The 43729-nt window shown below is 69.5% G+C and carries 45 protein-coding genes (1 of these 45 running past the window's edge); 19 read left to right on the forward strand and 26 right to left on the reverse strand.

From position 1 onward, the window contains the following. Positions 1 to 84, reverse strand: partial view of a histidine phosphatase family protein gene (locus ACFORO_RS06150; protein WP_377867730.1) — the 5' end (the start) only. The gene continues 603 nt to the left of window position 1, outside the view; the window shows 84 of its 687 coding nt (coding positions 1-84); the start codon lies at positions 82 to 84; its stop codon lies beyond the left edge, outside the window. 32 nt (positions 85 to 116) lie between these two features. After that, the gene (locus ACFORO_RS06155; protein ID WP_377867731.1) at positions 117 to 1994 is read right to left on the reverse strand and encodes a Na+/H+ antiporter; all 1878 of its coding nucleotides are present in this window, start codon (positions 1992 to 1994) and stop codon (positions 117 to 119) included. Between the two features lie 60 nt (positions 1995 to 2054). Between ACFORO_RS06155 and ACFORO_RS06160 the strand changes: the two genes are divergently transcribed. Beyond that, entirely contained in the window at positions 2055 to 3464 is a 1410-nt protein-coding gene (locus ACFORO_RS06160; RefSeq protein ID WP_377867732.1) for a carboxylesterase/lipase family protein, read from the forward strand. 28 nt (positions 3465 to 3492) lie between these two features. Here ACFORO_RS06160 and ACFORO_RS06165 read toward each other — a convergent pair whose 3' ends face one another. From ACFORO_RS06165 to rnhA, 4 genes are all read right to left on the reverse strand, one after another. Then, positions 3493 to 6132 carry a glycoside hydrolase family 2 protein gene (locus ACFORO_RS06165; RefSeq protein ID WP_377867764.1) on the reverse strand — a complete coding sequence of 880 codons (2640 nt, stop codon included), beginning with the start codon at positions 6130 to 6132 and terminating at the stop codon, positions 3493 to 3495. A gap of 160 nt (positions 6133 to 6292) precedes the next feature. Continuing rightward, positions 6293 to 6667: a YchJ family protein gene (locus ACFORO_RS06170; protein WP_354744850.1), complete on the reverse strand. Its 375-nt coding sequence runs from the start codon at positions 6665 to 6667 to the stop codon at positions 6293 to 6295. Next, positions 6664 to 7014, reverse strand: a complete 351-nt coding sequence (locus tag ACFORO_RS06175; protein ID WP_354744851.1) for a DUF1801 domain-containing protein — start codon at positions 7012 to 7014, stop codon at positions 6664 to 6666. The genes ACFORO_RS06170 and ACFORO_RS06175 overlap by 4 nt, the downstream gene beginning before the upstream one ends. A gap of 131 nt (positions 7015 to 7145) precedes the next feature. Further along, on the reverse strand, positions 7146 to 7625 hold the full coding sequence (gene rnhA, locus ACFORO_RS06180; protein ID WP_377867733.1) for a ribonuclease HI: 480 nt from the start codon (positions 7623 to 7625) through the stop codon (positions 7146 to 7148). A gap of 91 nt (positions 7626 to 7716) precedes the next feature. On the opposite strand from rnhA, the gene ACFORO_RS06185 reads away from it, so the two are divergent. After that, positions 7717 to 8499 (forward strand): DUF1684 domain-containing protein, encoded by a 783-nt coding sequence (locus tag ACFORO_RS06185; protein ID WP_354744855.1) that lies wholly within the window; start codon positions 7717 to 7719, stop codon positions 8497 to 8499. A 31-nt stretch (positions 8500 to 8530) separates the two neighbouring features. Here the strand turns inward: ACFORO_RS06185 and ACFORO_RS06190 are convergent, their stop codons facing one another. The 5 genes from ACFORO_RS06190 to ACFORO_RS06210 form a co-directional block, all read right to left on the reverse strand. Beyond that, positions 8531 to 9196: a hypothetical protein gene (locus ACFORO_RS06190; protein WP_377867734.1), complete on the reverse strand. Its 666-nt coding sequence runs from the start codon at positions 9194 to 9196 to the stop codon at positions 8531 to 8533. A 168-nt stretch (positions 9197 to 9364) separates the two neighbouring features. Next, the gene (locus tag ACFORO_RS06195; protein ID WP_377867735.1) at positions 9365 to 9754 is read right to left on the reverse strand and encodes a hypothetical protein; all 390 of its coding nucleotides are present in this window, start codon (positions 9752 to 9754) and stop codon (positions 9365 to 9367) included. Positions 9755 to 10018: 264 nt separating this feature from the next. Then, positions 10019 to 10600, reverse strand: a complete 582-nt coding sequence (locus ACFORO_RS06200; protein WP_377867736.1) for a TetR/AcrR family transcriptional regulator — start codon at positions 10598 to 10600, stop codon at positions 10019 to 10021. A 161-nt stretch (positions 10601 to 10761) separates the two neighbouring features. Next, positions 10762 to 11211 carry a hypothetical protein gene (locus ACFORO_RS06205; protein WP_377867737.1) on the reverse strand — a complete coding sequence of 150 codons (450 nt, stop codon included), beginning with the start codon at positions 11209 to 11211 and terminating at the stop codon, positions 10762 to 10764. 6 nt (positions 11212 to 11217) lie between these two features. Then, positions 11218 to 11895, reverse strand: a complete 678-nt coding sequence (locus ACFORO_RS06210) for an MBL fold metallo-hydrolase (RefSeq protein ID WP_377867765.1) — start codon at positions 11893 to 11895, stop codon at positions 11218 to 11220. 78 nt (positions 11896 to 11973) lie between these two features. Here ACFORO_RS06210 and ACFORO_RS06215 point away from each other — a divergent pair, with 78 nt between their 5' ends. Next, positions 11974 to 12804 carry a YwqG family protein gene (locus tag ACFORO_RS06215; protein WP_377867738.1) on the forward strand — a complete coding sequence of 277 codons (831 nt, stop codon included), beginning with the start codon at positions 11974 to 11976 and terminating at the stop codon, positions 12802 to 12804. On the opposite strand, the gene ACFORO_RS06220 is transcribed toward ACFORO_RS06215, so the two are convergent. Then, entirely contained in the window at positions 12788 to 13504 is a 717-nt protein-coding gene (locus ACFORO_RS06220; protein ID WP_377867739.1) for an RNase H family protein, read from the reverse strand. The two genes, ACFORO_RS06215 and ACFORO_RS06220, sit on opposite strands and share 17 nt — an antisense overlap. Before the next feature lie 340 nt (positions 13505 to 13844). Between ACFORO_RS06220 and uvrA the strand changes: the two genes are divergently transcribed. After that, the gene (uvrA, locus tag ACFORO_RS06225; RefSeq protein WP_354744911.1) at positions 13845 to 16706 is read left to right on the forward strand and encodes an excinuclease ABC subunit UvrA; all 2862 of its coding nucleotides are present in this window, start codon (positions 13845 to 13847) and stop codon (positions 16704 to 16706) included. A 102-nt stretch (positions 16707 to 16808) separates the two neighbouring features. Here uvrA and ACFORO_RS06230 read toward each other — a convergent pair whose 3' ends face one another. Further along, the gene (locus ACFORO_RS06230) at positions 16809 to 17453 is read right to left on the reverse strand and encodes a fibronectin type III domain-containing protein (RefSeq protein ID WP_377867740.1); all 645 of its coding nucleotides are present in this window, start codon (positions 17451 to 17453) and stop codon (positions 16809 to 16811) included. A gap of 114 nt (positions 17454 to 17567) precedes the next feature. Between ACFORO_RS06230 and ACFORO_RS06235 the strand changes: the two genes are divergently transcribed. After that, entirely contained in the window at positions 17568 to 18032 is a 465-nt protein-coding gene (locus ACFORO_RS06235; RefSeq protein ID WP_377867741.1) for an SRPBCC family protein, read from the forward strand. Positions 18033 to 18104: 72 nt separating this feature from the next. Here the strand turns inward: ACFORO_RS06235 and ACFORO_RS06240 are convergent, their stop codons facing one another. After that, on the reverse strand, positions 18105 to 19544 hold the full coding sequence (locus ACFORO_RS06240) for an MFS transporter (protein WP_377867742.1): 1440 nt from the start codon (positions 19542 to 19544) through the stop codon (positions 18105 to 18107). A 116-nt stretch (positions 19545 to 19660) separates the two neighbouring features. Here ACFORO_RS06240 and ACFORO_RS06245 point away from each other — a divergent pair, with 116 nt between their 5' ends. Further along, positions 19661 to 20062 (forward strand): winged helix-turn-helix transcriptional regulator, encoded by a 402-nt coding sequence (locus ACFORO_RS06245; RefSeq protein WP_377867743.1) that lies wholly within the window; start codon positions 19661 to 19663, stop codon positions 20060 to 20062. 100 nt (positions 20063 to 20162) lie between these two features. Here ACFORO_RS06245 and ACFORO_RS06250 read toward each other — a convergent pair whose 3' ends face one another. Continuing rightward, positions 20163 to 21515: a cation:dicarboxylate symporter family transporter gene (locus ACFORO_RS06250; RefSeq protein ID WP_377867744.1), complete on the reverse strand. Its 1353-nt coding sequence runs from the start codon at positions 21513 to 21515 to the stop codon at positions 20163 to 20165. 164 nt (positions 21516 to 21679) lie between these two features. Between ACFORO_RS06250 and ACFORO_RS06255 the strand changes: the two genes are divergently transcribed. The 5 genes from ACFORO_RS06255 (at position 21680) to ACFORO_RS06275 (ending at position 25767) form a co-directional block, all read left to right on the forward strand. Further along, on the forward strand, positions 21680 to 23284 hold the full coding sequence (locus ACFORO_RS06255) for an ATP-binding protein (RefSeq protein WP_377867745.1): 1605 nt from the start codon (positions 21680 to 21682) through the stop codon (positions 23282 to 23284). Further along, a complete protein-coding gene (locus ACFORO_RS06260) occupies positions 23281 to 23949 on the forward strand; it encodes a response regulator (RefSeq protein ID WP_354744925.1) in 669 nt (222 codons plus the stop codon). The genes ACFORO_RS06255 and ACFORO_RS06260 overlap by 4 nt, the downstream gene beginning before the upstream one ends. Before the next feature lie 95 nt (positions 23950 to 24044). Further along, positions 24045 to 24812 carry an SDR family oxidoreductase gene (locus ACFORO_RS06265; protein WP_377867746.1) on the forward strand — a complete coding sequence of 256 codons (768 nt, stop codon included), beginning with the start codon at positions 24045 to 24047 and terminating at the stop codon, positions 24810 to 24812. Between the two features lie 35 nt (positions 24813 to 24847). After that, positions 24848 to 25153: a PadR family transcriptional regulator gene (locus tag ACFORO_RS06270; RefSeq protein ID WP_377867747.1), complete on the forward strand. Its 306-nt coding sequence runs from the start codon at positions 24848 to 24850 to the stop codon at positions 25151 to 25153. Continuing rightward, entirely contained in the window at positions 25153 to 25767 is a 615-nt protein-coding gene (locus ACFORO_RS06275) for a hypothetical protein (protein ID WP_377867748.1), read from the forward strand. The genes ACFORO_RS06270 and ACFORO_RS06275 overlap by 1 nt, the downstream gene beginning before the upstream one ends. 22 nt (positions 25768 to 25789) lie before the next feature. Here the strand turns inward: ACFORO_RS06275 and ACFORO_RS06280 are convergent, their stop codons facing one another. From ACFORO_RS06280 to ACFORO_RS06315, 8 genes are all read right to left on the reverse strand, one after another. Then, on the reverse strand, positions 25790 to 27178 hold the full coding sequence (locus ACFORO_RS06280) for a beta-N-acetylhexosaminidase (protein ID WP_377867749.1): 1389 nt from the start codon (positions 27176 to 27178) through the stop codon (positions 25790 to 25792). 2 nt (positions 27179 to 27180) lie between these two features. Then, the gene (locus tag ACFORO_RS06285) at positions 27181 to 28035 is read right to left on the reverse strand and encodes a carbohydrate ABC transporter permease (RefSeq protein WP_377867750.1); all 855 of its coding nucleotides are present in this window, start codon (positions 28033 to 28035) and stop codon (positions 27181 to 27183) included. Beyond that, positions 28026 to 28946, reverse strand: a complete 921-nt coding sequence (locus tag ACFORO_RS06290; RefSeq protein ID WP_377867751.1) for a carbohydrate ABC transporter permease — start codon at positions 28944 to 28946, stop codon at positions 28026 to 28028. The genes ACFORO_RS06285 and ACFORO_RS06290 overlap by 10 nt, the downstream gene beginning before the upstream one ends. 3 nt (positions 28947 to 28949) lie before the next feature. Continuing rightward, positions 28950 to 30233 (reverse strand): extracellular solute-binding protein, encoded by a 1284-nt coding sequence (locus ACFORO_RS06295; RefSeq protein ID WP_354744935.1) that lies wholly within the window; start codon positions 30231 to 30233, stop codon positions 28950 to 28952. A 75-nt stretch (positions 30234 to 30308) separates the two neighbouring features. Next, entirely contained in the window at positions 30309 to 31442 is a 1134-nt protein-coding gene (locus ACFORO_RS06300; RefSeq protein ID WP_377867752.1) for a lactonase family protein, read from the reverse strand. A gap of 31 nt (positions 31443 to 31473) precedes the next feature. After that, positions 31474 to 32865, reverse strand: coding sequence for a GntP family permease (locus ACFORO_RS06305; RefSeq protein ID WP_377867753.1), 1392 nt, complete (start codon positions 32863 to 32865; stop codon positions 31474 to 31476). Then, positions 32862 to 34457: an N-acyl-D-amino-acid deacylase family protein gene (locus ACFORO_RS06310; RefSeq protein WP_377867754.1), complete on the reverse strand. Its 1596-nt coding sequence runs from the start codon at positions 34455 to 34457 to the stop codon at positions 32862 to 32864. The genes ACFORO_RS06305 and ACFORO_RS06310 overlap by 4 nt, the downstream gene beginning before the upstream one ends. Then, positions 34457 to 35755 (reverse strand): amino acid deaminase, encoded by a 1299-nt coding sequence (locus tag ACFORO_RS06315; protein ID WP_377867755.1) that lies wholly within the window; start codon positions 35753 to 35755, stop codon positions 34457 to 34459. Before ACFORO_RS06315 ends, ACFORO_RS06310 begins: the two co-directional genes overlap by 1 nt. A gap of 150 nt (positions 35756 to 35905) precedes the next feature. Between ACFORO_RS06315 and ACFORO_RS06320 the strand changes: the two genes are divergently transcribed. Genes ACFORO_RS06320 through ACFORO_RS06330 form a run of 3 tightly spaced genes read left to right on the forward strand, consistent with a single transcriptional unit; the run spans position 35906 to position 37985 of the window. Beyond that, positions 35906 to 36847: a sugar kinase gene (locus tag ACFORO_RS06320; protein ID WP_377867766.1), complete on the forward strand. Its 942-nt coding sequence runs from the start codon at positions 35906 to 35908 to the stop codon at positions 36845 to 36847. After that, a complete protein-coding gene (locus ACFORO_RS06325; RefSeq protein WP_377867756.1) occupies positions 36844 to 37602 on the forward strand; it encodes an IclR family transcriptional regulator in 759 nt (252 codons plus the stop codon). Before ACFORO_RS06320 ends, ACFORO_RS06325 begins: the two co-directional genes overlap by 4 nt. Further along, a complete protein-coding gene (locus ACFORO_RS06330; RefSeq protein ID WP_116204166.1) occupies positions 37602 to 37985 on the forward strand; it encodes a RidA family protein in 384 nt (127 codons plus the stop codon). The genes ACFORO_RS06325 and ACFORO_RS06330 overlap by 1 nt, the downstream gene beginning before the upstream one ends. 73 nt (positions 37986 to 38058) lie before the next feature. On the opposite strand, the gene ACFORO_RS06335 is transcribed toward ACFORO_RS06330, so the two are convergent. From ACFORO_RS06335 to ACFORO_RS06345, 3 genes are all read right to left on the reverse strand, one after another. After that, a complete protein-coding gene (locus tag ACFORO_RS06335; RefSeq protein WP_377867757.1) occupies positions 38059 to 39057 on the reverse strand; it encodes a 1-aminocyclopropane-1-carboxylate deaminase in 999 nt (332 codons plus the stop codon). Then, positions 39054 to 39701, reverse strand: a complete 648-nt coding sequence (locus ACFORO_RS06340) for a GntR family transcriptional regulator (RefSeq protein WP_377867758.1) — start codon at positions 39699 to 39701, stop codon at positions 39054 to 39056. The genes ACFORO_RS06335 and ACFORO_RS06340 overlap by 4 nt, the downstream gene beginning before the upstream one ends. A gap of 537 nt (positions 39702 to 40238) precedes the next feature. Next, entirely contained in the window at positions 40239 to 40598 is a 360-nt protein-coding gene (locus tag ACFORO_RS06345) for a DUF1844 domain-containing protein (protein ID WP_037818165.1), read from the reverse strand. A gap of 282 nt (positions 40599 to 40880) precedes the next feature. Here ACFORO_RS06345 and infC point away from each other — a divergent pair, with 282 nt between their 5' ends. The 5 genes from infC (at position 40881) to ACFORO_RS06370 (ending at position 43581) form a co-directional block, all read left to right on the forward strand. Further along, on the forward strand, positions 40881 to 41444 hold the full coding sequence (gene infC, locus ACFORO_RS06350; RefSeq protein ID WP_200864208.1) for a translation initiation factor IF-3: 564 nt from the start codon (positions 40881 to 40883) through the stop codon (positions 41442 to 41444). A 77-nt stretch (positions 41445 to 41521) separates the two neighbouring features. Beyond that, complete coding sequence (gene rpmI, locus ACFORO_RS06355; RefSeq protein WP_344286555.1) at positions 41522 to 41716, forward strand: 50S ribosomal protein L35; 195 nt, start codon at positions 41522 to 41524, stop codon at positions 41714 to 41716. A 64-nt stretch (positions 41717 to 41780) separates the two neighbouring features. Next, on the forward strand, positions 41781 to 42158 hold the full coding sequence (rplT, locus tag ACFORO_RS06360) for a 50S ribosomal protein L20 (protein WP_009079612.1): 378 nt from the start codon (positions 41781 to 41783) through the stop codon (positions 42156 to 42158). Then, positions 42155 to 42955, forward strand: coding sequence for a TrmH family RNA methyltransferase (locus tag ACFORO_RS06365; protein WP_377867767.1), 801 nt, complete (start codon positions 42155 to 42157; stop codon positions 42953 to 42955). Before rplT ends, ACFORO_RS06365 begins: the two co-directional genes overlap by 4 nt. Positions 42956 to 42957: 2 nt before the next feature. Beyond that, positions 42958 to 43581, forward strand: a complete 624-nt coding sequence (locus ACFORO_RS06370) for a nucleoside monophosphate kinase (protein ID WP_377867759.1) — start codon at positions 42958 to 42960, stop codon at positions 43579 to 43581. Positions 43582 to 43729: the final 148 nt, after the last annotated feature.

A 43729-nucleotide genomic window follows, 5' to 3' on the forward strand; every position in this document is an offset into this window, starting at 1 on the left:
GCGCACCAGGAAGATCTCGGTGGCGCCCGAGGGCGGGCTGAAGCGGTGCTGGCGGTACTCGACTTCCTGTTCGGGCGTGGTCATGCCCCGACCCTAACCGGCCCTGACCGGCCGGTTCAGCCGAGTTGTTTGTCCACGAAGCACCATCGCCACGTCTCGCCCGGCTCGAAGCTGCGCATCACCGGGTGCCGGGTTTCGTGGAAGTGCTGCGAGGCGTGCTTGCCCGGCGAGGAGTCGCAGCAGGCGACGTGCCCGCACTTGAGGCACATCCGCAGGTGCACCCACGTCATCCCGGCCTCGACGCATTCGGCGCAGGAGTCCGGGGAGCTGGGCTCTTGGCCCGGCCACTCGTGGCTGAGGTGTTTGCACGACCCGGCCGTGGCGGCGGGGGTGCTGAGTTCGCGTTCGGCCACCGGGGGTTCCTCCTCGTCGCGGTCGAGCATGGATTCTTCGATGTCGAGGCGGGCCAGCACGCGGCGCAGCACGGCGTCGTCGGCGGTGCCGCGGTCGCGCGCCTTCAGGAACTGTTCGCGTTCGGCTTCGAGCAGCTGGACACGAAGCCGACGGTAGGCGTCGCTCGGGGTTTCGGCGAGCGCACTCTGCCGGCCGAGCTGTTCCCACGCGGCGTCGGACCGGCCCTGCAACCGGTCGCGCAGCCGCTCGATCACCTCGGGCGGGTCTTCCGGACGCCGCAGTTCTTCCAGTTTCGCGAGCGCGACGCGGGTCATGTCGTGCAGCACGGCGGCCTCCTGCAACGCGTCCTCCGCCGGGTCCGGACGAGGCAGCCGCAGGCGCCGGATCAGCGGCGGCAGCGTCATGCCCTGCACCAGGAGCGTCCCGGCCACCACGACGACCGCGGCCAGCACGAGCACCGCGCGCTGCGGGGTGTCCGCGGGCAGCACGAACGCCGCGGCGAGCGTGACCACGCCGCGCATCCCGGCCCACGAGATCACCGCCGAATAGCGCCACGGCCACACCTTGCCGCGTTCCAGGCCCAAGGTGTTCAGGAGGCGTTTCACCACGCCGATGCCGACCATCCACAGCATCCGGGTGAGGATCGTCGCGGCGAGGACCGCGGCGCAGATCCCGACGAGCTGCCACAGCGACAGCCCGCTCTTGCCGACCTCGTGCAGGATTCCCCGCACCTGCAGGCCGATCAGCAGGAAGACCATGTTCTCCAGCAGGAACTGGACGGTCTCCCAGTTCAGCCTGCTCGCCAGCCGCGACGGGCCGGACTGGATCCGCGGCGTCTGGTGTCCCTGGATGAGGCCGGTGACGACGACTGCCAGCACGCCGGATCCGTGCACCGCTTCAGCCAGCAGGTAGGCCGCGAAGGGCACCGCGAACGACAGCGCGGTGTCGGTGAGCGTGTCCTCCAGTTTCGCGCGCACGTACGTCACGATCAGCCCGACCAGGAAGCCCACGACGATCCCGCCGACAGCCGCGAGCAGGAAGTCGAGACCGACCTGCCAGAGGCTGACCGCGCCGGCGATCGCCGCGATCGCGGTCCGCAGCGCGACGAGCGCGGCGGCGTCGTTGAAGAGGCTTTCGCCCTCCAGCAGCCGGACGAGCTTGCGCGGCATCCCGACCCGCCGCGCGACCACGCTCGCGGCCACCGCGTCCGGCGGCGCGACGACCGCACCCAGCGCGATCCCGGCGGCCAGCGGCAATCCCGGCACGACCAGCCAGGCGACCAGCCCGACGCCGAACGCGGTGAACACCACCAGCCCGACCGACAGCAGCGCGATCGGCCCGCGCAGCTTGCGGAACGCGACCAGCGACGTCTGCAGCGACGCCGAGTACAGCAGCGGCGGCAGCAGCCCGATGAGGACGATCTCCGGGTCCAGCTCGTACTGCGGCACCCCGGGGATGAACGAAACCCCGACGCCGACCGCGACCAGGCACAGCGGCGCCGACCAGTCCATCCGGCGCGCGACGACGGTCACCAGGAGGACCGTCAGGACCAGCGCCACCAATTCCGCTGCGATTTCCACCGCGTAATCATCGCCTGCGGCCCCGGAGCGTGCGAGGGGGCCGGGGCTAGGCTGCCGATCGTGACGACGGTGGAGACGCGGGCCGGTGCCGTCCGACGCGAGGTGCGGGACGGAGTCGGGCGTTTCCTGGGGGTGCCGTTCGCGCAGCCGCCAGTGGGGGAGCTGCGGTTTCGGCGGCCGGTGCCGGTGGCGGCCTGGACCGGGGTGCGCGACGCGACGGAGTTCGCAGCCAAAGCCCCGCAGCCCGACGTGAGCGGGAAACGCTTCATCGGCGACGAGGACTGTCTGTACGTCAATGTCTACGCGCCCGAAGCGCCCGGTTCGTATCCGGTGCTCGTGTGGATCCACGGGGGCGGCGGGGTGATGGGTGCGCCGCATCAGTTCGACGCGTCCGCGTATGCGCGCCGCGGCGTGGTCGTGGTGACCGTCGCGTACCGGCTCGGGGTGCTCGGCATGCTCCGCCTGCCCGGGGTTTCCGACGGGAATCTGTCGCTGCGCGACCAGGTTCTGGCGCTGGAATGGGTCCGCGACAACGTGGCCGCGTTCGGCGGCGACCCGCGACGTGTCACGCTCGCCGGGCAGTCCAACGGCGGCCGCACCGTCGGGACGCTGCTGGCGGTTCCGGCGGCGCGCGGGCTGTTCAGCCAAGCGATCGTGCAGAGCGGCACTGGCGTCGGGTCCGTCGTGCACACCCCGGCCGAGGCCGAAGCGGTCGGCGAGGCGGTGCTGGCCAAGCTAGGAAACACAGACCTGTCGACGCTGCCGGTCACGGAGATTTTGACCGCGCAGCAACGGGTCACGGCTCAGCTCGGCACGCTCGTGACGTACCGCGTGGTCGTCGACGGGGATCTCCTGCCGCGGCGGCCGGACGAAGCGGTCGCGGACGGCGCGGCGCGAGAGGTCCGGATTCTCACCGGAACCACCGCCGACGAGCAGGACCTGTTCTCCTGGCTGCAAACCGGCGGCGCGAAACTGCTCGGCACCGGCTCGACGATGCTCGAACCGGACGACATCGCGCGGATGACCCAGGCGTACCGGGAGCTGCTGCCGGACTGGCCCGAAGACCAGCTGGTGAACCGCGTCCGCACGGCGGGGGACTGGTGGTTGCCGGCGATCCGGCTCGCGGAAACCCAGCACGCGGCGGGCGGCACGGCGTGGATGTACCGGCTGGACTGGCGGATCGCGCCGCGCGGGAAGGGCCTCGGCGCGGCGCACGGGGTGGACCTGCCGTTCGTGTTCGACGACGTCCGCAACCCCAACTGGCGCTTCCTGTTCGCCATCGCCCGCCCTGATCCGGAGCGGCTGCGGGCGATGGCGGAGGAGATGTTCGGAACGTGGGTGCGGTTCGTGGCGACCGGCGATCCGGGCTGGGCGGCTTACACGCCGGAGGACCGGGTTACGCGGTTGTTCGACGACATCAGCACGACCGTGTCCGATCCGGATTCCGGACAGCGGCGGCTGTGGGACTAGCGGACCAGGCCCGCTAGTCCCACAGCGCTTAGCCGCGTACGGTCTGCGTGCCGGTGTTCCAGCCCGCGACCCGCACCGAAGGCGCGGAGCCGTGCAGATCGGCTGTGCGGTAGGTGGCGGTGAGCGTCACCGATTCGCCCGGCCACAGGCTGACCTGGTTGTCCGACCAGCTGACCGGAAGCACCGGAGTGCCAGCGCTGTCCACCAGGTGCGTGTCCACCATGAACGCCGGCGTCTTGCCCGACGAGGTGTTGGTGAGCTTCACCGTGGTGACAGTGGTGCCGTCCGGACCCGGTGCCGAGGTCGCCGTGGTGGCCACCTTCGCCGCGCCCAGCTTCGACAGCCCGGACAGGTCGGCGTACGACGACGTCGGCGTGTAGTACCAGTCCGACTTGCTCCAGTTGAGCTTGTCGTCCTTGGTGGACAGCCAGTAAACGTTCCGGCTGACCTCCTTGCCCGCCGAATCGGTGAGCACCAGCTTCGCCAGGTAGGTGGACGAAAGCCCGCTGACCGAACCGATGTCGAGCGCCTTCGCGTGCGCGCCGCCGCCGTTGACCGAGAAGTCCTTCTTGGTCTTCGAGAACTTCTTCGTGCCGTCGGTGTTGAAGAGTTCGACGGTGGCGGTCAGGCCGGACGCCTTCTTCGTGGTGGAGTTGACCACTTCAGCCGAGCGGGTGTCGTACGAGTACTGGATGTGCAGCGGCTCGTTCGCCTTCTTGGCGCCGAAGTAGGAGCCGTTCTGGTCGAGGTAGGCGTCGAACAGCTGCCAGTGCAGCGACGTCCAGCCGCTGTTGAGCATCCAGTAGATGAGCCCGGTCGACGGGTCCTTCGAATCGGTGAAGTTGCGGGAGTGCGATTCGAACTCCGCGCGGACGTTCTCGTACTGCGCCAGCTGCGCCTTGCGGACGAAGTCGTCCAGGCCCGTCGGCTTGCCGTAGCGGCCGGCCAGCGCGTCGCCGAAGATCTTCAGGTTGGCGAAGGTCTCCGACTCGGAGCGGTGGTACTGCGGCGCGGCCGGGTTCTTCCAGAGCGTTTCCAGCTCGGCGGGCGTCATCATCCGCTTGAGCGTGTCCATCGTCGGGATGTCCGGCCCGGCGCTGGTCTCGGAGTTGAAGTTCCACGCGCCGCCCGCGTCCTTGTGCGCCTTGTCGTACCAGTAGTTCGGCGGGACGTAGTCGTACGGGCCGTTCATCTTCATCCCGGACGGGCCGAGCTTCGGCGACGCCTTGGCCGAGGCCGCGGAGATCACCGCCGCGGGCCAGTCCGCCGCGGACAGCGCGTCGAGGTAGCCCTTTTCGATCCGCGCGTCGGGCGCGAAGTCGCTGCCGATGTGGAAGGACAGCACGCTCGGGTGGTCGCGCAGCCGCTCGGCTTCGGCGGTCATGGACGCCTTGGCGATCGGGTAGTCCGCTTCAGTCCACGGCTCGCCCTTCTCGTCGCCGTTGACCTGGCCTTCCCACTTGTCGCAGCATTCCCAGCCGGGCATGGTCAGCACGCCCATCCGGTCCGCGAGGTCGAAGAACGCGTCGGGTTCGATGTGGCCCTCGAGACGCACCGTGTTGAGGCCGAGGTTCTTGACGTAGGCGAGCTTGTCCGCCGCCCGGCCCGCGTCCCAGCGCAGCAGCAGGTCGGGGGACCAGCCGCCGCCCTTGATCATCAGCGGCTTGCCGTTGACGACGTACTGCCGCCCGCCGCTGGAGTTCAGCGGGGCCTTGACGTCGCGGATGCCGAAGCTGGAGTGGCTCGCGTCGGAGGTTGTCCCGCCGACGGTCGCGGTCAGGTCGAGCTGCTGCATCGGCTGCCCGCCCATGCCGGCGGGCCACCACACCTGCGGCTTGTCGACGCCGACCACCGGGAACGAGACTGTCTTCTTCTCGTGCGCGGCAAGGGAAACGTCCTGGCTCACCGGTTTGCCCGCGACGGTGCCGGACACCGTGGCGCGGACCGCGGAGTCGGAGTCGTTGCGGACGTCGGCCTTCGCCGTGAGGTCGGCGTGGTCGAGCGCGGGCACGTTCAGCTTCGTGACCACGTGCGCGCCGCGGAGCGCGACCGGTCCGCTGTGCCGGACGACGATCTCGCGGGCGAGGCCCATGTTCTGGTCCGGCGGGGTCTGCGCCCAGTCGATCCAGCCCATCGACAGGTCGTTGTTCGGGTCGTTGGGGTAGACCTTGAACGCGACGCTGTTGACGCCCTCGTGGACCTGCTTGGTCACGTCGAGGTCGTGCCGGGTGTAGGGGCCGTTGACGTCGTCCTTGGTCGCGACGCGGGTGCCGTTGACCCAGATGTCGGCCTTGGACAGCACGCCGCTGATGTCGAGGTAGGTGCGCTGCGAGGGGTCGGCGACCTTGAGGTCGGCGCGGTACCACCACGGCACCTTGAAGTCCGCGGCCGGCACGTTCTTCATGTTCGTGGAGTAGAACGGGTCGGAGTAGCGGCCGTTGGCGAGCAGTCCCGCGTAGACCGTCGACTGCGAGCCGACCGGGTACCAGCCCTTTGCGTCGAAGCCGGGCTTCGACACCGAGGCGTCGTCGGACACCTTGGCCGAGGACTGGATGAGATAACCGGGAATCGCGGCCTGGCCGGGCTCCGGCCCGGCCGAAGCGGCCCCGGCGACGCCGGGGATCAACGCGGCGGTCAGAGCGGCGACTGCTAACAGCCGTCCGGGCATTCTTGGCCGGCGTGGGGTCACGAGCGGTCCTCCTCGGGCTCCTGGCGGCGGCGATTGTTAGTAAAGTTCCTTAACGATTGCCGGTGATGGTAGCCGCCCGGAGCGTCCGGGAACAGACCTCGACGGGGTCTTTTCGCCCGATTTTCGCCTGCGGTTCCGCTTAGCGCGCGTCGACGTAGTACCAGCGCCCGCCCTCGCGGACGAACCGGCTGTTCTCGTGCTGCGAGTCGTCGCGCCCCTGGTGGCGGTAGTGCGCGCGGAACTCGACGGTGCCCTCGTTCTGCAGCAGCGAGCCGCCGGTCTGGCCGAGGATCTCCAGCCGGGTCCACTCCTGCGCGGGATCGAGCCGCAGCCGCTTCGGGCGAGTGGTGGGATGCCAGGTGTCGAGGAGGTAGCCGGGCTCCCCGACGGCGAACGCGCAGTACCGCGACCGCATCAGCCGCTCGGCGGTCGGGGCGTGCTGGTCGCCGCGGTGGAACCGGCCGCAGCAGTCGGCGTAGGGCTCGGGCAGCCCGCAGGGGCAGGGGTTGGTCACGCCGCTGATTCTGTCTCCAGCGCGAGAGCCTGCCGCACCCAGGCGGCGATCTGCTTGGCGTTGACGTCTTCGGCGCTGCGCAGCTTCACGTGCGCCATCTCGCGGGCGCTCGGTTCGAGGCCGCCGTCGATCAGCTGGCCGCGCCAGAAGGCGAGCGTCACGTACGAGCTGTACGCCTTCGCGAGGCAGACCGGGTTTTTGCCCGCTTTCCAGGTGGGAGCGCCGTGGTAGAGCTCGGCCGGGTCGGGCATCGCGTCGTCGAGCACGGGCAGGAGGGCGGTGTAGATGTCGCGGAGCGCCTCGGGCTGCGCGGCAACGTACTCGGCGACGGTCGTGAACTTCGGCATGGCTTGTCCTCTCGGCGTTGGGTGCTGCCGAGCTTGCCAACCGATGATTCGAGTTGTCAAGACTAATTTTTTTGTCGGTGGTACCAAGTGCGCCGACCAGATCGTGACAGCGCGCGATCCGGTCCGCGGGCTCAGCCGCGAGCCCGGCGCACCCCGGACGCGGCGGCTTCCTGCGATCCCTTGACCGCGAGCTTGTCCGCGCGCTCGTTCTCCGGAAGCCCGGCGTGCCCCTTGACCCACAGCCATTCGACCTCGTGCTGCTGGCAGGCGGCGTCGAGGCGCTGCCAGAGGTCGGCGTTCTTGACCGGCTGCTTCGCCTGCGTCTGCCAGCCGTTCTTCTTCCAGCGCGGCATCCACTGGAGGATGCCGTTGCGGACGTAGGTGCTGTCGGTGTAGATCCGCACCACGGCCGCGCGGGTGAGGCTTTCCAGCGCGCGGATCGGAGCCATCAGCTCCATGCGGTTGTTGGTGGTGACGGTGTCCTCGGCTCCGTACAGCTCGCGCTCGTGCTTGCCGTACCGCAGGAGCGCGCCCCAGCCGCCCGGTCCGGGATTGCCGCTGCACGCGCCGTCGGTGTAGATCTCCACGGATTGTTCCGTCTGCTCCGCCACGCGGCGACCCTACCGTTCTCACGTGCTGGGAGCCGGAATGCCATGCCGGGGCCGGTGTTGTGCCGGGGACACTCTCTGAAGGGATCCGGACATGGCGGTGGAGTTCGCGCAGGCGTGGCAGGACTGGAAAGCGGAGCGGGAAAAGACGCTGGCCGATCCGTACGGCTGGCTGGCGCTGGTGTCGCTCGACTGGCTCGAGAACGCACCCCGGACGTACCCCGGCCTGCCCGGCCGATGGTGGCAGGACGACGAAGCCGCCTACGTCGACCCGGACGGCGGGGAGTTGCGGCACGAGGGCACTTTGCTGACTGATGTCCACCGTTTCGAGCTGGTGAACAGCGGTGCGGGCACCCGCGTGACGGCAGGCTCGGTCGAAATCGAGGTCGCGCGCCGGTCGGGCTACCTGATCCGCGTGCACGATCCGAAAGCCCCTGTGCTGCAGGACTTCCACGGCGTACCCGCGTACGAACCGGATCCCTCGTGGGTCCTGACTGGCCGCTTCGAGGCCTTCGACGAACCACGTCCGACGACTGTTGGCGCGGTCGTGGAAGGACTGTCGCATGTCTACACCGCGCCCGGCCGGGTTGTCTTCGAGCGCGACGGTGTCGAGCACGTTCTGACGGCGTTCAACGGCAAGACCGGCGGGTACAGCATTCTTTTCACCGACTCGACCAGCGGCGTGACTACGTATGCCGCAAACCGTTCCCTGCCGGTCGCCTCGTCCGAGGACGGAACGGTGACGCTGGACTTCAACCGGGCGGTGAACCTGCCTTGCGCGTTCACGGACTTCGCCACCTGCCCGTTGCCGCCGGAGGGGAATCACCTGCCGTTCGCGGTGGAAGCGGGGGAGAAGCTGCCTTTCGAACGGCAGTGAGGTTTGGCTGATCGGGTCTGTGCGTCCGGCCTTACTTGATCGGCTCGGCGCTGTCCCCGGCCAGGAGCAGCTGTGGCACTTGCGTGAGCGTCCAGCCAGACCCGGCCGGGGTCAGCACCCAGACGACGTCGAACCGGTCGTCCGGCCACTTCTGCGGCGCGGTGGCCCCGAACGCGGCCGCGAGCGCCGGAATTTCCTCGTGCTGCCAACTGATCAAGGTCGGCTCCGTCCGCCGGGCGACCTCCGCCGCGAGCGCGCTCTCGCTGCCCTTGGCGTAGGTGGTGAGGACGGTTTTGCCCAGCCGCTCCGCCACCGGCCCGGCTGTTTCCCGCGGCCGGGTGCCCTCGCCGCCGTTACCGCCCGCCGCGTAGACAGCGGTCGGCTTGGCGAGTCCGTCCCTCAGCGTCCCGGTCGCTGGTGCGAACAACTCCACGAGCGCACCAGCCCGGGTCCAACCGCGGACGGTCAGCGAGTGGGAATCGGCATTGCCGTTCACGTCGATCCCTTGCGGCCCACCCGAACCGGACGGTTTCTCGGCGTGCCGGATGATCATCACGCGCGCCCCACCAGGCTGAGCAGGCGGCAGAGCGGCGGCGGTCGCCTTGGCCTGCTTCGACGCGCAACTGGTGATGAGCAGTGCCGCACTGCCTGCCGCGCCGCCTAGCAACGTCCGTCGTGACCACAGCTGCGCTGTCATGCCGCTCCCCGAACCCGATGCCGCGAAAGTTGACCTTCGCCTGAGTACTCGGTGGAGCCTGGTAGGGCAACACGCCGCGCACGGTTATGGGGGAATTCCCTTGGCGCACTTGGGATTTCCCGTACCGTCCTGGTCGACACGGGACAAAACGACGGAAGCCCGTGCGACTCAAACCCGAGGGCTTGCGAGTCGTTCGCGGGCCAGTCGCCAGATCCGTTCCTGATCGAACGACGGCGTCCACCAGCCGTGGCTGTTCAACGTGCCCTCGTCGCGGAACCGTTTGATCACCTCGACGTGCGGCGGCCAGCGAACGAAGCCGCGCAGCGCTTCCTCGTCGCGCCAGACCGAGACCGAGCCAGTGCGGCCGAGGGCCGGCTGGCACCACAGCCACATGCCGACGGCGCCGGGAAGTTCCGGCCATCCGCGCCCGAGCCGCAACCCGGCCCGCGCGACCGCGAGCATGTCCCGGCGCCGTTGCGGCCGGAACTCGGTGATCGCGACGAACACTGGTCCGCCGTCGTGGTCCGCCGGGCCAGCACGCCAACCGGTCCTCAGCATGAGACGGCCCCTTCGCTCGAGGAGTTGGAATCCCGTCCGCCAGGGGTGGTCAGCGTCGGCTCGGATGAGTGATCGGCAAGGAGATTTCCGTTGGCGTGCCTCAATCTTCGCTCTTGGTCGCGGCACGATGTCAGGCGGCCGACGCCGAACGGCGCGGCGCGGTCAGTCGACTTGCCCCGCGTCGGGAGCAGGCTAAAACGAACGATCGTGCTTTTATTGCGGCGGCAGAAGTCATCCATAACCTTGTCCTTGGGTCGATGAGGGTTACTTCGCGGCGGCGAGCAGGTTCTCGAAGGCGCGCCGGGTCCTCGCCTCCGCGGCGGATTCGGCCAGCAGCCGGTGCGCGTGGAAGAAGCCGAGCATCACGCCGTGCAGGTCGTGGGCGAACTGGTCCGGGTCGGCGTCCGGGCGGAACTGGCCCTCGCTGATCCCGGTGCGGAACATCTGCGCGACCGAGTCGGTGAAGTCGAGATGGTCGCGCACCAGCTGGTCCCGGATCGGGCCGGGCTGGTCGTCGTACTCGGCGGAAGCGGACACGAAAAGGCAGCTGGGGCCGCCTTCCCGGCCGGTCGCGACCCAGTGCTCGAACAGTGCCCGCACCCTGGCCTCGCCTCTCGGGGCGGCCAGCGCCGGACGCACGACCTGGTCGGTGAACAGCTCGCGCGCGTAGGCGAGGACTTGCGCCTGGAGGGATTCCTTGGACTGGAAGTGGGCGAACAAGCCGCTCTTGGACATCCCGGTGTCCGCCGCCAGCGACCCGATCGTCAGCCCGGCGAGACCGATCCGGCTGGCAGTCACGGCGGCCCGGTCCAGCACGGCCTGCCGGGTTGCCTCGCCCTTGCTCATGACACCTTTCTAGCACGATCGTTCGTTTTCGGCAGGGATTGCGGGTTGCCGGTTGTTCGCGGTACCAACGGCAAACGGGGCCACCCGGCAAGCAGGCAGCCCCGTCGGGGACGTCTTCAGTTCACCAGTCGTACTGCGGCTCGTCGAAGATCTGCGACGCGTCAGCCAACTTTTTGTCGCGAAATCTGCCGGTTGTATGCGCGACGCGCATGGCGTGGGGCGCTGGCGTAGATCTGTTCAGGGTTGACATACCGGCAGATTGTCCTGTGATGACGCCCGAAACCGTCGCTGCCTGTGATGAGCAAGTAGTCGCCAGTCGTCACTCGACGGTGGCGGAACCAAGCATCGCTGCTCTTGCCTGATTCCTCGAAGCGAATCACCGCCTTCGTGCCCGTCCTCGCCAGCTGGTAGACCTTTCGGACCTGAACGAGGTCGGCCTCGGGGTGAGCACGTTGCCGAGCGAGCAGAAGTTCCCAGTTGCCGCCTCCGCGTTTTCGACGGAACAGCAGCTGGAAAAGCTTCCGGAGCAGTCGAAGCTCTGCCTTCAGCAGGGCGATCGAAACGCCGCCGCCGTAGTTGCCGTAATTGCTTGATCGCCGCGGGTAGGGCAACTTTCTTCACCAGCCGCGTTCGCGCCACTCGGCCAAGTGCGGCCGCTGCTCTCCCAGCGTCGAATCATCCCCGTGCCCCGGGTAAAACCACGTCTCATCCGGCAGCTCGTCGAAAATCCGCGCCGACACATCATCCAGCAGGGATGCGAAATCCTCCGGCGACCCCGTCTTCCCGACCCCGCCAGGGAACAGCGAATCCCCGGTGAACAAGTGCGGATGGCCGGACGGGTCCCGGTACAGCAGCGCGATCGACCCGGGCGTGTGGCCGCGCAGGTGGATCACCTCCAGGGTCACCTCGCCGACCTTCAGGGTGTCGCCGTGTTCGACCAGGAAGTCCGGGGGGACCGGCAGCGGTTCCGCGTCCAGGGGGTGCGCGGCGGTGTTCGCGCCGTTCGCTCCGGCTACCGCGCCCAGTGCCTGCCAGCGGTCGGGGTGCTGGTGCGTCGTCACGACGGTGCGCAGCGCGGGCCGGTCGGGGCCGTGGCCGATCAGGTCTGAGATGCGCTCCGGGTCGTTGGCCGCGTCGATCAGCAGCGCTTCGTTTTCCGCGCGGCACACGAGCAGGTACGCATTGTTGTCCATCGGGCCAACGGAGAGCTTGGTGATGGTCAGCCCGTCCAGCGTCCGGCGCGCGGCGTCGCCGCCCGGTTCGACGTGTCCGGTGTAAGTGTCGGCGATGTTCACGAGTCCCCACGGTAGCCGGATCACCCGCGCGGCGGCCACGTGGCCGTTTTTGTCGGTGCCTGCTGTCAAGATCGTCGCATGACCTCTTGGATCGACCCGCTCGCCAAGCTGGCGCGCGAGAACCTGCCGCCGGACGTGGCCGAGGCGTGGGAGACGGTCTTCCGGCCCGCGGCGCGGCTGAACACCGCCGGGAGCGGCGTCCGCGTCGGCTGTCTCGGCGGCCATCCCGTGCTGCCCGCGGACGTGGAATGGCCGGTCTGGCGCGGCGAGTTGCCGATGAATTTCGTCGCCTCCGTGGACTGCGCGGCGCTGCCCAGGGGGCCCGGCGGGATCGAGCTGCCCGCTTCGGGTTCGTTGCTGTTCTTCTACTGCGACGACTGGTTCCAGGCCGAGGCCCCAGTCGATCTGACCGCACTCGGCGGGGTCGTGGTCGTGCCGGCCGACGCCGAGACCGCCGAACGGGCCGCGCCGGAGGGCGTCGACGTTTATCCGCGGCTGGAGGTGTCCGCGGAAATCACGGGTACTTTCCCGAACTCCGAGCAGGAGGTGCTGCGCCGCACGCTCGCTCGCGACGGGCTCCCGCTTTCCGATCCGGGCAACTGGTCCGAGGAGTTCTTCGACCGCCTCCGGGAGTCGACTGCCGCGCCGTACCACCAGATCGGCGGCTGCTCGTGGCCGATCCAGGGGCCGCCGGAGGACGAGGTCGCGGCGGCGGTCCTGCCGGACGACGCGGCGGAGGCTGACCTCGCTGACGAAGCGCTGCGCTGGGTTTTGCTCGCGCAGATCGACAGCGACGGCGACGCGGGCTTGACCTGGGGCGACGTCGGCGTGCTGTACTGGCTGATCCGCGAGGACGACCTCGCCGCGGGCCGGTTCGACCGGGTCCGGTGTGTCATGCAGAGCGGCTGAACCCTCCGCCGCGCCGATGCCGTTGCAGCCACTCCGGCGTGCAGCAGTGCTCGCACGGTGCGAGCTCGCCCGGGATCACCGAAGCCCAGGCGATCCGGACGATCTCGTGGGTGTCGCGGCCCATCCGCTCCTGCCGCTGCTGGCCCCTGCGCAGCCAGTAGCAGTCGGCGTCGTTGTGGTAGGCGCTGCCGCCCGCGGTGCGGTATCCGGTCGGCAGGACCCCTGCGTCGAGCTGACGGCAGTCGGCGCAGTAGGCCTTCGTCATGCCGTGCCGGCACTCGTCGTCTTCCGGGGGAGCGATCGGCCGTCCGGCGGGGCGCGCTTCCGTCGCGCGGTCGGCCAGTTCGGCGAGGAGGGCGCGGGCGTCCGGATCTTCCGCCGTGCGCCAGGTGATCTCGTGGCGGGCGGCACAGGTGCGGAGCCGGGAGAGGAGATCGTCGGACACCTGACCGTCGAGCGCGGTGCGCAGATACTCGCTGTCGCTGTAGAGGTGCACGCGGACCGGCCGTTTCAAGCTTTCGAGTGCTTCCAGCGCCGCCGTCACCGCCATCCGGCCGGCGGTCGTGTCCGCCGCCCCGCCCGTGAGGGATTTCTGATGCTCGCCGTACTTCAGCAGCGCGGACCAGCCGCCCGGTCCCGGGCTGTCGCTGCCTTTCCCCGCCGCGTAGATCCGCACTGCCCCGGTTTCGTCGCCTGCCACGCCCGGAACCTAGCGGCCGGGTCCGACAACTTCCGGAAAACCCGCCGGAACGCCCTGCCCCCGGCCGGTCCGGGAGGGCCGTGCACCGGGGCCGGGCAGCCTCCGCCGACCTGTATCGTGGAACCGGGCCAGCCCGCGCATCCGCTCTGCCGCGCGGGGCCTCCGACAGCGTCCGGCGACCCCGCCGCGGGCCGCTTCGCCCGGCCCCCGGAGAGCGGAAAAGCCCAGGCAGAACACGTGCGGTCCGGTTTTTGTCGGTGGTCGTCCCTACCCTGGGCACGTCCGTCGGCACCGGATCTCCCGGCGGGCCACCGAGCAGAACGATGGAAGGGACGAAGGCGTGGCTGATCGCCTCGTTGTTCGCGGAGCGCGCGAGCACAACCTCCGCGGCGTGGATCTCGATCTGCCCCGCGACAGCATGATCGTGTTCACCGGCCTGTCCGGGTCGGGCAAGTCGAGTCTTGCCTTCGACACGATCTTCGCCGAGGGGCAGCGGCGGTACGTGGAGTCGCTGTCGGCGTATGCCCGGCAGTTCCTCGGGCAGATGGACAAGCCGGACGTCGACTTCATCGAGGGCCTCTCGCCCGCGGTGTCGATCGACCAGAAGTCGACCTCGCGCAACCCGCGGTCGACCGTCGGCACCATCACCGAGGTCTACGACTACCTGCGACTGCTCTACGCCCGCGCCGGCAAGGCGCACTGCCCGAAGTGCGGCGAGGCGATCAGCAAGCAGACGCCGCAGCAGATCGTCGACCAGGTGCTGGAGATGCCCGAGGGCACCAAGTTCCAGGTGCTCGCGCCGGTCGTGCGCGGGCGCAAGGGCGAGTACCTCGACCTGTTCCAGAACCTGCAGCAGCAGGGCTACGCGCGCGTGGTCGTCGACGGCACGGTGCACCCGCTCACCGACCCGCCGAAGCTGAAGAAGCAGGAAAAGCACCAGATCGGCGTGGTGATCGACCGGCTCGCGGTCAAGACCAGCGCCCGGCAGCGGCTCACCGACTCGGTGGAAACGGCGCTGCGGCTGGCCGACGGCCTGATCGAACTCGACTTCGTCGACCTGGACGAGAACGACCCGCACCGCGTGCGCGGCTTCTCCGAGAACCTGGCCTGCCCCAACGGCCACCCGCTGGCGATCGAGGACCTCGAACCCCGGTCGTTCTCGTTCAACTCGCCCTACGGCGCGTGCCCCGAGTGCACCGGCATCGGCATCCGCAAGGAGGTCGACCCGGAACTGGTGGTGCCCGACGACGAGCTGTCGCTCGCCGAGGGGGCCATCGCGCCGTGGGCCGGCGGGCAGAGCGCCGACTACTTCCTGCGGCTGCTGGAATCGCTGTCGGAGGCGGTCGGGTTCCGCATGGACACGCCGTGGCGGCGGCTGCCCGCCCGCGTGCAGAAGGCGGTGCTGCACGGCGTCGACGAGCAGGTGCACGTCCGCTACCGCAACCGGTACGGCAGGCAGCGCTCGTACTACGCGGCCTTCGAGGGCGTCATCCCGTTCCTGGAGCGCCGCCTCGAGCAGACCGACTCGGAGTACATGCGCGAGCGGTACGAGGGCTACATGCGCGAGGTGCCGTGCCCGGCGTGTCAGGGCACCCGGCTCAAGCCGGAGATCCTCGCGGTCACGCTGGAGCACGCGACGCAGGGCGACCGGTCGATCGCCGAGGTCTGCGCGCTGTCCATCGCGGAGGCGTCGGAGTTCCTCGACCACCTGGTGCTCGGCAAGCGCGAGACGATGATCGCGGGCGCGGTGCTGAAGGAGATCCAGGCGCGGCTGCGCTTCCTGCTCGACGTCGGGCTCACCTACCTGTCCCTCGACCGCGCGTCCGGCACGCTGTCCGGCGGCGAGGCGCAGCGCATCCGGCTGGCGACGCAGATCGGCTCCGGACTGGTGGGCGTGCTGTATGTGCTGGACGAGCCGTCGATCGGCCTGCACCAGCGCGACAACCACCGGCTCATCGAGACGCTCACGCGGCTGCGCAACCTCGGCAACACGCTGATCGTGGTCGAGCACGACGAGGACACCATCCGGGCCAGCGACTGGGTGGTCGACATCGGCCCCGGCGCGGGCGAGCACGGCGGGCACATCGTGCACAGCGGCCCGTACAAGAAGATCCTGAAGAACAAGGAATCGATCACCGGCGCGTACCTGTCCGGGCGGCGCCAGATCGAGATCCCGGCGATCCGGCGGCCGGTCGACAAGAAGCGGCAGCTCACCGTGGTGGGCGCGCGCGAGCACAACCTGCGCGGCATCGACGTGTCGTTCCCGCTCGGCTGCCTCGTGTCGATCACCGGCGTGTCCGGGTCGGGCAAGTCGACGCTGGTCAACGACATCCTCGCGCAGGTGCTGGCGAACAAGCTCAACGGCGCGCGCCAGGTCCCGGGCCGGCACACCCGGGTCAACGGCCTCGCGAACGTCGACAAGCTGGTGCGCGTCGACCAGTCGCCGATCGGCCGCACGCCGCGCTCCAACGCGGCCACCTACACCGGCGTGTGGGACCACGTGCGCAAGCTGTTCGCCGCGACCACCGAGGCGAAGGTCCGCGGGTACCAGCAGGGCCGCTTCTCGTTCAACGTCAAGGGCGGGCGCTGCGAGGCGTGCGCGGGCGACGGCACGATCAAGATCGAGATGAACTTCCTGCCGGACGTCTACGTCCCGTGCGAGGTGTGCAAGGGCGCCCGGTACAACCGGGAAACGCTCGAGGTGCACTACAAGGGCAAGACGGTGTCCGACGTGCTGGACATGCCGATCGAGGAGGCGGCCGAGTTCTTCGAGCCGATCAAGGCGATCCACCGGCACCTGCAGACCCTCGTGGACGTCGGCCTCGGCTACGTCCGGCTCGGCCAGCCCGCACCGACCCTGTCCGGCGGCGAGGCCCAGCGCGTGAAGCTGGCGAGCGAACTGCAGAAGCGCTCCACCGGCAAGACGGTCTACATCCTCGACGAGCCGACCACCGGCCTGCACTTCGAGGACATCAGCAAGCTGATCGGCGTGATCAACGGCCTGGTGGACAAGGGCAACACGGTGATCGTGATCGAGCACAACCTCGACGTGATCAAGACGTCCGACTGGATCGTGGACATGGGCCCGGAAGGCGGTTCCGGCGGCGGAACGGTGATCGCCGAGGGCACGCCCGAGCAGGTCGCGGCCACCGAGGGAAGCTACACCGGCGAGTTCCTCGCGGAGGTGCTGAACCCGGCCTGACGCGCGGCTTGCCCGCACTCAGCCGCGTTCAACCCGCGATGCTTCGAGCCAAGAGCCGCCCGGTCCCCGTACCGGGCGGCTCTTTGGTGCGCGGGGCAGGGGTCAGTCCTTTCCGGTCGTGCGCTCGACGACGGGGGAGAGCGGGCCGTAGGACAGGGCGCGGATGCGGAACGCCGAGCCTTGCTCGCCGGGCAGGAGCGACAGCGCGCATTGCGTCGCGTTCGGATCGGTCACCTCGACCGGGGCGAAATCCGGCGTGCCTGGGCGGCGGATCTCCAGCAGGAAACCGGCTTCGTCGCTCGAGCGGTCGGTCCAGGCGAAGTGCAGGCTCTGGTCCGGCGCGGGGGTCGCGGTGAGGTTGGCCGGGGCGGACTGCGAGCCAGGGGTCGCCGGAGGAGTTGCGGTACCGGGCGCGGGAGCACCGCCCGCCGAAACGGTCGCCGATACCGGACCGGCGAAAGAACGGACTCGGTAGTAGAACGGCGTTTCCGGGATCAGGTTCGGGTGGGTGTAAGAAGTCTGGCCGGGCGGGAGGTACTGCAGCGCGGTCCATGGGCCGTCGGCGGCGTTGGCGTATTCGAGGAGGTAGCCCGCCGCGGCCGGGTCGGGCGGCCAGTGCAGGACGACGTTCGTCGGCGAGGTGAGGGTCGCGGTGAAAGCGGGCGCGGCCGGAGGCGCGGGGGCGCCGCAGCCGACTAGCGTCGCGGTCAGCAGCGCGGCCAGGGCGGTTCGGGCGGCTGATGGCACGGCAGGCCTCCTCGATGGTTCAGGCGGCGGCGTACCCAAGGGGTGGCCAGCCTAGGAAACGGTGGTCAAGATCGACAAGCACGCGTTCCGCTGACCGGGAGAGAGGGGCGGACTGTGGTCCTCGAGAAGAAGAGAGATGCCGAGTATTCGTTCCGGAGCGACTGGTGGCTGCCGACTCTCCCGGGACGGGTGTTCGACGCGATCGTCGACCTCGAGTCCTATCCGCGGTGGTGGCCGGACGTCCGATCAGTGCGCCAGGTCGACGACGACACCGCCCGGATCGTCTGCCGGTCGAGGTTGCCGTACCGGATTGTGGTCACCATGCACCGGGAGCAGCAGGACGCGGCGGGGCTGCGGGTGCGCGTCCGGCTGAGCGGCGACCTCGACGGGGTGCTCGCCGGGGCGATCCACGCCGAGGGCGAGGGTTCCCGGCTGGAGATCACGCAGCACGTTCAGGTGCGGAAACCGTTGCTGCGCAGGCTGGATGTGGTCGCCCGGCCGTTCTTTCGCGCCAATCACGCGTGGATGATGCGGCGGGGTCACCACGGACTGGCCAGGTACCTCGCGGCGACGGGGTGAGCGGCTTAGCGCCGCGGTCTCGTGAGCGGCGATCCCGGTGAGAACCGGGATCGCCGCTCACGACGCACCAGGTCAGGATGCGACCGGTTCGGCGGCGGTGTCCGCGGGAGCCGCAGCGGCCCGACGGCCGAGGATCACCGCGGCGAGGATCGCGGCGAGAGCGGTCAATCCGGCGCTGTAGCCGTACGCCACCCGGAATCCCGATGCCAGCGCCTCCTTCTCCGAAGCACCCCCACTCAGCATCTCGGCCGTCCGGGTCGCGGCGGCGGTGGCCAGCACGGCCGTCCCCACGGCGCCGCCGACCTGCTGGGTCGTGGTGATCAGGCCGGACGTCACGCCGGAGTCCTCCGGCGTCGCGGCGGACATCGCCAACCCCATCAGCGCCGGGATCGCCATTCCAGCCCCGGCTCCCATCAGGACCAGCGACGGCAGCACGTGCAACGCGTAGCCGCCAGAAGTCTGGACTTGGGTCAGGTACAGGAAGGCGACCGACGTCGTCAGCAGACCGGCGACCAGGACCGCGCGCGGGGAGAAGCGGGTGTTCAGCCAGTCGGCGAGACCGAGCGAGAAAGCGGCGATCATGACCGGCGTCGGGACGAAGGCGAAACCGGTGGCGAGGGCGTCGAAACCGAGGACCTGCTGCAGGTACAGCGCGGTGACGAACTGGAATCCGAGGAATCCGGCGACCATCACGACCATGGTCAGGTTGGCGCCGCTGATCGCGCGCACCCGGAGCAATCGCAGTGGCAGCAACGGAGTTCGCGTCCTGGCCTGGCGCAGGAGGAACAGCAGGAGCAGGATGACGGCGGAAACAAGCGTCGCGATCGTCAGGAACGTCCAGCCAGCGTCGCCGGCCTGCACAATGCCCAGCACCAACAGCATCACGCCAGCAGTGACCAGAAGTGCGCCCAGAACGTCGATGCCGGTGCGCAGGCCGAGGCCGCGGTCAGACGCGACGACCAACGGAGTCAAGACGAGCGCCGCGATGCCGATGGGCAGGTTGATGTAGAAGGTCCAATGCCAATCGAGGCCCTGAGTGAGCGCGCCGCCAGCCACCATGCCGATCGACGCACCCGCGGCTTGGGTGAAGCTGTACACGCCGATCGCGCGGACGCGGGCGCGTGGCTCGGGATAGAGCGTCACGATCATGCCCAAGACGACGGCTGACGTCAGAGCACCGCCGACGCCTTGGACAAACCGCGCGACCACCAGCGTGGTGGCGTTCGGCGAAAGGCCGGCGGCCAGCGAAGCGGCGGTGAAAACGACGAGGCCGACGAGGAACACCCGCCGCCGTCCGACCAGGTCGCCCAGGCGTCCCGACAGCAGGAGCAGGCCGCCGAACGCGACGAGGTAGGCGTTGACCACCCAGGCGAGCCCGGGCGCGCTGAACCCGAGGTCGGTCTGGATCACCGGCAGGGCGACCGCGACGATCGAGCTGTCGAGCACCACCATCAGCGAGGCGGCCGACAGCACGGCGAGCGCCGCGCCGCGATGCCGAGCGGTTTCGGGCATGACAAAGTCCTCCATAACCGGCACAGGGGAGAGTTTCCGCTGGTCGCAGCCAGGGCATCTCTTGTTACAGTGCCCATCATGTGTGACCATGGGGAAGTGCGGAAGGAGGCACTTTCATGTCCCAGGGGAACATCGCTGTGACCGACGAGGCCACGGACTTCGACCCGGCGAAATTCGCGGTGTGCACGGTGATGGAGGTCGTGAACCGGATCAGCGGGAAGTGGGTGATCGGCATCCTGCTGGAGGCGACGCGCGGCCCGGTGCGGTTCACCGAACTCGAACGCTCGGTGCAGAGGATCAGCCGCCGCATGCTCACGCTCACCCTGCGAAACCTGGAACGCGACGGCCTGCTGACGCGCACGGTCTACCCGACGGTGCCGCCGCGCGTCGAGTACGAGGCGACCGGGATGGCCCGCGAACTGTACGACTCGCTGTCCGGCCTGGTCGATTGGGCGGAGCGGCACCGCGAGGCGATCGCGGTTTCACGGCAGGGCTACGACGGCCGCACTGCTTGCTGACATGGAAAGGCGCCGCGGCCGCGCGCACGGGGGACGCGCACGGCCGCGGCGCCGAAACAGTCCGCGCCCGGAGGGAAGGGGCCCGGGCCCGGACTGGGTCTCAGGCGTTCGCCGGGACCGGTTCGGCCGGCTCGGCAGGCTTGTCGTCGAGCAGGGTGGCTTCGTCGAACGGTGCCTGGCCGGTGAACACCTGCTGCGAGCGTTCCCGGTCGAACTCCTTCATCCACGATCCGATGAGGACGGTCGCGACCGCGTTGCCGGCGAAGTTCGTCAGCGCGCGGGCTTCGGACATGAACCGGTCGATGCCGAGGATGAAGCCGACGCCGTCGACGAGCTCCGGGCGGTGCGACTGCAGGCCGCTGGCCAGGGTCGCGATGCCGGCGCCGCTGACGCCCGCCGCGCCCTTCGAGGCGATGATCATGAACAGCAGCAACGTGATCTGCTCGCCGAGCGCGAGCGGCTGGTCCTGCGCGGTGGCGATGAACAGCGTGGCCATCGTCAGGTAGATCGCGGTGCCGTCGAGGTTGAACGAGTACCCGGTGGGCACCGTGATGCCGACGACCGGCTTGCTGACCCCGAGGTGCTCCATCTTCGCGATCAGCCGCGGCAGCGCGGATTCCGAAGAGGACGTCGAGAGGATCAGCAGGAATTCGCGGCCGAGATAGCGCAGCAGGCTGAAGATGTTGACCCGCGCGCCGAGCCACAGCACCGCGCCGAGGACGCCGAACACGAACACCAGGCAGGTCAGGTAGAAGCCGAGCATGATCACCAGCAGGCTGCGCAGCGCGCCCCAGCCGGTCGCGCCGACCACCGCGGCGATCGCGCCGAACGCGCCCACCGGGGCGGCCCACATGATCATCGACAGGATGCGGAACACGAGCCGCTGGATGTGCTCGATGCCGCGCAGGATCGGCTCGCCGCGCTTGCCGAGCTTCTGCAGCGCGAACCCGGCCAGCAGCGCCACGAGCAGCGTCTGCAGCACCTGGCCCTCGGTGAACGCGGACACGAAGGTCTTCGGGATGATCCCGAGCAGGAAGTCGACCCCGCCCTCGCCCTTGGCCTGCTGGTGCACCTTCGACACGTCGGCCGGGTTGAGGTGCAGGCCGCTGCCCGGGTGCAGCAGGTTGCCGACGACGAGCCCGATCGCGAGCGCGAACGTCGACATCACGATGAAGTAGACCAGCGCGGTGATGCCGACCTTGCCGACCTTCGCCGCCTTGGCGACCGAGCCGATGCCCAGCACGATGGTGCAGAAGATGATCGGCGAGATCATCATCTTGATCAGGTTGACGAATCCGGTGCCCAGCGGGGCGAGGCTCTTGCCGACGGACGGCCAGAGCAGGCCGACCGCGACGCCGAGCACTACGGCGGCGATCACGGCCAGGTACAGGTAACGCGTGCGGTCGCGCTTGGGCGCAACCGCCGTGTGGGACTCGGGGGTCGGTGTCGGCACCGTTGCCTCCAGCTCGGGTGGGGGGAACGCGGGTCACTATGCGGGGCGGGTATGACCGGCGTCACCGTTGTGTTCATTGAGTTCGCGGCGGAAGTGTCCGGTGTGGACTTCCCGGCAGCGGCGCCGGAGTGCTGCCGGACCCGTGCGTGTGCTGGTATGAGCGGGTGCCCCCGACACCTCGGATCCGGACGAGCCGCTGGAGCCTGGCCCGTCAGCTGCTGGTGCTGCAGCTGGCGATCCTGCTCGTGCTCGTCTCCGGCGGCATCACTATCGCCTATCTCGACGCCCGGCGCACGACGACCGACCGGGCCGGGGAGCAGTCGCTCGCGGTGGCCCGTTCGATCGCCGACGCGCCGGACGTCGCGCGGGCAACGGCCACCGCCGACCCGACCGCGGAGCTGCAGCCGTACGCGCAACGGGTGCTCGCGGACACGCGCGTGGACTTCGTGACGATCATGTCGCCGCAGGGAATCCGTTACACGCACCCGAATCCGGCGTTGATCGGCCAGCGGTTCCTCGGGCACATCGAAGCGGCGCAACAGGGCGGTGTGGTGTCCGAGACCTACACCGGTTCGCTCGGCCCGTCGGTGCGCGTAGTGGTGCCGGTGTTCGACGCGAACCATCGCGTGGTCGCGCTCGTCGCGGTGGGCATCACGATCGCGGCGATCTCGGCGGAGGTGCAGGAGCGCGTCTGGCCGCTGCTCGGCGTCGCGGCGGCTGTATTGCTAGTGGGCGCCTGCGGGGGCTGGCTGGTGAGCGCGCGGCTGAAGCGGCAGACGCGCGGCATTGCCCCGGCCGAGCTGAGCAATCTCTTCGAATACCACGAAGCGGTACTGCATTCGGTCCGCGAGGGCGTGCTGCTGGTCGACCGCGACGGCCGGGTCGGGCTGTGCAACGACGGCGCCCGCACGCTCCTCGGGCTGACCGGCGACCCGGTCGGGCAGCCGCTCGCGGACCTGGGGTTGTCGCCCGAGCTGACGGCCGCGTTTACCGCGCCGGAGAACCGCACCGAGGAACTGCATCTGACCGACTCGCGGGTGCTTGTCGTGAGCACCACGCTCGTCAGCTCCGGCGGTCGCGCGCAGGGCACCGTCGTGATCCTGCGCGACCACACCGAACTTCAGACGCTCACCGGCGAGCTCACCACCGCGCGCAGCCTCGCCGAAGCGTTGCGGTCGCAGGCGCACGAGGCCGCGAACCGGCTGCACACGGTCGTGTCGCTGGTGGAACTCGGCCGTCCCGAGGACGCCGTCGAATTCGCGACCGCCGAACTCGCGCTCGCGCAGGAGCTCACCGACCGCGTGATGACCGCGGTCGCCGAACCGGTGCTGGCCGCGTTGCTGCTCGGCAAGGCCGCGGAGGCGAGCGAACGCGGTGTGGAACTCACCATCACGCCGGACACGATGATCGACGACCTCGGCCCCGGCGTCGCCGGACGGGACCTGGTGACGATCCTCGGCAACCTGATCGACAACGGAATCGACGCGGTGGTGCGGGAATCCGGCGCGCGCCCGGCGGTGGTGGTCACCGCACGGTCCGAAGAGGACGGTCTGCTGCTGCGCGTCGCGGACAACGGCCCGGGCGTGCCGGAGGACGCGGTGGGGGAGATGTTCCGCCGGGGCTGGTCGACGAAGGCGGGCGACGAGCACGGTCTCGGGCTGGCGCTGGTGGTGCAGGCGGTCCGGCGCTACGGCGGCGCCATCGACGTCGGACGGGACGGCGGCGCGGTGTTCACCGTACGGTTGCCGAGGCAGGAGGTGTCCTCGTGATCCGGGTGCTGGTGGTGGAAGACGAGCCGGTGGCGGCCGAGGCGCACCGGCTGTACGTCGAGCGGCTGTCCGGGTTCGCGGTCGCCGGGGTGGTGCATTCCGGCGGCGAGGCGCTGCGGTTCTGCGAACGCGAGCCCGTCGACCTGGTCCTGCTGGACTTCTACCTGCCGGACACACACGGCCTCGCCGTCTGCCGTTCGCTGCGTGCGGCGGGGCTGCCGATCGACGTCATCGCGGTGACGTCCGCGCGCGACCTCGCGCTGGTCAAGGCGGCGGTTTCGGTCGGGGTCGTGCAGTACCTGCTGAAGCCGTTCACCTTCGCCTCGCTGCGGGACAAGCTGGAGCGCTACGCGTCGTTCCGCGAGGCGTCCGGCGAGGTCACCGGGCAGGCGGAGATCGACCGCGCGCTCGGCACGCTGCGCACCACCGAGTCCGCGCCGCTGCCGAAGGGCATGAGCGCGGAGACGCTGGACGCGATCACCGACGCACTGGCCGGGGCTGGCGAAGGGCTTTCCGCCGGTGGCGCGGCGAGCGCGATCGGGGCGTCGCGGGTGACCGCGCGGCGGTATCTGGAGTACTTGGCGGACAACGGGCTGGCGCAGCGCGAACCGCGATACGGGCAGGTCGGGCGGCCGGAAGTCTGGTACCGGCTGAAGCCTGGCTGAGCGCTGACCGGCCCCGTCAGCGCTTCGTGCGCGGCCGGTAAGCGGACTCCCCGAAAGTGTGGACATCGAAGTTCACCACTCAAGGGGAGCAAGAAATGACGAAGAAGATCGCACTGGTCACCGGCGGCAGCAAGGGCATCGGCCGGGCCATCGCGACGCGGCTGGCGAACGACGGTGCGCTGGTCGCCGTGCACTACGGCAGCGACGAAGCGGCGGCCAAGGACACTGTCGCGGCGATTGAAGCAAACGGCGGGCAGGCGTTCGCGGTGCAGGCGACGCTGGGCGTCGAGGGGGATGCGGCGACGCTGTTCGACCGGCTCGCGGCGGAACTGCGCGAACGCACCGGCGAGGTCGCGCTCGACATCCTGGTCAACAACGCGGCGACCGGCGCCGGTTCGATCACCACGGCGACGCCGGAAGACTTCGACCGGGTGTTCGCGGTGAACGTCAAGGCACCGTTTTTCTTGGTGCAGCGCCTGTTGCCGGTGCTGCGGGACGGCGGCCGGATCGTCAACATCTCGTCGGCGGACACGCGCATCGCGCTGCCGTTCGAGCTGGCCTACAGCATGACGAAGGGCGCGCTCGACATCTTCACCCGCAGCCTGGCGCAGGAAATCGGCGAGCGGGGGATCACAGTGAACGGTGTCGCTCCCGGTCCGACGCCGACCGCCGCCACCGCGCACATGTTCGCCGACGAGCGGATGCGCGCGGGGACGGCGGGGGCGTCCGCGTTGCGCCGGGTCGCCGACCCGGCCGACATCGCCGATGTGGTCGCGTTCCTGGCTTCGGCCGACGCGCGGTGGGTCACCGGGCAGGTCGTGGACGCGACCGGCGGGACGTTCCTCGGCCCGGTCGTCGGCTAGTTGAGGGCTTGCGCGACATAGGTCATACTTGGCTGATGCGCGTAACGCACGCCCTGGTGCAGCTCGCCGCCGCACTCATGGCCGCCCCCGACGACCGGCACTGGGGCTACCGGCTGTCGCGGGCGTCCGGAGTCCGTTCCGGCGCGATGTACCCCCGGCTGACCCAGATGCTGGCCGAGGGCTGGCTGGAAGACGGGTGGGAGCGGGCCGGGGAGACCGGCGGCCGCCCGCCGCGCCGGTACTACACGGTGACCGGCAAGGGAAAGGCCGAGCTGGGCGCGCTGCTCGAGCGGGCCGCCGCCGACGAAAGGTTCCGCGGCGCCCGGCTCGGGTGGGCCTGATGGACGAGCTGGCGGGTCACCTCGCGACCTGGGGAGCCGGCACGCTGTTCCTGACCGCCCTGGTGTTCGGGTTCTTCCCGGTGTTCGCGGTGAACCTGCTGGCCAGGGTCTATCCGAAGGGACATCCGCGGCGGGCCGAGCTGGTCGCGGAACTGCACGACGTACCGCGCCGGGAGCGGTTGATCTGGGTTGCCGAGCAGCTCGCCACGGTGTTGTTCGACGGCGTGCCGGAGCGGGTGCGGGCCCGGCGGCGCGACGCTTCCGTCGAACGGGAGCGCCGTGAGTTCCAGGAACTGACGCCGGTCGAGCAGATGGAACGGCTCCGGATCCTGATCGCGAGGCTCCGCAGTTTCGGCAGCGACGACCTCATGTCGGAGGCGATCCTCTGCCGTACCGAGGAGGGATGGCGCTCCGACAGCTCTCGGGTATTGGCCGGGGAGATCGTCCAGGTGCATGTGCGAGCCCATCGACGACCGGGTTTCGAGCCGTGGCCGGAGCGGCAGGCGGTCGCCGCCGATCCCGAGCGCGGGTGGTACCGGCCCGCCTACAGTCCCCGGCTGCTGCATCGCGCCCCGCGCCCGGCCGGTCTGCTGAAACCGGGCGGCTCGACCTGAAACTGGTCGAGCCGCCCGGGGCTCAGCGAGGACGTCCCGGCGCGTCCGGCCGGGTCTGCCACGGGTGCGGTCCGTCGAGGGGGCGGTACTCCACGCCGAGCGCGTCCAGCCGCGGCAGGTGGTGCTCCCGCAGCCGGGACAGGAATTCCGCGTAGTCGCGCGGGCCGCTGCTCCACGCGACCTCGGCGAACGCCGACAGCCGCGGGAACGCCGCGTAATCCGTCCGCCGCACGGTGTCCAGGTGCTCGGACCACAGCTGCGCCTGGACCCCGCGCACGCGCGGCCCGGATTCGGGCTCGAAACCGTAGAAATGCTCGAGATCCTGCAGGTACCCGACCGGGATCGGTTCGTCCGGGTGGTCGCTTTGCCGGTGGTCGAGGTACACGCCGTCCTCGGGGCAGAGCACTACTTCGTGCCCGCCCTTCAACGCCAGCGAAGCCCGTTCGCGGTCCTGCCACACGCCGATCACCATCGTCGGCAGGTCGCCGCCTTCGAGGACCTCGTCCCAGCCCATCGGGGTACGGCCGCGGGCGACGAGATGGTCCGCGATCGCCCGGACGAACCGGTGGTGCGCCTCGGTCACGCCGGGCACCTCGTCGCCGCCGAGCGCGATCACCGGGGACGGGAAGATGTCCAGCACGTGGTCGAAGACCGCGCGGAAGAAGTCCAGAGTGGACTCCGACGGATCCAGCAGCGAGGTGCTGATGCCCCAGGAAGTCCAGACCTCCCAAGGGGTATCGGTGGTCGGGCCGAGCTCCGGGTACGCCGTGATGGCGGCTCGGGCGTGTCCGGGAATGTCCACTTCGGGCACTACGGTGACGGCCCGGGCGGCGGCGTACGCGACGATCTCGCGCAGATCGTCCACAGTGTAGTAACCGCCGTGCGGGCGGCCGTCGCGTTCCGGGCCGTCGTGCCTGCCGACCATCGACGATTTCCGCCAGCCGCCGACGGACGTCAGCCGGGGGAATTCCGGCGTCTCGATCCGCCAGCCCTGGTCGTCGGTGAGGTGCAGGTTCAGCACGTTCATCTTGTGCGCGGCCAGCAGGTCGACGAACCGCAGCACCTCGGCCTTCGTCCGGAAGTGCCGCGAGACGTCGTAAAGGCAGCCGCGCCAGGCGAATCGCGGATGGTCGGTGATCGTCCCGCACGGCAGCTCGACCGGTCCATTGTGGATCGACGCGGCACGGAACGCGTCCGGACCGGCGAGCTGGCGCAGGGTCTGGCGGCCGTAGAACTCGCCCGCGGCGTCGGCCGCGTCGAGCGTGACGCCGTCCGGCGTGATCGTGAGCTGGTAGCCCTCGGCGGGCAGATCCGTAGCGGTCCGCACGTTCAACGGCGCGGGCCACGGGCAGGTGCCGGACGCCGCTTCCGCGGACACCGGGCGGGGGAGGAGAGCGTCGAAACCGGACATGGTCATCCCTTCACGGCCCCGGCCGTCCCGCCGACGAGCCTCCGTTGCACCAGCACGAAAAACACCAGCACGGGGATCGTCATCAGGGTGGACGAGGCCATCACGGCGCCCCAGTCGGTGTCCTCCGGTTTGAAGAACACCAGGATCGCCTGCGGCAGAGTCTGGTTTTCGGTCTTGGAGATGATGAACGTCTTGGCGAACAGGAAGTCGTTCCACGCGTGGATGAACGCGAGCACGCTCACCGCCACGAGCCCGGGCGCGACGAGCGGGAACAGGATCTGCCAGGTGAACCGCATCCGCGACGCACCGTCCAAAGTGGCCGCTTCCTCGAGTTCGGCGGGCACCGCGGCGACGAACCCGCGCAGCATCCAGATCGCGAACGGCAGGCTGAACGCCAGGTGCACCAGCACGAGCGAGCCCAGTTCGTTGAGCCCGAACGCCGGAACTGCGCCGCCGACCGAGCGCATCAGGAAGAACAGCGGAATCGTCAGCGCTTCCACCGGAACCATTTGCGCGACCAGGATCATCACCAGCAGCATTCCGCGGCCGCGGAACCGGAATCGCGTCAGTGCCACCGCCGAAAGGAACGACAGCACCAGCGACAGCAGCACCACGACCACCGCGACAGCGAGGCTGTTGAGGAAGAACCGGCCGAATCCGGAAACCGTGAGCACGCGCCGGAAACTGTCCAGCGAAGGCGCGAACGTCCACGGTTTCGGATGCGCCGACTGGATTTCCCCAGCCGGTTTGAAGGCCGACAGCACCATCCAGTAGAGCGGGAACGCGACGATCCCGGCGGTCACCACGGTCACGATCTCGGCGACGAGCCGCGCGGGGCGGCGCACTTTCACAGCCATGCGGCACTCCGGCGCTGGGACCGGACGTAGAGCCCGGTGATGGACAGCAGCAGCAAGGTCATCACGACCCCGATCGCGGAGCCGAGCCCGTATTCCTGCCCGGCGAACGCCTGCTGGTAGGCGTAGACGTTCAGGATCAGGTTCCGCCCGGCGATGCCGCCGCCGTTGGTCATCACGTAGATCTGGGTGAACACCTTGAAGTCCCAGATGATCGACTGCACGGTCGCGATGGTGAGCAGCGGCCGGACCGCGGGCAGGATCACCGACCGCGTGGTGCGCCAGACCGAGGCGCCGTCGAGCGCCGCCGCCTCCAGCGTCTCCTTCGGCACCCCGCTGATCCCGGCGTACATGGTGACCATGACGAACGGGAACGAGCACCAGATCACCTCGGCGGCGACCAGCCCGAACGTCCCGAAGGTGCCGAACGTCCAGGAATGGTGCTCCATGCCGGTGAACCCGATGCCCGAGAGCACCTCGTTGACCAGGCCGAAATCGGTGTCGAAGAGGAACAGCCAGACGTACGAGCCGGCGATCGCCGGGGTCGCCCACGCGCCGAGCGCCGCCAGGAACAGCAGCGTGCGCGGGAACGCGCGGACCCGGCTCGCCAGCACGGCCAAAGCCGTGCCGACGACCAGGCTGCCGATCACGCAGGCCGCGGCGAACCCGACCGTCTTGCCGAGCACCGTCCAGAACTGGACGTCGGCGAGCAGGGTGACGTAGTTGTCGAGGCCGAGGAACACCAGCGGGGCCGCGCCCGCCGCCTGCGGCTGGCCGTAGTCGTAGAGCGAGATCACGACCAGCTGGTAAATCGGGTACACCAGCAGCGCGCCGAGGAGAATCCCGGCGGGCAGCAAGTACAGGAGAGCCGCGCGGCCGTCGCGGCGGACGGTCGCGGAACGGACTGCGGCCACGGGTCAGCCGAAGTTCTTGTTCATCGCCGCGGCGGCGTCGGCCAGCGCGGCGTTCGCGTCCTTGCCGCCGGTCGCGATCTGCTGCACGGCGGTGGGCAGCACGTTCTGGCTGTCGATCTTGGACCACGCAGGCGTGCTCGGCACGAACTTCGTGCCCGCGGTCAGGGTGTCCACAAAGGCCTTCAGCGTCGGGTCGCTGGCGGCGAGCTTCTTCTGGACCGACGCGAGGGTGGGCAGGTTGCCCATCGCCGCGTACATCTTCTCCTGGTACTTGATGCCTGCCAGCAGCTCGGCGAACTGCACCGCGAGACCGTGGCGCTGGCTCGCGCCGAACACGCCGAGCAGGTTGCCGCCGGCGAACGCGGGCGCGACCGAACCCGGGGTGGTGCCGGGCAGCGGCATGATCGCGTACTTTCCCTTCACCGAGCCCTTTTCGACGGCCTTGCGGTTGAAGTCGCCGCCGATCACCATGCCCGCCTTGCCGCCGGCGAACGCGGTGACGCTCTGCGTGCCGGTGAGGTTGGCGCAGGCCGACGGCGGGCAGATGTCGTCCTTGATCAGGTTCGCGTACGCGGTGACTCCGGCCTTGGCCTGCGCGGAGTCCACAGCGGACGTCCACTTGCCATTGTCCTGTTTGGCCAGCTCGCCCCCGTTGGCCCAGATGAACGGCAGCATGGCGTAGGTGTACTTGCCGCCGGTGGCGATGCCGTACAGGTCCGGCTTCTTCTCGCGGATCTTGCGCGCGTCGTCGGTCAGCTCGGCCAGCGTCGTGGGCGGCTTGAGGCCGAGTTCGGCGAACACGTCGGTGCGGTAGTACAACGCGCGGATGCCGGTGTACCAAGGGATGCCGTAGATCTTGCCGTTCGCCTTCGCGGTGTCCACAACGGACGGGAGCAGGTCCTTGCCGTCCGACCAGTTCGAGATGTCCTTGGTGAGGTCGGACAACGCGCCGGTCTGTGCGTAGCTGGAGACGTCGGTGTTGCCGAATTCGGCGACGTCGGGGGCGTTGGACGGGTCGTTGAACGCGCCGGAGAACTTGTCCGCGCGGCCTTCGACCGGGACCCACTGCACGTCGACCTTCACGCCGGCGTGGTTGGCCTCGAACTCGGTGATCGCTTCCTTGACCGCGGCCTCCTTCGGCGCGCGGTTCGCTTCGTCGAACAGCCAGACCCGGAGCGTGCCGTCGGTTTGGTTTCCGCCGGAGGCGGCCGGGCCGGATTGGGTGGGCGCACACGCGGCGAGCAACGCCAGCGTGGCGACAGCGGGCAGGACAGAGCGCAGCTTCATCGGTGACTCCTGTCGCGGGGACCGGTCGGAGACCGGGAAAGACGGGGCTGTGCGGCGTGACAGCCCCGGTTTTTCTCAGACGAAGAAGACAGAGTTGACGTTCGGCACCGCGAGCGAGCCCGCCGACTTGCCGGGAAGGCCGGTAGCCGGGTCGCGCGGCAGCCAGGTGACCGTGCCGGAGCGCTGGTTCGAGACGTAGAACCACTTCTCGTCCGGGTCCAGCGCGAGGTGCCGCGGCCAGTTGCCGCCGGAGGCCGCCGAGGACACCAAGGTGAGCCCGGCTCCGCCGTCAGCGACCGTGAAGGTGGCGACGGTGTTGGGGCCGCGCACGGTGGCGTAGACGAACTTCCCGTCGCGCGACACGGTGATCTCGCCGGGGAACAGTTCGCCGGTGCTGCCCGGCGGAACCGCGGGCACCACGGCGATCGGCTTGAACGTGCCGGTGGCGGAATCCCAGCTGGCGACGGTGATCTCCGGCCGCAGTTCCTGGGCGACGTAAGCGAATTTGCCGTTCGGGTGGAACGCGAGGTGTCGCGGTCCGGCACCGGCGGGGAGAGTGATCTGCTTGTGCAGCTTCAGCTTTCCCTTGCCGGTGTCGAACGAGTAGACGTACACCGAGTCGGTGCCGAGATCGACCGCCAGCACCCACTTGCCGGACGGGTCAGTGACCACCTGGTGCGCGTGCGGCTCTTTGCCCTGGTGCTGCTGCAGGTCGGTGGCCGCGCCGAGCTTGCCGTCGGACTTGATCGGCAGCACGACGACGCTGCCGGAGTCGTAATTGGCGGCCAGCACGTACTTCTGGCTCGGGTGCACCGAAAGGTGCGTGGGCGAGCCACCCTTCGAGGACGTCGACCCGAGCAGCTTCGGCCGGGTCGGGTCGGAGATGTCCAACGCGGACACTGTGCCGGTCTCCGCGCCCTCGTTTTCGTTGGTGACGTACAGGATCCGGCCGTCGCGAGTGCGGTCGAACCAGGAGACGTCGGTCAGCTTCGGGACAGTGCGCACCTGCGTGAGAGCGGGGCTTCCCGCCGCTCGCTGGGTGACGTCGAGCCCGTGGCCCGCCGGTGCGCTGTTGGTGTAGCTGCCGACGTAGACCGTCGTGGCCGCGCGCGGCCGGGGTGCTGCCGTGGCGAGCTGTGCGCCCACCACGGCGGCGGCCCCGGCCGCGCCGACCGCTCCGACGAACGTGCGACGGGAAATCTCGGTCATCGAATACCCCCGGAACATGTGCCGATGTGGTTCAGACCAATGCCATCACCAATGCTGCCACACCGAAACCGCTCAAGGAAAGGACTGTTTCCAAAGCCGTCCAGGTTTTCAGGGTTTGCGTCACGGTCAGCCCGAAGTAACGGGACACGATCCAGAACCCGCCGTCGTTCACGTGCGAGGCGATGATCGACCCGGCCGAGATCGCGACCACCACGAGCGCCAATTGTGCTTGCGAATAATGCAGATCCAGCACCGTCGGCGCGACAATGCCGCTCGTCGTCACGATCGCGACCGTCGCCGAACCCTGGGCGATGCGCATGCCGCAGCTGATGATGTACGCCGCCAGCAGCACGGGAAGCCCGGCGTCGCCAAGGGATCCGGCCACCGCTTTGCCGATTCCGGTGGCGGACAGCACCGCGCCGAAGAACGAACCCGCGCCGACCACAAGAAGAATCATCGCGACCGGGCGCAAGGCGTTGGCGGAAAGCTGGGCCAGATCCGCGCCGCTCATCCCGCGGCGGCGGCCGAGCAGCCACGACGCGAGCAGCGTCGCGATGGTCAGCGCGATGGCCGGCGTACCGAGGAACGCCGCGATACCCGCGCCGGTGGACCCCTTGGGCAGCAGGATGCTGCCGAACGTGCCGAGGAGGATCAGCACCAGCGGAACCGCGATGATCCCGCCGACCAGCTTGAGCGACGGCGCGGGGCCGTCCTGCTCGCCCTCTTCCCCGGCGAGCTTCGCGAAGTCCTCGGCCAGCGGCACGTCGACGCGCTTGCCGATCCACGTCGAGTACAGGATGCCGCCGATGAACCACGCCGGGATGCCGCAGACCGCGCCCATCAGGATCAGCCAGCCGAGATCGACGTGCAGCAGCCCGGCCGCGGCGACCGGTCCCGGGTGCGGCGGGATGAAGGCGTGCGTGATGGAAAGCCCGGCCAGCAACGGCATCGCGTACAGCACGATCGACCGGCCGCCCTGCTTCGCCGCCGCGTAGACCAGCGGCGCGAGCACGAAAATGCCGATGTCGAAGAACACCGGGATGCCGAAGATCAGCCCGGAAAGACCCATGGCGAGCGGAGCGCGTTTCTCGCCGAACGCCCGCAGCAACGCCGAGGTGAGCACGCGCGCGCCGCCGGATTTCTCCAGGATCGAACCGAGCAGCGTGCCCAGCCCGATGATCGCCGCGATGTGCCCGAGAATGCTGCCGAAGCCCTTCTCCAGCAGCGAATCCGAGGTTTTCTGGGCGGTGCCGACCAGGGTGCCGACCGGCACGCCCGCGGCCAGCGCGGTGAGCAGGCCCACCACGATCAAGGCGATGAACGGTTCGACCTTGACCTTGATGATGAGGAAGAGCAGCACCGCGATGGACACCGCGGCCAGCGTGAGCAGACCGGCCGTGCTGGTCTGCAGCCAGTGAATCATCGTCGACTCCCGGGATGGCGAAGGGAATGCCCGGCGAGCGCGCCGGTGGGGGTTCCGTCTTCGAGGGCGGCGACGCCGTTGACGAAGACGTGGTGCAGGCCCGCGGCGGGCTGCCGCGGATTGTCGAACGTCGCGGTGTCGGCGACCGTGTCCGGGTCGAACAGCACCAGATCGGCTGCGTGGCCGGGACGCACGAGGCCCCGGTCGGACAGCCCCAGCCGCCGTGCCGCGCGTCCGGTGAGGTGCGCGACGCAGTCGGCCAGTTCGAGAACGCCCAGTTCGCGGACGTAGCGCGCGAGGTACCGCGGGAAGGTGCCCCACGCGCGGGGATGCGGGCGCGCGCCGACCAGCAGGCCGTCCGAGCCGCCGGTGTGCGTGCGGTGCCGCATGATGGCTTGCACGTTTTCCTCGTGCCCCACGTGCATGAGGCAGGACGTGCCGAGCTTTTCGTCGATCAGCGTGTCGAAGTACAGCTCTGCCGGGGGTTTTCCGGCAGTGCGGGCGGAGGCGAGGACGCTGTGCCCCACCAGCGCGGCGTTTTCCTCGCGGCGGACGCCGTTGATTTCGATGGCGTCCCAGTCGATCGGCACGCCGTGCGCACCGTCCGAACCGGACTCTTCGATCTCCGCCCGGATCCGTTCGCGAGTGTCCGGATCGGACAGTCGGGCGAGCGTCGGTTCGAGGCCGCCTTCGGTGGACCAGCTGGGCAGCAGCGCGGACAGATAGGTCGCGCCGGGCAGGTACGGGTACGTGTCGAGGGTGATGTCGCAGCCGTCGTCGAGCGCGTTGTCCAGCAACCGCAGCAGATCCGGCGCTTTGCCCTTGTTGACGGAGAAGTTCATCGTCGCGTGCGCGAGGTGCAGCGGGCAGCCTGAGCGGCGCGAGACGTCGACCATCTCCGCGAACGCCTCCAGCGCGCCCGCGCCGTAGCTGCGGTGGTGCGGGCTGTAGTAGCCGCCGCGCTCGCCGACCACGCGGCACAGCTCGACCAGTTCCTCGGTGGTCGCATACATCCCGGGCGTGTAGGTCAACCCGGACGACAGCCCGAACGCGCCTTCCGCCAGCCCGGTCGCGACGAGTTCCTGCATCCGCGCCAGTTCAGTGTCCGTGGCGGGCCGGTCTTCCCAGCCGACCACGAGCATCCGCACCGTGCCCTGCGGGACCAGGTACGCGGCGTTCGTCGCGATGCCCTGGTCCAGCCGGTCGAGGTACTCGCCGACCGAGCGCCAGTTCCAGTCGAACCCGGCCGGGTCGTCGTTCCACCCGGCCAGCTGTTGGCGGAGGGAAGCAAGCACCTCGTCGTTGACCGGGGCGTAGGAAAGGCCGTCCTGGCCCAGCACCTCGGTGGTCACGCCCTGGCTGATCTTCGCCAGGTGGTCCGGGTTGGCGAGCACCTGCAGGTCGGAATGCGAGTGCATGTCGATGAAGCCGGGGGAGAGGACCAGCCCGGTCGCGTCGAGCACGCGCGGTGCGGTGAGTTCTCCCGGCGCGGCGACGTCGGCGATGCGGTCGCCGGTGATGCCGACGTCGCGGATTTCCAGCGGGGCCCCGGTTCCGTCGGCGACTCGGGCGCCGCGGATCACGAGATCCATCAGAACCACGTCCGCACGAAGTCGACCACCGTCTCGCCGTCGCTGTCGACGACCGGCAGCAACGACCACTTGTCGAACGTCGTGCACGGATGCGACAGACCGAGCCGGATCCAGTCGCCGACCTCGACCGGCGACCCTTCCGGCAGTTCGAGGAACGCGTGCTGGTCGTTGAGCTTCGGGACGGTGTGCCCGGTCAGCTCGGTGACCACGCCGTCCTTGCGCAACAGCTGCGGCTCCGGCATGCCTTCGTCGTACGGCAGGTCGCGCTTGCCCGCGGTGAGCAGCGCCAGCTCCGGCGTCGGCTTCGACGTCACCTGCGCCCACGCGTGCAGCGCGGGACGGAAGCTGTCGACACCGGAGATACGCGGGTGCTCGCCGAGCGGCGAGATCTCGCGGTAGAAGCCGTCGTCGTGGGTCAGGTACGCGCCGCTGCGCAGGATCGGGACCACTTCGAGACCGTCCGGCCACGGCTTGGTCAGCTCGTCCACGACGCGGTCGAAGTACGCGCTGCCGCCCGCGGTGACGTACACCGGACCGTCGGCGAGCAAACCCTTCTCCGCGAACGTGACCGTCGCGTCACGCAGGCTGTCCACATAGGAACTGATCTTCGCCAGCGCCGCTTCGTCGGTGTGGTGCGAAAGCGCGCCCTCGTAACCGCCGGTGCCCCGCAAGCGCAGCATCGGGCTCTTCGCCGCCGCCTCAGCGACCGCCAGCGCAGTCGCGGCGTCGCGGACCCCGGTACGACCGCCTTCGCCGCCCAGCTCCACCAGTACATCGACGGGCCGCTCGGCACCGGCGAGCGCTTCGGTCATCAGCTCGACGCTGCGCACCGAGTCGACCCAGCAGACGAACTCGAAGTCCGGGTCCGCCGTCAGCTCGCCGGCCAGCCAGCGCAGCGCGGACGGGTCCACGAGCTGGTTCGCCAGCAGGATCCGCGACACGCCGAACGCGCGGTAGATCCGCACGTGCCCGGCGTTCGCCGCGGTGATGCCCCACGAGCCGTGCTCCAGCTGCCGGGCGAACAGCTCCGGCGCCATCGTCGTCTTGCCGTGCGGCGCGAGCGCGATGCCGCGTTCGGCGCACCAGCGGGCCATGGTGGCGAGGTTGTGTTCCATCGCGTTCGCGTCGAGCACCACGAACGGACCGAAGAAGCCGTCGTCGAAGAGCTTGGCGCGGCGGGCCGCGGCTTCGTCGAGAGTGAGCCCGGACAGGGCCGGGGGGAGCGCGCGGAAGCGCCAGTCGATCCGTTCGCCGCGCCCGGCTCGGACGGCGGCGGTGAGAGCGGCGTTGCTGTTCATTCAGGACCTCGGTTGCGTATCTTGCAACGGACGTTGCGCAAAATGCGTTGCATAGGTGTAGCATCCGGGTCGCCACAGGTCAACGGGGAAGGGACGTCAGTGACCAGCAGTCCGACTGGGTCGCCCGAAGTGCTCTGCATCGGCGAGTCGATGGCGTTGTTCGTGCCCGCCGAACCCGGCCCGCCGGACGAGGTGCGCACCTGGCTGCGCACCATCGGCGGCGCGGAGTCGAACGTCGCGTGCCACCTGCCCGCCCTCGGCGTGCCGAGCGGATGGGTGAGTGCCGTCGGCGACGACCCGTTCGGCCGCGCGCTCGTCCGCGAGATCGCTTCGGCGGGCGTGGACGTGCGCGGCGTCGTAGTCGACCCGACCCGCCCGACCGGGCTGTACGTGAAGGAAAGCGGCGCGGGCGGCAGTCCGGTCCGCTACTACCGCTCGGGTTCCGCCGCGTCCGGCATGGGCCCGGAACTGGTGTCCCGGCTGGACTTCTCCGGCGTTCGCGTGCTGCACCTCTCCGGGATCACGCCCGCGCTTTCGGACAGCTGCCTCGCGCTCGTCCGCGCGCTGCTCGAACGTCCGCGCGGCGACCTGCTCGTGTCGTTCGACGTCAACCATCGCCCCGCGCTGTGGACCGGACGCGACCAGTCCGTGCTCGCCGAACTGGCCGGGAAGGCCGATCTGGTGCTGACCGGCGACGACGAGGCGGAACGCGTGTGGGGCACCGGCGATCCGGTACAGCTGCGCGCCCTTCTGCCCGGCCCGCGCACGCTCGTGGTCAAACACGGGGAACGCGGCGCAACGCTCGTCGAGGGCTCGGCCGAACCGCTGTTCTCGCCCGCGCTTCAGGTTGATGTCGTCGAGCCGGTCGGTGCCGGAGACGCCTTTGCCGCCGGATTCCTGGCCGCGACTCTGCGCGGCGCCGATCCGCTGACGAGGCTTCGGCGTGGTCACCTGCAAGCCGCGGCGACGCTGTTGACGCAGGACGACGTCGGCGTACCGCTGGCCGAGGCCGTTGTGCTGCAGTTGGTGCAGGCGGACGCCGACAGCTGGAGTTCCGTCCGGCTCACCGGAGAGGGAGTGGTGGCCACGTGAGCCAAAGTCTCGACCGCGCGCTGACGCTGCTGGGCGGTCTCGCCCGCGGCGGCAAGACGCTCGACGAGCTGGCCGAAGAGATCGGCGTGCACAAGACGACGGTGCTGCGGCTCCTGCGCACGCTCGAATCGCACCATTTCGTTCGGCGCGAAGGAGCCCGTCACTATCGCCTCGGCAGCGCGCTTTTCGACCTCGCCAACCAGGCGCTCGAGGACCGCGACGTCCGGCGCAGTTCGCACGAAGCGCTCGCCGAGCTGAACCTGCGGACCGGACACACTGTGCACCTGGCGTCCTATGAGGACGGTGAAGTGGTGTACATCGACAAATTCGAGGGACACCACGCGGTCCGGATGTACTCGCGGGTCGGCAAACGCGCGCCGCTGCACTGCACCGCGGTCGGCAAGGTGCTCGTCGCGGCGATGCCGCGGGCGAAACGCGAGGAGATCGCGCGCGCGATCGACTACGTCGTGCTCACCGCCAACACCATCAGGACACCCGAGGCGTATTTGGCCGAACTGGACCAGGTCGCTGAGCGCGGGTACGCGGTGGACAATGCCGAGCACGAGGACTTCATCCACTGCGTTTCCGCGCCGGTGCGCGGCGCGGGCGGCGAAGTGCTCGCCGCGGCGTCGATGTCGGTGCCGAAGGTGCTGCTGGACTACGACGGGCTGCTGGCGCTCGTGCCCGAGCTGCTGGCCGCCACGGAGAAAGCTTCCGTCCACAGTGGATGGACGGGGAACGGAAAGGGGCAATGATGGGCAAGACGGCGATCACCAGCGAGAACGCGCCGAAGCCGCCGGCGAACTTCTCGCAGGCCGTCCGCAAGGGGAACATCCTGCAGGTCGCCGGCGCGGTCGCGTTCGACCCGGCCACGAACGAGATCGTCGGCGACGACGTCGTGAGCCAGACCCGGCAGGTGTTCAAGAACCTGACCGCGCTGCTCGAAGAAGCGGGCTCGAGCTTCGCGGACGCGGTGATGGTGCGCGTGTACCTCACCGACACCAGCCACTTCGCCGCGTTCAACGAGGTCTACAACGAGCTGATCGGCGAGGCCCCGCACGCGGCCCGCACCACGGTGTACGTCGGGCTGCCCGCCGGGCTCCTGGTCGAGATCGACGTGCTCGCCGTCCTCGACTGACGTTGCTCGCGGTCCGTGAAGGACTCCTTGAGGGAATCAGATTCCCTCAAGGAGTCCTTCACGGACAGTCGTGTCAGCCGAGCACGCTCGTGTAGGCGTTGATCGCGGGCTGCCCGCCTAGGTGCGCGTACAGCACGTTCGATTCTTTCGCGATCTCGCCGGTGCGCACGAGATCAATCAGCCCGGCCATCGACTTCCCCTCGTACACCGGGTCGGTGATCATGCCTTCCAGCCGCGCGGCAGTCCGGATCGCCTCAAGCGTCCGCTCGTCCGGAATCCCGTAGACCCCAGCGTGGTAACGCTCGTCGAGGATCACGTCTTCGACCGGCCCGGCCCCGATCAGCTCCGCCGTGCTCTTCGCGATCCGGCCGATCTGCTCGCGCGTCTCCTCGGGCTTCGCCGACGCGTCGATCCCCAGGATCCGCCGCGGCTTCCCGCTCACCGCCGCTCCGGCCATCATCCCCGCCTGCGTGCTGCCGGTGACCGAGCAGACCACGACGGTGTCGAAGAAAACGCCGAGTTCGCGCTCCTGCTCTTCCAATTCCAGCACCCAGTTCGCGAACCCGAGCCCGCCGAGTCGATGATCCGACGCCCCGGCCGGGATCGCGTACGGCGTGCCGCCGTTCGCTTCGACCTCCGCAAGCGCCTGCTCCCAGCTCTCCTTGAAGCCGATGCCGAACCCGGCGTCGACCAGCCGGACGTCCGCGCCGAGGATCCGCGACAGCTGGATGTTGCCGACCTTGTCGTGCAGCGGATCGGCCCAGTCGACCCAGCTTTCCTGCACCAGCACGGCTTTCATCCCGGCCCGCGCCGCCGCGGCCGCGACTTGGCGCGTGTGGTTCGACTGGACGCCGCCGATCGAGACGAGCGTGTCCGCGCCCTTGGCGAGCGCGTCGGCGACGAGGTACTCGAGCTTGCGCGTTTTGTTGCCGCCGTAGGCGAGGCCGGAGTTGAGGTCCTCGCGCTTGGCCCAGACGGTCGCGCCGCCGAGGCGTTCGGTGAGCCGGTCCAGCCGGTGCACCGGCGAAGGCCCGATCAGCAACGGGAAACGGGGGAAATCAGCCAGGCTCACGCGTCCTCCAGGAGGGCTTCGAGATCGGTCCAAATCGTGGAAGTGAGGTGCGCCGCGGTTTTTTCGTCGCCGCTTTCCAGCGCGGCGATGAGCTCCTCGTGCCGGTCGACCGACCGATGCGCGGGCAGCGAGCTGAACCGCGCGTATTCGAGCCGGCGCAACAACGGCGTGTACCGGTCGAGGGTCGCCGCGACCGCCCGGTTGCCGCACGCCCGCACGGGGATGTCGTGCAGTTCGTCGTCCGCTTCGATCGCCTTGCCGACGTCTCCCTCGGCGACGGCCTCGCGAAACCGGTCATTGGCTTCGCGCATTTCCGCGATCTGCCGCTGGCCGAGCCGGGGGAGCGCCTCGCGCACGGCCAGTTCGTGCAACGCCCGGACGAGCCGCACCGCGTCGCGAACGTCGCCAGCGTCGAACTCGGCGACCCTCGTGTAACTCTGCGGCTTCGACACGACCAGCCGGTCCTCGGCCAGCCGCACCAGCGCCTGCCGGACCGGGGCGCGGGACAGCCCGAGCTCTTCGGCGAGGTCGGCGTCGCGCAGGGGAGTGCCCGGCGGGAGGCTGCCGTCGATGATGGCGTGCCGGATGCGCTCGTACGCCTCGTCGCGCAGCAACGGCCGGGAGACCTTGGGGAGTGCACTCACATCTAACATGTTAGATGTCGGAGGCGGGTGGGGCAATGGCCCGGAGCGACGGGGCCTGCCGCTGGGGACCCCGGTCGTGTCGCGGTTCCGCGCCGGGGCACCCGTGCGGCATGCCTCGGCGTCCGCCCGCTGGAGATGGCGAGGACCTCGCTGTGAGCTGATGCTTCAGGGCAGGGGTTGCGGTCCCGCGTCTAAGCGCATGCATCGGTGCCGCCTGCAGGAAATGTGGAGGACCTCGCCGTGAGCCGCCACTCCAGGGTCGGGTCGCGCAGTCCCTGCTCCCGCGCCGCCCATCGGAAATAGGGAGGACCGGCTACGAGCCGCCGTTTCGGGGTCGGGTCGTGCAGTCCTGCTCCCGCGCCGCACGTCTCTGCGCCGCCCATCGGAAATGACGAGGCCTGGCCGAGAGCCGTCGCTTCGAAGGATGCGTCGCGGAGTTCTGCACCCACACGGCATGCCCTGGCATCCCCGCCGGAAATGACGAGGACCCGCCCCGGCGATCGCGGAGCGGGTCCTTCATTCCTGCAACGTGGGGCCTCAGTAAACCGGCCCGGTGTACTTCTCGCCCGGCCCCTGGCCCGGCGGATCCGGCACGACCGACGCCTCGCGGAACGCCTTCTGCAGCGACTGCAGTCCGTCGCGAAGAGGTCCGGCGTGCAGGCCGAGGTACTCGGCGGAGGCGGTGACGAGCCCGGCGAGCGCGGTGATGAGGCGGCGCGCCTCGTCGAGGTCACGGTGCGGAGAGTTCTCCGGGTCGGCGTCGGCGAGGCCGAGGCGTTCGGCTCCCGCGGACAGCAGCATCACCGCGGCGCGGCTGATCACCTCGACGCTCGGGATCTCCTCGAGCCCGCGGTCGTCGGGGGAATACGGGGGCGGTGGCGAAGGTTGTTCAGGCACGTCTGGTACCCTTCCACGTGCGACCAGCTCCCGAGCGATCGGGGGCGGCAAGTGGAGCCCCGCTCCCACCCGCGTCACCGACTCAGGTGTCCGGGTCCGGTCTCGCCGAAGTGGTGCATGCCGTTCAGGCAGCGTACCGCCGAGGCGAAGCGTTCGGCCCTCCGGCCGGGCGCGATCGGAGACAGAGCGGGCCCCGTGCACCGGCAGCAGCCGGAGGCGGGGCCTGAGTCATGTGGGCACCAGGTCGAAACGAGAAAACACAACTCGGACCAAGGAGGCCCCATCAGCTCCGAGACACGCATCAACGACCGCATCCGGGTGCCGGAAGTCCGGCTCGTCGGCCCTAACGGCGAGCAGGTCGGCATTGTCCGGATCGAAGATGCGCTGCGGCTTGCGCAGGAGGCGGACCTCGACCTCGTCGAGGTGGCCCCGCAGGCCCGCCCGCCCGTGGCCAAGCTCATGGACTTCGGCAAGTTCAAGTACGAGAGCGCGCAGAAAGCCCGCGACTCGCGACGCAACCAGCATCTGACCGTCATCAAGGAACAGAAGCTGCGGCCGAAGATCGACCAGCACGACTACGAGACCAAGAAGGGTCACGTGTCGCGGTTCCTGGCGGCGGGCAACAAGGTCAAGGTCACGATCATGTTCCGCGGTCGCGAGCAGTCCCGGCCGGAGCTCGGCTTCCGGCTCCTGCAGAAGCTCGCCGACGACGTCACCGAGCTCGGCTTCGTGGAATCGTCGCCGAAGCAGGACGGACGCAACATGATCATGGTGCTGGCCCCGCACAAGAACGTGAAGCCGAAGGCGGCGAAAGCCGAATCGGCCGAATCGGCTCCCGAGGCGTAGCGCCCCAGCGCCGACCAGCACAGTCAGCGGCACACCGGGTCATCCGGTGTGCCGCCGCACGGAAGAGGACAACAAGCATGCCGAAGATGAAGACGCACAAGGGCACGTCGAAGCGCGTCCGCGTGACCGGTTCGGGCAAGCTGCGCCGCCAGAAGGCCGGCCGCCGCCACCTGATGGAGAAGAAGTCCAACCGCCTCACCCGCCGTCTCGAGGGCACGACCGAGGTCGCCCAGAGCGACGTCGGCCGCGTGAAGCGCCTGCTCGGCCGCTGAGGCCCGCACCCTTTCCCGACCACCCCGGGGTCCTCGCACCCCCCGAATTCGACAGGATGGACCAGTGGCACGCGTCAAGCGGGCGGTCAACGCCCAGAAGAAGCGTCGCGCGACTCTCGAACTGGCCAGCGGTTACCGCGGCCAGCGTTCGCGGCTGTACCGCAAGGCCAAGGAGCAGACGCTCCACTCGCTCAACTACGCCTACCGCGACCGCCGTGCGCGCAAGGGTGACTTCCGCCAGCTGTGGATCACCCGCATCAACGCGGCCGCTCGCGCCAACGGCGTCACCTACAACCGGTTCATCCAGGGCCTGAAGGCCGCCGGTGTCGAGGTGGACCGCAAGATCCTCGCGGACCTCGCCGTCAACGACGCCGCCGCCTTCACCGCGCTCGCCGAGCTCGCCAAGGCGAACGTCACGACCGGCGAAGCGAAGTCGGCCTGACCGGCAGCGTTTTCCGGCCCGGGGCGGATCCGTTCACCGAACGGACCCCCCGGGTCGTTGCCGCGCGCAAGCTGACCCGGCGCGCGGAACGAGAGAAAACCGGCCGCTTCCTGGCCGAAGGGACCAACGCCGTCACCTCGGCACTTTCCCACGGCACGGTGCACGAACTCTTCGTCACCGAACGCGCCGCCGCCGCCCACCCTTCCTTGGTGGAGGCCGCCCCCCGCGTTTCGCCGATCACCGACCGCGCGGCCGCGAGCCTGTCGGAAACCGTTACCCCGCAGGGAATCATCGCGGTCTGCTCGCTGGTCGACCGTCCACTCGAGACAGTCCTGGCCTCGGCCCGGCTGGTAGTGGTCTTAGTAGACGTCGCCGAACCCGGCAACGCGGGCACCGTGATCCGCGTGGCCGACGCCGCCGGTGCCGACGCGGTCGTCCTGGCTGGCGACACCGTCGACCCGCACAACGGCAAAAGCGTCCGCGCCGCCGCCGGTTCCACGTTCCACGTCCCGCTGGCGCGCGCCCGCGACATCCCGTCGGTGCTGGCGGCCCTGCGCTCAGCCGGTCTCCGGACCCTTGCCGCGCATGGCTACGCCTCGACCTCGCTGGAGACTGTCCGCTTCGGAGACCCGGTGGCCTGGATCTTCGGCAACGAAGCGCACGGCCTGCCCGAGGAGGTTTTGTCCTCTGCGGACGAAGCAGTCCGAATCCCGTTGTACGGCAAGGCAGAAAGCCTCAACCTGGCGACCGCCGCCGCAGTCTGCGTCTACACGGCAGCGATGGCCGCGCACCGCTGACCATGGCGGATCTCCGGCACGTCTACTGGATCGGCGGCGCCCCCGGCGCGGGCAAATCGACGACCGCCCGCCGCCTCGCCGCCCGCTACGGCTGGCACCACTACGCGACCGACGACACGATGCGCGCCCACACCACCCGCACGACGCCTGCGTCGGCTCCGATGCTGCACGCCTTCCAGTCCATGGACATGGACGAACGCTGGGTCCGCCGTTCTCCGGACGTCATGCTGGAGACGTTCCACTGGTTCCGCGGCGAGGGCTTCGGGCTGATTGTCGAAGACCTCCTTGGCCTGCCTTCGGAACCTCGCATTGTCGTCGACGGCCTCCGCCTGCTGCCTCATCTCGTAAAGCCCCTGCTGGACGTCGTGGACCAGGCCGTGTGGCTGTTGCCGACGCCGGATTTCCGCCATGCGGCGATCGAAGGCCGGAGCACACCGGGGGAGGGTTTCGTCTGGCGGACCAGCGACCCGGCCCGGGCGGCCCGCAACCTCGCTGAACGGGATCGGATGTTCACGAGCCGCCTCCGGGAGGAGACGGGGCGTCTTGGGTTACGGGCGATCGAGGTCGACACCGCGACTTCGGAAGACGACCTGCTCCATCAGGTGACGACCGCCTTCCGCCTCTGACCCGCCGCTGCCTTCGCCGGGTCCCGCCGCGGGCTCAGAGGGCGTCTGAGAACTGGGTGGGGCGGTGGGCGTGGTGATGTTCTGGAATGTGGTGGGCTCCCGGTAGGACTGGTGGTTCCTACGCCAACCGGTCCTCACCAGGAGCCCG

Source organism: Amycolatopsis halotolerans, assembly GCF_042647905.1.
Classification (GTDB): Bacteria; Actinomycetota; Actinomycetes; order Mycobacteriales; family Pseudonocardiaceae; genus Amycolatopsis; species Amycolatopsis halotolerans.

Coding starts and splice junctions, on each gene's coding strand:
- ACFORO_RS06310 (WP_377867754.1), bottom strand. CDS start 34,457: ATGGATCTCGTGATCCGCGGCGCCCGAGTCGCCGACGGAACCGGGGCC.
- ACFORO_RS06280 (WP_377867749.1), bottom strand. CDS start 27,178: ATGTCCGGTTTCGACGCTCTCCTCCCCCGCCCGGTGTCCGCGGAAGCG.
- ACFORO_RS06305 (WP_377867753.1), bottom strand. CDS start 32,865: ATGATTCACTGGCTGCAGACCAGCACGGCCGGTCTGCTCACGCTGGCC.
- ACFORO_RS06295 (WP_354744935.1), bottom strand. CDS start 30,233: ATGAAGCTGCGCTCTGTCCTGCCCGCTGTCGCCACGCTGGCGTTGCTC.
- ACFORO_RS06165 (WP_377867764.1), bottom strand. CDS start 6,132: ATGCCCGGACGGCTGTTAGCAGTCGCCGCTCTGACCGCCGCGTTGATC.
- ACFORO_RS06185 (WP_354744855.1), top strand. CDS start 7,717: ATGGCGGTGGAGTTCGCGCAGGCGTGGCAGGACTGGAAAGCGGAGCGG.
- ACFORO_RS06330 (WP_116204166.1), top strand. CDS start 37,602: ATGGGCAAGACGGCGATCACCAGCGAGAACGCGCCGAAGCCGCCGGCG.
- rpmI (WP_344286555.1), top strand. CDS start 41,522: ATGCCGAAGATGAAGACGCACAAGGGCACGTCGAAGCGCGTCCGCGTG.
- ACFORO_RS06175 (WP_354744851.1), bottom strand. CDS start 7,014: ATGCCGAAGTTCACGACCGTCGCCGAGTACGTTGCCGCGCAGCCCGAG.
- ACFORO_RS06265 (WP_377867746.1), top strand. CDS start 24,045: ATGACGAAGAAGATCGCACTGGTCACCGGCGGCAGCAAGGGCATCGGC.
- ACFORO_RS06300 (WP_377867752.1), bottom strand. CDS start 31,442: ATGACCGAGATTTCCCGTCGCACGTTCGTCGGAGCGGTCGGCGCGGCC.
- ACFORO_RS06245 (WP_377867743.1), top strand. CDS start 19,661: ATGTCCCAGGGGAACATCGCTGTGACCGACGAGGCCACGGACTTCGAC.
- ACFORO_RS06190 (WP_377867734.1), bottom strand. CDS start 9,196: ATGACAGCGCAGCTGTGGTCACGACGGACGTTGCTAGGCGGCGCGGCA.
- ACFORO_RS06320 (WP_377867766.1), top strand. CDS start 35,906: ATGGCGTTGTTCGTGCCCGCCGAACCCGGCCCGCCGGACGAGGTGCGC.
- ACFORO_RS06315 (WP_377867755.1), bottom strand. CDS start 35,755: ATGAACAGCAACGCCGCTCTCACCGCCGCCGTCCGAGCCGGGCGCGGC.
- ACFORO_RS06370 (WP_377867759.1), top strand. CDS start 42,958: ATGGCGGATCTCCGGCACGTCTACTGGATCGGCGGCGCCCCCGGCGCG.
- ACFORO_RS06285 (WP_377867750.1), bottom strand. CDS start 28,035: ATGGCTGTGAAAGTGCGCCGCCCCGCGCGGCTCGTCGCCGAGATCGTG.
- ACFORO_RS06195 (WP_377867735.1), bottom strand. CDS start 9,754: ATGCTGAGGACCGGTTGGCGTGCTGGCCCGGCGGACCACGACGGCGGA.
- ACFORO_RS06240 (WP_377867742.1), bottom strand. CDS start 19,544: ATGCCCGAAACCGCTCGGCATCGCGGCGCGGCGCTCGCCGTGCTGTCG.
- ACFORO_RS06270 (WP_377867747.1), top strand. CDS start 24,848: ATGCGCGTAACGCACGCCCTGGTGCAGCTCGCCGCCGCACTCATGGCC.
- ACFORO_RS06200 (WP_377867736.1), bottom strand. CDS start 10,600: ATGAGCAAGGGCGAGGCAACCCGGCAGGCCGTGCTGGACCGGGCCGCC.
- ACFORO_RS06275 (WP_377867748.1), top strand. CDS start 25,153: ATGGACGAGCTGGCGGGTCACCTCGCGACCTGGGGAGCCGGCACGCTG.
- ACFORO_RS06215 (WP_377867738.1), top strand. CDS start 11,974: ATGACCTCTTGGATCGACCCGCTCGCCAAGCTGGCGCGCGAGAACCTG.